Source organism: Streptomyces sp. NPDC059897, from assembly GCF_042730865.1.
GTDB lineage: Bacteria > Actinomycetota > Actinomycetes > Streptomycetales > Streptomycetaceae > Streptomyces.
The window spans coordinates 226,925-268,271 of sequence record NZ_JBHWKQ010000007.1; the positions used below are offsets into that span (position 1 = coordinate 226,925).

Sequence of the window (41,347 nt, forward strand, 5' to 3'; positions counted from 1 at the left end):
ATCGCTCGGTCAACTCGCCCTGGCGCAGCGACGCGTGACCGTAGCGCTCGCGCAGCACATCGGCGCGCTGCGTGTAGTCGTGCACGCCCCACATGTCGGCGGCGGAGATCTCCCAGCCGTCGTTCGAGACGGCGGGCCGCGAGGGGTCGAGGGCCTTCGTCAGGTGGTACAGGGCGTCCATGAAGTGGCGCTGCTCGGGCACCAGCGCCGGATGGGGCACGGACCAGGATTCGTTGAGGGGGACCCACGCGACGATCGAGGGGTGGCTCAGGTCGCGCGCGATCGCCTCGGTCCACTCGGCGACCACCCGCTCGACGGTGGTCGCGCCGAACGCGTACGCCGACGGCATCTCGCCCCACAGCACGAGGCCGAGCCGGTCCGCCCAGTACAGGAAGCGCGGGTCCTCGATCTTCTGGTGGAGGCGCAGCCCGTTGAGGCCGATCTCCTTGGCCAGTTCGGCCTCCCGGCGCAGCTCGTCCGCCGACGCCGCGAGGTGCGAGCCCGGCCAGTACCCCTGCTGGAGTGCGAGCCGCAGGAAGTACGGCTTGTGGTTGAGGAGGAACAGGCCGTCGTCCCAGCCGATGTCACGCAGCCCCAGGTACGAGGAGACACGGTCGACGGCCGTACCGTCCTGCGCGTCCGCCACCTCGACGGCCGCGTCCACGAGGTGCGGCCGCTCCGGGCTCCACAGCACACCGTCCAGGTCCTGGCCGTTGCGCAGCGCGGGCATCGCTACGTCGAACGTCGTCTCCTGCCCCTCGGCGAGGATCCGCTGGTCGGCGAGGACACGCTCGCCGAGCGCGAGACGCACCGACACCCGCACGGGCGAGGCGGGCCACCGGCTCAGGCGCACCCGGCACCGTACGCGGGCGTTCGCGACGTCGGGGGTCCAGTGCAGCGTCGTCACATGCAGCTCGGGCACCTCCTCCAGCCACACGGGCTGCCAGATTCCCGAGGTGCGGTGGTACCAGATGATGTGCGGGTCACGGTGCCAGTCCTGCTTTCCGCGCGGCTGCGTGACATCGAGCGGCTGGTCCTCCGTGCGGACCACGACGACGTGCTCGCCGTCGCCGTCGAGGACGTCGGTGACATCGCAGGAGAAGCCGGTGTGACCGCCCTCGTGGCGGCCGACGAGGCGGCCGTCCACCCAGACCTCCGCGCGGTGGTCGACCGCGCCGAAGTGCAGCAGCAGGCGGCGGCCCGCGGCGGGCCGGGTCACGTCGATCGTGCGGCGGTACCAGAGCACGGGGTGGAAGGCGGGGTCGCGCACCCCCGACGCCTCGGACTCGGGCGGGTAGGGCACGGTCACCACGTCGGTGTACGGCGCGGTGACGCCGGGATCCATCCAGCGCTCCGAACGGCCGCGGTCGGCATCGTCCCGTGCGAACCCCCATGGGCCGCAGAGGTCGTGCCAGTCGGGGTCCCGGACGAGCTGCGGCCGAGGGTGACCTGCGACGTCGAGGTGGGTGTGAGACAAGGAGAACTCCGGTGGTGTGGTGCGTTGTTCGGGGGACACGGGGCGAGGCGTCAGGGCGTGGGGGAGCGGAGGTCGACGGCTGTCGCGGCGAACGCCAGCGGTCCCGGCAGCAGAGGGACGAGCATCGGCATCGCCCACGCGAGGAGCACGGCCAGGACCACGGCGCCCGCGAGGAGCAGGCTGCCGCGCGGATCGGCGAGCGAGCGGACGAGCCCCTCCCGCGCGGACAGCCGATGCGGCTCCTCCAGGGCCGTGGCCCGCAGCCCCACGACCGCGGCACCCAGACCGAGCAGCAGAAGTACGGGGGCCAGGACCCGCGCTCCCGGTAGTCCGCTGCCGAGCAGTCGGCTGTCGAGGAACAGGAGCAGGGCGACCAGCGGCGGCACGAGCCCGGCCACGAGGGAGCGCCCGCCGAGGCGTGCGCGCAGCTCACCCGCGTATCCGCGGACACTGATCTGGACTCCGCTGCGCGCCGTGCCCCGCAGCGTCGCCGACGCCGCCGAGAAGGCGGCCGGCGCCGTGACGACCGGCAGGCAGGCCACGCTGGTCAGCAGGCCGACGAGCAGCATGTCCGCGAAGAGCGAGAAGCCGCCGCCGAACACCTCACCGGGCTCCCGGCGTCGCCGTCCCGCGCCGCGCGGCGCGAGGGGTGTGTGGGTCATGGTGTCTCAGCCCTTCAGCCCGGAGGTCGCCATGCCCTGCACGAGATAGCGCTGGAAGACGAAGAAGAACAGCACGATCGGCAGCACGGAGATCACCGACATGGCGAACATCGGCCCGTACGCGGAGGTGCTGCCCTGGTCGACGAAACTGCGCAGGGCCAGGGTGATCGTCGACTTCTCCGGCGAGAACAGATAGATCATCTGCGTGAAGAAGTCGTTCCACGTCCAGATGAACGTGAAGATGGCCGTGGTGATCAGCGCCGGACGGCTGAGCGGCAGCGTGATCGCCCAGTAGGTTCGGAACGGGCCGCAGCCGTCGATCCGCGCCGACTCCTCCAGCTCCCGCGGAAGGCCCCGCATGAACTGCACGATGAGGAACACGAAGAACGCCTCGGTGGCGAGGAACTTCGGCAGGATCAGCGGCCAGAACGTGTCCGTGAGGCCGAGCCGGTTGAAGATGATGTATTGCGGGATCAGTACGACGTGGTGCGGCAGCATCAGCGTCGCCACCATGAAGCCGAACATCGGCCTGCTCATCCGGAACCGCAGCCGCGCGAACGCGTACGCGGCCAGTGAGCAGGACAGCACATTGCCGAGGACGGAACCCCCGGCGATGAGCAGGGAGTTGCCGAGCAGCCGGCTCACCGGGATGCCCGACACCCCTTCGAGGGCGGTCGTGTAGTTGCCCCACTCCAGGCGGCTCGGCCACAGGTCGAGGCTGGCGATGACCTCGTCGGCCGGCTTCAGCGACGTGGCGAGCAGCCAGGCCAGCGGGTACAGCAGCACCAGCAGGCACACGGAGGCGATGGTGTGCGGCACCCACCGCTTCGCGGCGATGTTCATTTGCCCTCCTCGTCCGCGTAGAAGACCCAGGACCGGGACGTCCGGAAGAGGATCAGGGTGACCACGCCGATCGCGATCAGCAGCAGCCAGGCCATCGCCGAGGCGTAGCCCATGTGCGAGGCCGTGAAGCCGCGCTCGTACAGGTACAGCGTGTAGAACAGCGTCGAGTCCGCGGGGCCGCCCTCGCCGCCGCTGACGGCGAACGCGGGCGTGAACACCTGGAAGGAGTTGATGACTTCGAGGACCAGGTTGAAGAAGACGACCGGGGACAGCATCGGGACGGTCACCGACACGAACTGCCGCCAGCGGCCCGCCCCGTCCAGCGCCGCCGCCTCGTACAGATCGGGCGAGATCTGCTGCAGCCCCGCCAGGAAGATCACCATGGGCGCGCCGAACTGCCACACCGTCAGCAGCACGATCACGTACACCGACAGATCGGCGTTGCCGACCCAGCCGCCCGTGTGGATGCCGATCGAGCCGAGGGCGCGGGAGACGGTCCCGCCGTCGTTGAACAGCGCCCGCCACACCAGGGCGATGGACATGCTCGCCCCGAGCAGCGACGGGGCGTAGAACGCCGAGCGGTAGAAGGCCCGGCCCCGGCCGAGGTTCTTCAGGAGCATGGCCACACCGAGGGCGAGCCCCAGCTTCAGCGGGACGGCCACGACGACGTACAGCATCGTGGTGCCGACCGAGCGCCAGTAGCGTGGGTCGTCGGTGAGCATGTCGGCGTAGTTGCGCAGGCCGATCCACTTCGGCGCGTCGAAGAGGTTGTAGTCCGTGAACGACAGATACAGCGACACAGCCATGGGTACGAGCGTCAGCACGGCCGCGCCGATCATCCACGGCGTCAGGAACACATAGGCGGGCCACTGCTTCTCGCGCACCCGGCGGACCCGGCCGCCGGAGGCCGGCCCCTCGGAGTCGTGGTGTGCGGGGGCGGGCGCCTTGGTGGTGAGTGCGCTCATGACCTCAGCTCCTTGTTGGCCGCGTCGATGAGTTCGCGCGCCGCCTGCCGGGGCGTGGCCCTGCCGTAGATCATGCGCTGGTGCACGCGGGTGAACGTGGGCTGGATCGCCAGGTCGGCGGGCGGCGGGGCGGTCGGCGGAGCGTCGAGGCCGTACTTCTCCATCGTCTGCGCGTACCGGAAGATCTCCAGCTCGGTGCCCTCGAGCGTCCTGCCGACGCGGGCCGCGATCGTCCGGTTCGGCGGGGTGGACCGGGAGAACCCGAGAATGTCTCCCGCGCGTGTGTCATTGAGCAGGAAGTCCACCAGCTGGGCGGCCTCCTTGGGGTGTGCGGAGTGCGCGCCGATGCCGAGGAGCATGCTCGGTTTGAAGTACGCGCCCTGCCTGCCGTCGGTCGTGGGCACGGGCGCGTAGTGCACCTGCTCGCCGAGCAGGTCGACATAGCCGGGGAAGGGCGCGTCCCACGTGAAGTCGGACGCGGCGAGACGGCGGCCCATCGGGGACATCTCGGTGTTCGTCGCCTGCACGGTGTCACGGGGTTCGGCGATGGCGCCGTCCCTGCGGAGGCGGTCGTAGAGCGTCCAGAACTCGGTGAGGTCGTCCTCCGTGAAGGCGAGTTCGGTCTGGCTCTTGTAGAGCTTGCCGCCGCGACCGCGCAGCCAGTCCTCGAAGATGTCCTCGTTGCCGCCGCCGTCGTTGGCGCCGCGCAATGGCCGCCCGTCGGGGGACTTCAGGCCGAGCGCGGTGACCTTCCTGTTGGTGTCGGCCCACTCCTGCCAGGTCCAGTCGGGGCGGGGCGTGCCGATCCCGGCCTGCTTGAAGATCTTCGAGTCGTAGGCGAAACCCGTGATGCCACGGCCCATCGGAAGGGCGAACTGGCCGCCGCGGTACGTGCCGGTGCGCAGGAAGGTGTGGTCCATGTCGGACGTGTCGATGGTGCCGCGTTCGATGGCATCGTCCAGTGACATCAGCGCGTCACCGCCGGCGTACTGGGACACCTGCCGGTAGTCGAGCTGCACCACGTCGGGGACGCCGCCGCCCGCGGCCTGCGTCGCCAACTTCTGCAGATAGGCGCCGAATTCGCCGTTGGACGTGCGGACGGTGACGCCGGGGTGCTCCTTCTCGAAGAGGCGTACCGCCTTCTCGGTGCGCGCGGCGCGGTCGTCATTGCCCCACCAGGAGAACGTGAGGGTGACACCGCGCGATGTGCCGCCGCTCGCGGTGGAACAGCCGGACAGCGTGCCGGTCAGCGCGGCGCCGACCCCGGCGGCCGCGGTGGTCAGGACGGCCCGGCGGCTGGGGTGGGGGCGCGGGCCGCTTCGGGACTCGGGCATGAGGGACCTCTCGGTGAGGCAGGCGTGTGGGGCACCGTGGGCGGCGCGCAGCGGTCGCGGCGCGCTTCGACGACGGCAGATTCCAACGTTGTAACCAGTGGGTGTCATCGCGGTCAACCCTCTGGCGCAGATGAACTCGGACCGGCCCCAGGGCTGTGAACGGCGGGCGCCACATGCATAATCGGAGAGAACCAGGTGAGGGGAGTCGAGCGGTGGCAGCAGTGACGCTCAAGGACGTCGCCGAGCGGGCGGGGGTGTCGATCAAAACGGTTTCCAACGTTGTACGGGACGCGCCACGGGTGTCGGACAGCACACGGACCCGCGTGATGCGTGCCGTACAGGAACTCGGATACCGGCCCAACCCCTCGGCCCGTCGGCTGCGGACCGGACGCAGCGGCCTGATCGCCCTCGCCGTCCCCGACCTCGCGACGCCCTATTTCGCGGAACTCGCCCACCACGTACGCATGGAGGCCGCGGCCCTCGGCTTCACCGTCCTCATCGAGGAGACCCTCGGTGACACCAAGGAGGAACTCCGCCTCGCGACCGGCGTCGGCGCGTCCCTCCTGGACGGTGTGATCCTCTCGCCGCTGCATGTCTCACCGGACGAACTGGCGCCCGTCACCGACCAGTTCCCCCTCGTTCTGCTCGGCGAGCGCAGCTACGAGGGCGACCGGGTGGTGGCGGACCACGTCCTCATCGACAACGTGGCGGCCGCCCGCGAGGCCACCGCACACCTGGCGGGCCTCGGCCGCACCCGCATCGCCGCGATCGGCGTCGACAAGGCCGGCTCCGCGACCAGCCGCCAACGCCTGGAGGGCTTCCAGCAGGCGCTGCACGACGCGGGCCTGACCTACGACCCGCGCCTCGCGCCCCAGATCAAGGACTTCGACCGCCGCAACGGCCTCCTGGCGATGCGCACTCTGACCGAACTCCCCGAGGAGCAGCGCCCGGACGCCGTCTTCTGCTTCAGCGACCTGCTGGCCGTCGGCGCCCGGCGCGCCCTGCACGAGGCGGGCCTGAGCATCCCCGACGACGTGGCCCTGGCCGGTGTCGACGGTTCGGAGGAGGCCCGCTACGGCACTCCTTCGCTGACCTCAGTGGTCCCGGACAAGTCGGCGATCGCCGCACTGGCGGTGAAGTGTCTGGCCGACCGGGTCCGCGCGCAGGAGCCCCCGCCGTTCGAGGTGCATGTGGCGCCGCACTGGCTGGAGGTGCGGGAGTCCAGCGGCGGCGAGCGGGAGCCGCTGGACCCCTGAGCGGCTGCCCCCGCCGGTGGTTCAGCCCTCGAAGGACGCCGCCAGAATCTCCTGCACCCGCGCCCCGTTCGACGCGATGTGATGCCGCGCCTCCCATTGCGCACGCTCCGCGTCGCCCGCGCGGATCGCCGCCATCAGCGGTTCGTGCTCGCCGAGCAGCCTGCGCGGGTTCTCGTTCTCGCGTTCGTGGGCGGACAACGCCATGAGGTAGAAGCGCAGTTCACGGGTGAGCCCGGCGTAGAACGCGTCGAGACGCGCGTTGCCGAGCGTCGCCACGATCGCCCCGTGGAAGGCCAGGTCGGCGGCCACGATGTCGGCGCGCCGCAGTGAGGCCGTGACCGTGACGAGGTGTTCGTACGCCGCCTCCACGGACGCCAGTTGAGCCGCGCCGAGGGGCGCCGCGAGGGCTGCCGCCTCCAGATGTTCGCGCGCCGTGTAGAGCTCGTCGACGCTGCGCGGCGTGGGGGAGATGACCACCGCCCCGCGATTGGCCTGGAACCGGATCAGGCCGCCGTGCTCGAGGAGCCGGACGGCCTCGCGCACCGTGTTGCGGGCGATGCCGAGCTCGGCGGCGATGGCGCTCTCGCGCAGCCGCTCGCCCGGCCGGAACGACCCGGCGAGGATCCGCTCCGACAGCCCGTCGGCGATCTGCTGCGCGGTCGTGGTCCGCTGGGCCACCAGCCCCTCAAGTGCCGTCATGGGCGTCATCGTAGCCATCCCGCGACCTCTGGTGCCGAACAGTAGAACTGTTCTACAGTTGCGCACTGCTTCGGCCGATCACGGCCCGTCGCCTGCGTGACCCACTGAACCGATGCGGCAGGAGGGCCCTCAACAGTGCGGACAACTCGCGAGAACGACAGGATCGATCCGGGCAGGGGTGACGGCACGGTCCCGGAGCAGCGACCGCCCTCCGACGCGCCCCGCACCCTCAGGCAGCGCCACGTCCGGATGATCGCCCTCGGCGGCATCGTCGGCGCCAGCCTCTTCGTCGGCAGCGGCGCCGTCATCCACACCGTAGGACCAGCCAGCATCCTGTCCTACGCGCTCGGCGGCGTCCTGGTCATCCTTGTCATGCGGATGCTCGGCGAGATGGCGACGGCCGCACCGACCCTCGGCTCGTTCATGGAGTACGCGAGGACCTCGCTCGGCGGCTGGGCCGGATACACCATCGGCTGGCTGTACTGGTACTTCTGGGTCGGCGTCGTCGCCTTCGAGGCGGTCGCGGGCGCCAAGCTGCTGATGCTGTGGATACCCGGCGTACCTCAGTGGCTCCTCTCGCTCGTCCTGATGACACTGCTGACGGCCACGAACCTGGTGTCGACCCGCTCGTTCGGCGAGACCGAGTTCTGGCTGGCCTCCATCAAGGTCGTCACCATCGTCGTGTTCCTCGTCGCGGGCACCCTCTTCGTCCTCGGACTGTGGCCGGACGCGACGCTGTCCGTGGGCAATGTCGCCCTCGACGGCTTCGCCCCGCACGGCCTCTCGGCCATCCTGCACGGCGTCGTCCTCGTGATCTTCTCCTACGTCGGCACCGAGATCGTTACCATCGCCGCCGCCGAGTCCGACGACCCGGTGAAGTCCGTCGTGAAGGCGACCTCGTCCACGGTGTGGCGGGTCATCATCTTCTACGTCGGGTCCGTCACCCTGCTGGTGATGATGACGCCGTGGGACCGGATCCCGGTCGAGACCAGCCCGTACGCGGCCGCCTTCGGCAAGATGGGCGTCCCCGCCGCGACGACCGTCATCAACGTCGTGGTCCTCACCTCCGTCCTCTCCGTCCTCAACTCCGGTCTCTACACGGCCTCGCGGATGCTCTTCGCCCTCCAGCGCAACCAGTGGGCACCCCGCTGGGTCGCCCACCGCAGCCGCAAGGGCACCCCCTGGAAGGCCATCCTGGCCTGCACGTCCGTCGGATACGTGGCCGTCGCCATGAGCTATGTCGCCCCGGACACCATCTTCAACTTCATCATCAACTCGGCGGGCGCCGTCGGCCTGTTCGTCTACGCGATCATCGCCGGCTCGCAGCTGCGCATGCGGCGACAGCTGGAACGCGAGGCCCCGGAACGGCTCAAGCTGCGCATGTGGGCCTACCCGTACCTGAGTTGGGCCACTCTCGCCGCCATCATCGTCGTCCTGAGCTCGATGCTCCTGGTCCCCGACGCACGCTCGCAGCTCTACCTCAGCGTCCTGAGCCTGGCCGCGATCCTCGTCACCTACGTGCTCGTACGGTCCCGGCGACACGCCGGCACCACACACTGACACCCCCACCCCTTACGGAGAACCCCATGGCCCAGGAGAACCCGCCCGTCCTGTCGGGGCCCGCCCTGTGGAGCGCGCAGGCCCACCTCCCGTCCGTCCTCGGCCGCCAGCTGACCATCGAACGCGCCGAAGGCAGCTACCTGTACGCCACGGACGGCCGCCGCCTCTTCGACGGCACCGCCGGACTGTGGCACGCCAACGTCGGTCATTCGCGCCCTGAACTCGCCGACGCCGCCCACGACCAGATGAGGCGCCTGGAGACGTACCACGTCTTCGGCCGCTACCTGAACGACCGCGCGGTGGCCCTCGGCGAACGCCTCGCCGGCCTGTCACCCATCGACGACCCCAAAGTCATCCTGGGCAGTGGTGGCAGCGACGCCATCGACGTCGCCTGCAAGCTCGCCCGCAGGCACTGGCAGCAGGCGGGCCGCGCGGACAAGACCGTGATCCTCAGCCGCGAGTACGCCTACCACGGCCTGCACGCCTACGGCACGAGCATCGCGGGCCTCGAATTCAACCGGACCGGCTACGGCACCGAGTCCCTGGTCCCGGAGACCGCGCGCGTCTCCACGGACGACATCGACGCGGTCGAACGCACCGTACGGGAGATCGGACCGGAACACATCGCGGCGATCGTCGCCGAACCCGTCCAGGGCACCGGCGGTGTCATCCCGCCCGCGCCCGGCTACCTCGAAGGCCTGCAACGCATCTGCCGCGAACACGACATCCTGCTGATCATCGACGAGGTGATCACCGGATTCGGGCGCACGGGCCACATGTTCGCGACCCAGCGCTACGGCCTGACACCCGACCTGATCACCTTCGCCAAGGGCGTCACCTCCGGCTACGCCCCGCTCGGCGGAGTCCTCGTCGCCCCGCACATCTGGCAGCCGTTCTACCGGGACGCCGACGACACACCCGTGTTCCGGCACGGCCTCACCTACTCCGGACACGCCACCTCCTGCGCCGTGGCCCTGCGCAACCTCGACATCCTCGACGAGGAGAAGCTGGTGCCCCGGGTCGCCGACCTCGAGCAGGTACTCGCCGACGAGCTGCGGGTCCTGAACACCCGGGAGTCCGTCGTCGAGACACGGGTCGCGGGGCTGCTCGGCGGTGTTGCCCTCGTCGACGACATCAGCGCGGAGGCGGTCACCGACGAACTCGTCGAGCACGGCTACGTCACCCGCCCGCTGCGCGGCAACACCGTGCAGATCAGCCCGCCGTTCATCACCACCGACGAGGAACTGCGCGGGCTCGTCGCCGCCATCGGCACGGTCCTCGCGACACACGAAGGCCGGTGACGCGATGCCGACAGCGAACGAGCAGCCCTCCGGTGGCCTGGTCGAGTCCCGCTCGATCGACGTGGTGCCCGACGAGGAACGCCACGGCACCGCCTTCAGCCAGTTCACCCTGTGGGTGGGCGCGAACCTCCAGATCACGGCCGTCGTCACCGGCGCGCTGGCGGTCGTCCTCGGTGCGACCGCGTTCTGGGCGGTCATCGGGCTCCTCGTCGGGAACCTGCTCGGCGGCGCGGTAATGGCCCTGCACTCGGCGCAGGGCCCCCGCCTCGGCCTCCCGCAAATGATCTCCTCGCGGGCCCAGTTCGGGGTCCGCGGCGCCGTGGTCCCCCTGGTCCTGGCCGTCTTCATGTTCATCGGCTGCACCGCGAGCGGCACCGTCCTCGCGGGCGAGGCGGTCGGCGAACTCACCCACCTGGGCCCCGTCGCGGGCATCCTCATCTTCACGGCCGTCACCGCCGTGGCCGCCGCCGTCGGCTACCGCCTCATCCACTTCCTGGGCCGCCTCGCCGGAATCGTGTGCGGCGTCGCGTTCGTCTACCTCGGCGTACGCCTCCTGCAACACGACGACATGGGCACGGTCCTCGCTGACCACAGTTTCGCCCTCCCGGCGTTCCTGCTCGCGGTGTCGCTCTCGGCGTCCTGGCAGCTCTCCTTCGGCCCGTACGTCGCCGACTACTCGCGCTACCTTCCGCGGTCGACCTCGGCCCGCGCCACGTTCGGCTGGACGCTGGCCGGGACCGCGCTCGGCGCCCAATGGTCGATGGCCTTTGGCGCCCTCGCCGCAGCGGCCGCGGGGGAGGCCTTTGTCGGCCATGAGGTGACGTACGTGGTGTCACTCGGCGGCGCGGGCCTGATGGCGGCGGCGCTCTACTTCGTCATCGCCCTCGGCAAACTGACCGTCACCGTCCTCAACACGTACGGCGCGTTCATGTCGACCGTGACGAGTGTGACCGGGATGCGGCGGCGGGGCGCGGTGCCCTACCGGCTCTCGCCGCGCGGGCGGGTCGGCTACATCTCCGCGATCATCGTGGTGGGCGCCGTCCTCGCCCTGGCGGGGCGCGGGAACTTCCTCAACACGTTCTCGACGTTCCTTCTGATCGTGCTGGCCTTCTTCACCCCGTGGAGCGCGGTGAACCTCGCCGACTACTACCTCGTCGCGAAGGAGCGCTACGACATCCCGGCCCTCAACGACCCCGACGGCCGCTACGGTTCCTGGCGGGCCCCCGCCCTGGTGTCGTACGCAGTGGGCCTCGTCGTGCAACTCCCGTTCATGGCGACGGACCTGTTCACCGGCCCCTTCGTCGCCCCGCTCGGCGGCGCCGACATCTCATGGATCGTGGGCCTGACACTGCCGGGAGCCCTGTACTGGTTCCTGGCCCGCCGCGAACGGCACCGGGTCCCGGACCGGATGATCTATCCGGAGGAGGTGGTGCCGGCGCCGGCCTCCCGTGGAGCGACGGAGGTGCCTGCTTAGCCCGGATCTGGTTGAACCGCCCCGGCGGCAAGCGCGACCGCGTCCACCGCCAGCGCGCCGTCCGGAGCGACCCGGACCGGGTTGAGCTCGACCTCGGTGATGTCGTCGCGGGAGGCGATCACCTCGGACACGGTGACGACGATGTCCACGAGGGCCTCTACGTCGACCGGGCGGCCACCGCGCCAGCCGTGCAGCAGCGGCGCCATCCGCAGGCCGCGCACCATGGTGTGTGCGGTGGCCCGGGAACAGGGCGCGAGTTCGAGGGCCAGGTCGCGGGAGAGTTCGGCGCGGACGCCGCCCGCGCCGACCACCACGACCGGGCCGAACGATGCGTCCCGCCGGGCGGCGACGAGCACCTCCACGGCGTCCGCGCGCCGGTCCATCTCCTCGACCACGTAGCGGTGCGGGCCGAGGCGCTCGACCATGTCGAGGTACGCGGCCCGCAGCGCGCCCGGGTCCCAGAGCCCGGTCGCCACACCCCCGTGCTCGGTCTTGTGCTCCAGCCAGTCCGCCTTGAGCACGACGGGCGCCGAGAGGGCGGCCGCCGCGGCCACCGGGTCACGGGTGCCCGGCCCTATCTCCGCTGCCCGGGGGAACGGCACACCTGCCTCGCCCAGCAGCCGGCGGGCGGCCAGGTATCCCGTGCCGACGGGAGGGCCGACCGGCGCCGGGCGTGGCGATGTGCGGCGAGGCCGTCGTGTCAGGCGGTGCGCCGTCGCCACAGCCCGCAGCGCCCGCTCGACGTCGGTGAACGTCGGCACCCCGGAGGCCTCCAACTCCCGCAACACAGCGGTGTGTTCGGCCATCGAGTGCACCACGACGGGCAGCGCCCGGTCCGCGGCGAGGCGGCCGAGCGCACGCGCCGCGGCGGACTCAGCAGACGCCTGCGCGGGGATGTCCCGCCCGTAGCTGCCGAAGTACCCGCTGAGCACGACCGTGTCGGCGACGGACGCGTCCGCCAGGCACGCGGGCACCGAGGCGTACGTCGACAGGTCCCGCTCACCCGCGCCGTCGAGGTCGACGGGGTTCGCCCGCCCGGCGCCCGGCGGCAGATGGCGCGCGAGGTCCCTCCGTACGGCGGGCGGGAACTCCGTGACCTCCAGGCCGAGCCGCGCGGCGGTGTCCGCGGCGACGGCGCCCTGCCCGCCGCTGTCTGCCACGATCGCCACACGCGGCCCGCGGACGGGGGCTGCCCGGAGCACCAGGTGCGCGGTGTCGACGAGGTGGGCCGGTGTGTCGACGCGGACGGCGCCGACCGCGCGGCAGGCCGCGTCCACCACGTCGAGCGAGGAGGTCATGGCGCCGGTGTGCGAACGTGCGGCCTGGCGCGCCGCGGAGCTGGCGCCGACGGTGAGCAGCAGCACCGGTTTGCCCGCCTCGCGCAGCGCGGCGAGGGCTTCGAGGAGCGGCCCGCCGTCGCCGTAGCTCTCCAGGTAGAGGGCGACGGCGCGCGTGGTGTCGTGGTCGACGAGATCGGCGAGCACCTCGGCGGCGCCGACATCGAGCTGGCTGCCCACGGACACGAAGCGCGAGACACCGACGCCGGCCGCCGCGGCCAACTGGGCGATCTCCAGGCCGACCTGGCCGCTCTGCGAGACGACCGCAAGCGAGCCCGCGGTGAACCGGCCCCAGGCCAGCTCCAGTTCGGCCGACGCGTCGTACAGGCCCAGGCAGTTCGGGCCCACCAGACGGGAGCCGCCGGCCCTGACGGTCCGGGCGAGCGCGGCGGGGTCCTCGACGCCGGAGGTGACGGCGAGCAGCCCCGCGGCCCCGAGGCCGACCGCGTGCTCCACACCGGCGGTGAGTGCGGCCGCGGGCACGGCGAAGGCGACCAGGTCGGGGACCTCGGGCAGGGCGTCGAGAGAGGGGTGGCTCGGCTGCCCGAGGACCCTCCCGCCGCGCGCGTTGACGAGATGCACCCGGCGCCGGTGCCGCCCGGCGAGGGCACCGCGCGCGAGCCAGTGGCCCCACTTGGCGGGATTGTCGGTGGCGCCGACCACGGCGACGGAACGCGGGGCGCGGAACACATCGAGCGTCCGACGGGGCGTCATGATGCCGCGAGTGCGCGGGAGATGATGAGCCGCTGGATGTCGGACGTGCCTTCCTCGATCTCCTCCAGCTTGGCGTCCCGCAGCCACTTCTCGGCGAGGAACTCCTGCGAGTAGCCGTTGCCGCCCAGCGTCTGCACGGCGGCCCATGTCGCGAACATGGCGTTCTCCGATCCGACCAGCTTCGCCGTTGCCGCCTCGGAGGTCACCTTGAGGCCCCGGTCGTGCAGGCGCGCCGCGCGCATCGTCAGCAGGTGTGCGGTGTCCGCGCGGGTGGCCATGTCGGCGAGGCGGAAGGCCACCGACTGATGCTCGATGATCGGCACCCCGAACTGCACCCGCTCGCGCGCGTAGTGCACGGCCAGGTCGAGCGCCGCCCGGCACAAGCCCGTGCAGGACGCGCCGATCAGGATCCGGGAGGCGTCGAAGGTCCGCATCAGGCCCGAGAATCCCTGCCCCTCCTCGCCGAGCCGGTCGGCGACCGGGACCCGTACACCGTCGAGGAACACCTCCGCGTTGACGATGGCGCGCTGCCCCATCTTGCGCATCGGCCGACCGACGGAGAGCCCCGGTGTGTCCCGGTCGACGACGAACGCCGTGACACCACGGGAACGCAACTGCGGGTCGACCGTCGCGAACACCACGAACCGGCTCGCGTAGGGCGCGTTGGAGATCCACGTCTTCTGCCCGCTGAGCACGTAGTGGTCGCCCTCGCGCACGGCACGTGTGCGGATGCCTGCCGCGTCCGAACCGTGGTCGGGCTCCGTGACGGCGAGCGCGGTCAGCGGCGGGGCGGAGGCGGTGAGCGGGCGCAGCCACCGCTCCTTCTGCGCGTCGGTGCCGAGGGCGAGGACCGGGTCCGCGAAGAAGCCGTTGGACGTCAGCAGATTGCCGATGCCGATGTCACCGTGGCACAGCTCCTCCTGAACGAGCGCCTGGGTGGCCAGATCGGTGACACCGCCACCGCCGTACTCGGCCGGGATCATGAAGTCCGTGAGGCCCGCCGCCGCGGCCTTCTTCCACAGGTCGAGCGGCGACTCGACGGCGGCGTCGTCGACCGCGCGGGCCCGCGGCCGGATCTCCGTGGCGGCGAAGTCACGGGCCAGGCGGACGAACTCCCGCTGTTCTTCAGTCAGTTCCGAGGGGTCGGGCACGGGGAGGGGCACGGCGGACTCCTGTGTCGACGGTCGGTCAGTCGGTTAGTCGGTCGGTGGACGGACGGTGGACGGTGGCGCGGCAGACCGCCGTGTCACCGTGGGACGGCCTCCTGTGGGGGAGTGGTGGGTACCTCCTCGCCCCCGCGGGCCGAGCGGTCGAAGAACTCCGGGGCCACACGTGCCTGGACGAGCATCAGCAGCCAGCCCAGCAGCAGCATGCCGACACCGATGAGGAAGACACCACCGATGTGCCAGTGCGGCGCGAACGGCAGCGTCCAGGAGGTGTAACTGTTCGCCGGGTCCCAGTCGTTGCGCAGGCTCCACAGCCCGGCGGCCAGCAGCACCAGGCCGCCGATCGCGGGCAGTACGACCCGCAGCCACAGATCCCCTGCACTGCGCCGCCACTGGTCCCGGTACGCCCAGGCCGAGGTCAGCCCGGTGAGGCCGTAGTAGAAAGCGATCATCAATCCGCAGGATGACACCGCGTCGCCGATCACCTGGCCGTCGCTGAGGAAGTTCATCACGATGTAGCAGACCGCGCCCGCGAGCCCCGTGGCGATGGTGCCGTACTGCGGGATCGCGTACCGCGGATGCACCTTCCCGAGGGCCCGCGGGGCGGCGCCGCGCCGCCCCATCGCCAGCATCGTGCGCCCCAGCGTGAGGACGGTCGTCTCGGTCGAGGCCGCCGCCGACGACAGCACCATCAGGACCAGCAGATGCCACAGGAGGGACCCGAGCCCGCTGTCACCGAAGACGGCGCGGCCGATGGCCGAGAACACGTCGCCGAAGTTGTCGGGATTGCCGAGGCCGATCCCCGTCGTACCGATGCCGGCGAACGCCAGCGTCGCGACGGTCGCCACCAGATAGAGCCCGAGGAGTGTCAGCGTGGACCAGGCGGCCGCCCTGCCGGGTGTGCGGTGCCGGTCGGTGGTCTCCTCGTTGACGGTGAGCGCCGTCTCCCACCCCCAGTAGATGAACAGCATCAGCACAAGGCCGCTGACGAAGGCGCTCGGCGACGGGATCTCGAAGGGGTTCAGCCACGACAGTTGAGGATGATGTGCTCCAGGGCCGGCGCTCCCGCTGTAGACACGCACCAGCGCGACCACGGAGAGCATGGCCAGCATCCCGAACTCCAAGAACAGCAGGGCGCGTTGCACGGCCGCCGCCACCTCGATGCCGCGATAGCAGACGGCGCTCATCAGGCCGATCCAGCCGAGCCCCACGAGCAGCACCCACGGGCTCGACGGATCCGCGCCGATGCCCTCGGCGCCGCAGAGGATGAACACGTACTGGCCCGCGACCTGCGCCAGGCTGGCGAGGACCAGGACGAACGAGGCGATGATGGCCCAGCCGCCCATGAAGCCGACGCGCGGGCCGAGCACCCGGCTCGCCCAGGTGAAGATCGTGCCGCAGTCCGGCTCCTGACGGTTGAGCGCCCCGTAGCCGAAGGACACGAACAGGATCGGGACGAAGGCCAGCACGACGATCGACGGCGCCTGGAAGCCGACGAACGCCACGATGAACGCGAGCGTCGCCGCGAGGCTGTACGCGGGGGCGGCCGACGCGACCGACAGGATCAGACTCGTCGTCATGCCGAGCGCGTTGGCGCGCAGACCCTGTCGGGGCGCGTCACTGGAAGGTTCTTCGGCGGTGGTGCGTGGGATGTCCGGCACGGTCGAACTCCCTGTCCGGGGTAGGAGGATCGCAATACTGATGCGAGGCTCAATGATGCGCTCGACGCCGGGCGTGTCAAGGGTTCCGGACAGCTTCGACCGCAACATTGACTCACTGATCAGTCTTGCGACATGCTCTCGTGTCATGTGGGAACAGACCGAAATGAACCTGGTCGAGACCGAGGTCGTCATCGTCGGCGGCGGCTACGCCGGGCTCGCCGCGGCCCTCCGACTCCACGACCACGGCACCGACTTCGCCGTCGTCGAGGCGTCCGACCGGGTCGGCGGCCGGGTCCTCACCGAGTCCCGCGCCAGTGGCCCGCGCATCGACCACGGCGGGCAGTGGATCGGTCCCACCCAGACCCGGCTGCACGCCCTCGCCACCCGCTTCGGCTGCGCCACCTTCCCGACCTGGGAGACCGGCAAGCACATCGAGGTGTGGCAGGACGGCAGCACCGTCCCCTACCTAGGGGCGGCGCCCGCCGACGGTCCCGGCATCGCCGCGTACACACACATCACCGAGGCCCTCGACACCCTCGCCAGGGCCGTGAACACCACCGAACCCTGGCGCACCCCCGGCTTCGCCGAATGGGACGCCCAGACCGCGCAGTCCTACTTCCGCGCACACACCGACGACCCGGACGCGCTGCGCCGCCTCGCGCTCGCCGTCCAAGGTGTGTGGTGCGCGGAGCCGTACGAGATCTCGCTGTTCCACGTGCTCTTCTACGTCGCCGCGGCCGGTGGCTGGGAGCAGCTCATGGAGACGGGCGGCTGCGCCCAGGACAGCCGGTTCGTCACCGGCGCCGCGGCACCGGCCCGCGCGGTCGCCGGACTGCTCGGCGACCGGATCCGCCTCTCCTCCCCGGTCCGCAGGATCGAGCACGACGCCGACGGCGTACGCGTCCACACCGCCGACACCGTGTACGAGGCCCGCCGCGCGGTCGTCGCCCTCCCGCCGCCCGCGGTCCGCGCCGTCTCCTTCGCCCCAACTCTCCCGGTGAGCAGGGAGGGCTGGCTCTCGCACAGCCCGATGGGCCGCGTCGCCAAGGTCCACGCGGTGTACGACACTCCGTTCTGGCGCGCGGCGGGCCTGTCCGGCATCGCCACGCTGTACGACGACGGGCCGCTCGGCGTCGTCTTCGACAACTCGCCGCCGGACGCCGCACAGGGCGTGCTCGTCGGCTTCGTCTACGGCGACCGGCTCACCGACTGGAGCCGCCTCGACGCCGCCGCCCGCCGCGAGGCCGTCCTCGCGAGCCTCGCCCGCGTCGTCGGAGACACAGCGGCCCGCCCCCTCGACTACACCGAGAGGAACTGGTCCCAGGACCCGTACGCACGCGGCGGATACGAGGCCTACGCGACCCCCGGGGCCTGGACCGGCTACGCGCGGGACGGCTGGCGCACACCCACCGGGACGCTGCACTGGGCCGGCACCGAGACGGCTAGTGTGTGGAACGGCTACATCGACGGCGCGCTCTCCTCGGGGACGCGCGCCGCCGACGAGGTCATCACGTCACTCTCGGCGCAAGCGGAAGGCTGATCCGGCATGGGCCCCGACAGCGAGGTCGAGGACACGCTCGTCGAGCGGGCCCGCCAGGTCGTCCTGTGCGCGCCCATGAGTCAGCGGGAGTTCGCGGACCGCGTCGGCATGGACCCCACGGCCCTGTCCAAGGCGCTGCGCGGCAACCGCCGGCTGCGGGACGGCGAGATCGCCGCCATCGCCCAGGTCGGCAAGGTGTCGCAGCGCTACCTGCGGACCGGCGTCGGCCGCCCGCCCGCACCCCGCGACGGCGCGAACGGCACGGGGGCCACCCGTAGGCGCGCCGACGCCGTGGACGCCGAACTGCGCCGCACGCAGATCCTGGAGGCCACGGCCCGGCTCATCGCCCGCCGCGGCTTTCACAAGGTCCGCGTCGCCGACATCGCCGAGGCATGCGGCACCAGCACCGGCACCGTGCACTACCACTTCCCGACGAAGGACGACGCGCTGCGCGCCGCGCTCGTCTTCTACGCGGACCGCTTCCACGCCCGCCTGGACGCCGAGTTCGCGACCGCCGGCACCACCGTCGAGAAGCTGCGCCGGCTGATCGAGGTGCAGTTGACGACCACCGAGGAGGACGCCGACGAGTGGTCGGTGTGGGTGCAGTCGTGGAACGAGGCGATCCTCGACCCGAGCCTGCGCGACGGCCAGCGCGGTGTGTACGCCCGCTGGCGCGGCGTCGTCCTCGACCTGGTGCGCACCTGCCAGCGCGAGGGCATGGCCGAGGGCGTCGACGCGCGGGCGCTGGCCGCGCGCTTCACCGGCCTCGTCGACGGCCTGGCCATCCAGGCCCTCGCGGGAACGGGCGACATGGACGCGGCGCGGATGCGCGAACTGCTCCTGGACGCGTTCGAGCCCTACATCAGCCTGCGGAAGGGCAGTTGAGCGACAGTTGAACGGCAGTCGAGCGGCAGGCGAGCCGCCGTCGAGCGCGCCGTTCGCACGTGGGTTCGGGAGCAATCTCCAAGATCTGCAATCGGGCCGATCCGAGGTCTTCCGTGCCGGTAGGGGTTCAACGATAGTGATGCATCGCGGAATTGATCTTCCGCAATGCAGAATGTCCGCCCATGTAGGAGTGCCCCATGGCGCACGCCAACGTCAATCTCGCACGCCGCGCAGGCCGTCTCCTGCGCACCAGTCTCTTCGCCCAAGTACTGCTCGCCCTGCTGCTCGGCGTCCTCGTGGGACGCCTGTGGCCGGACGTCGGATCGTCCCTGCAGCCCCTCGGCGACGGCTTCGTCCGGCTCATCAAGGCGATGATCGCGCCCCTGGTGTTCTGCGTCGTCGTCGCGGGCATCACCAAGGCCGGTGACCTGAAGGCCTTCGGCCGGATCGGCGTCAAGGCGCTCATCTGGTTCGAGGTCGCCACCACCCTCGCCCTCGTCATCGGGCTGCTCGCCGGCAACCTCCTGGTGCCCGGCGCCGGCATGAACGTCGACCCCGCCACCCTCGACAAGGGCGCGGTCGACGAGCAGACCGGCGGCGGACACCTTCCGTCCACCACCCAGTTCATCCTGGAGTCGCTCCCCGACAGCGCGGTCGGCGCCTTCGCCGAGAACTCCCTGCTCCAAGTCCTCGTCCTGGCCTGCCTCGTGGGCGCCGCGCTGCTCCACCTCGGGCAGAGCAAGGTCCCGCAGATCCTGCCGTTCATCGAGCAGGCCCAGGACGTCGTGTTCACCATCGTCGGCTACATCATGAAGCTCGCCCCGCTCGCGGTCTTCGGAGCCACGGCACACCTCGTCGGCGAATACGGCGTGGGTGCGATGTCGACGTACGGAAAGCTCATCGCCGTCTGCTACGGCGTGGCCCTGCTCTTCCTGCTGCTGCTCGGCCTCGCCCTCAAGGCGGTCACCGGCCTCAGCCTGTGGAAGTTCGTCCGCTACACCCGCGAGGAACTGCTGCTCGCCCTCGGCACCGGGTCCAGCGAGACCGTGATGCCGCGCATGATGCAGAAGCTGCGCGCGGCGGGCTGCCGGGACGACGCGGTCGGGCTCGTCCTGCCGACCGGGTACTCCTTCAACCTCGACGGCGCCTCCATCTACCTGTCCATCGGCACCCTCTTCATCGCCCAGGCCGTCGGTGTCGACCTCACCCTCGGGCAGCAGGTCACGGTCGTCCTCGTGCTCATGCTGACCAGCAAGGGCATGGCGGGCGTGCCCGGTTCGGCGTTCCTCGCGCTGTCCGCGACCGCCTCCGCCCTCGGTGTCATCCCGGCCGCCGCCGTCGCGCTGCTGCTCGGCGTCGACCGGATCATGGACTCGATGCGCGTCGCCACCAACTTGCTCGGCAACTGCGTCGCTGTGTTCGCGGTGTCCCGCTGGGAAGGGGCCCTCGACCGGGTCACCGCGAAGCGGGTGATGAACGGCGAGGAACCCGGGGCGGCGCCCGCCAACATGACGAAGGACGCGGCGCCCGCCACCGAAGCGACGCCCACCAAGGAGGCCGCGCCCGCCAAGGACAGCTGACGCCCCGACAACTGGGCGCGACTCACTGACCGACCCCGACCGACACTCCGGCCCACGCATCCCCAACGGTGCGTGGGCCGGAGTGTCGGTCCACTCATCCCGGAAAATCGCCCAGATAGCGATATCGGCGGCAATCCATAGCGTTACGGAATCATCACATCATCGCGCTCATGGAGGTCCATGCACGGGGCAGGCGAAAAGTGAGAAGTCGAGGAAAGGAAGCCACCGATGCTGATCGTGGCTCTTTTGCTCCTGCCGGCCATGGGACTCCTCTTGCTCGGCATGGACCGCATAGAAGACCGGATGGGTGGTGTGTCCCGCCCAGGATCCGGTGACCGTCGACTGAGTCACCTCCGTCTCGTCCGGGGCGACCATCAGAGCGACCCGGAAGCGAACGCGACCAGAAGGACCGACCGCGAGGCCGCCTGAGGGTGCGACACACTCAGCCCGCTCGCCCGGGCCGCCACACCGCGACCCCCAGCACCGAGTCCGCCATGCCGTAGTACAGGAACCAGGCGTCGCGGAACCTCACCAACCCCTCGGTGAACACCACATGATTGACCTGGCCGTCCTGTTCGTCCGCCGACGTCGGCACCAGGAACGGCCGTTCCAGCCTGGCCACCGCCCTGGTCGGGTCGGCCGGGTCGATGAGGAGCTGGCCGGTCGAGTACTGGCCCTTGGGGTACCCGCCCTTGCCGTCCGAGCGGGCGTTGTAGACGAGCAGGATGTGTCCGTCGTCGGTGCGCAGCGGCGGCGGACCCGGCTCGATCAGGGACCCCTCCCAGGGGTGCACGGGCCTCGCCACCGGATCGTCGTTCCCGACGGTCTCCCAGTGGATCAGGTCCTTCGACCGCGCCCAGAAGACGTTGGACTCACCGAAGTACATCCAGTACGTGCCGTCGATCGGGGTGCTGAGTATGGCACCCGCCTTGTTCCACGGCTTGTCACCATGGATCGGGTCGTGCAGCTCGGGGAAGAGCGGCCCGTGCTTCTCCCAGCGCACCAGGTCCTTCGAGGTCGCAAGGCACAGCAGCGCGCTAGTCCCGTCGTACCCGGTGTACGTCAGGTAGAAGGTGTCACCGACCCGCACCACCCGCGGATCCTCGCACCCACCGGGCAGCTCGTACGGCTCGCTCGGCGTGAGCACCGGCTCTGCCCTGCGCTCGAACGTGATGCCGTCGTCGCTCCAGGCGAGCCCGATGCTGGACCTCTTCGCCTTGTTCTGCGCCCGGTACAGCAGGGCGATCCTGCCACCCACCACGAGGGCGCACGGGTTGTAGAGATACGCCGACTCCCACTCGTGCGACGGCTCGGGCCGCAGAATCGGATTCGCGTCGCTCTTGGTGAACGGACCCATCGGGAAGGTCGCCGGCCCACGCGGGAACCGCTCGGCCGCGGGTGCGGCGGCGGCACTTCCCACGCCGGCGACCGACCCGGTGAGCGCTGCACCGGCCACGGTCACCGAGGCCTTCAGCATGCCGCGGCGGCTGTGTGCCTGGCGGTCGTTGTCCTCCATGTCGAGTGACCTCCTGGTCGTCGAATGTTCGGAGTCTTCGAGTGTTCGGAGCCGTCGAGTGTTCGGAAGGAAAGGGGCCCCGCGGACACTCCCGCGGGGCCCCGTCGTACACATGCCGCGTACTCAGTCCCGCCCGGCCGCCAACCGCACCGTCAGGATCTGGAACGGCCGCAGCCGCAGCCGCACCCCGTCGTCCGTGACCTCGCACGCGGGTTCGTCAGCGGCGCGCGGGCGCTCCAGGAGGTCCGTGGCCGTCGCCGACACGAGGCGGAAGCCGGGGGACAGCAGAGCGGTGGCGCGGGCGCCCTGGGACTCGTACAGGCGCACCACGACATCGCCCGAGCGGTCGTCGGCCAGCTTGACCGTCTCGACCACCACCGCCGGGTTGTCGACGGCCACCAGCGGAGCCACCTCCGCCGACCCGGACACCGAACGCTCCGGCAGGTTGAGGTGGTAGCCCTCACGGACCGCGTCGTCGACGTCCGCGCTGATCAGCAGGGCGTAGCGCAGCCGGTGCGTGCCCTGGTCGGTGTCGGGGTCGGGGAAGCGCGGCGCACGCGCCAGGGACAGCCGGACCGTCGTCGTGGTGCCACCGTCCTCGCGGACATCACGCGTGACGTCATGCCCGTACGTCGAGTCGTTGACCAGGGCCGCACCCCAGTCCCGCTCGCCGACGTGCAGGAAGCGGTGCGCGCACACCTCGAACTTCGCCGCGTCCCAGCTGGTGTTGGTGTGCGTGGGCCGCTCGACGTGCCCGAACGGCACCTGCGCCGTGGAGTGCCCGGCCCGCACGTCCAGCGGGAACGCGGCCTTGAGCAGCTTCTCCGTCTCGTGCCAGTCGAGGACCGTGTCGACGTCCAGCCGCCGGGCGCCCGGCGCCAGCGCGAGGGTCTGCTCGATGCGCGACTCCCCGAAGACACGCACCACGCGGACGCCGCCGTCCACGACGGTCACCGACTCCGCCGCCGTCAGATCCGTGACGGTGTTGCGGTAGAAGGCGTCCAGGTCCCAGGCGTCCCACTGGTTCGGGAAGTCCTGGTGCAACTGGAGGAGGTTCGCCACCGCGCCCGGCGGCAGCGCCTCGCGCTCGCCCTTGATGTCGTACGCAGAGGTGACCAGCCCCCGCTCGTCGATCACGATCCGGACCAGGCCGTTGTCCAGGACGTACCCGCCGTCCCGGGGCTGCGGCTCGACCGTGACCGCCGTCGGCTCGCGGCGCACCGTCGCCCCCAGTGCGGCGGCGCCGGCGCGGGCGTGCGGGGCCGCGTTGAAGACGACCCGCGAGCCGTCGTCGGAGGCCGGCCCCGCCAGCGCACTCTGCGCCGAAGCAATCAACTCGCCCAGCTCGGCGGCCACCTGACGGTACGTCTCCTCCGCCTCCCGGTGCACCCACGCGATCGACGTGCCCGGCAGGATGTCGTGGAACTGGTGCAGCAGCACCGTCTTCCACAGCCGGTCGAGCGCCTCGTACGGATACGCCACCCCAGTGCGCAGCGCCGCCGTCGCCGCCCACAACTCGGCCTCCCGCAGCAGGTGTTCACTGCGCCTGTTGCCCTGCTTGGTCGCGATCTGACTGGTGAGCGTGCCCCGGTGGAACTCCAGGTACAGCTCGCCCACCCACACCGGCGCGTCCGGATACTCCTCATGGGCCTTGGCGAAGAAGTCACCCGGCTTCTCGATCTCGACCCGCGCCGAACCCTCCAGGTCCTTGAGCCGCTCGGCGCGCGCCAGCATCTCCCGGGTCGGGCCGCCCCCACCGTCTCCGTACCCGAACGGGGCGAGCGAACGATTGGCGGCGCCCTTGTCCTGGAAGTTGCGCACACTGTGCGCCACCTCGGCGCCCGACAGATCACTGTTGTACGTGTCGACCGGCGGGAAGTGGCTGAAGATGCGGGTCCCGTCGATGCCCTCCCACCAGAACGTGTGGTGGGGGAACTTGTTCGTGGTGTTCCACGAGATCTTCTGCGTCAGGAACCAGCGCACCCCCGCCAGCTTCATCAGCTGCGGCATCGCCGCGTTGTAGCCGAAGGTGTCCGGCAGCCACATGTCCTCGGTCTCCACCCCGAACTCGTCGAGATAGAACCGCTTTCCGTGGATGAACTGGCGGGCCAGCGCCTCACCCCCGGTGATGTTGGTGTCCGGCTCCACCCACAGGCTGCCCGTCGGCACGAACTGCCCCGTCTTCGCCTTCTCCTGCGCCCGCTCGTACACCTCGGGCCGGTGCTCCTTGAGCCAGGCCAGCTGCTGCGCCTGGGACATCACGAAGCGGAACTCGGGGTGCTCGTCCATGAGTTGGGTGACATTGGAGACGGTGCGGGCGACCTTGCGCACGGTCTCGCGCAGCGGCCACAGCCACGCCGTGTCGATGTGGGCGTGCCCGATCGCCGAGACGCGGTGCTCACCGTCGGTGGCCGAGGAGGCGAGGGCCGGGGTCAGGATGGCGCGCGCGGCGGCCGCGGTGCCGCTGATGTCCTGGAGGTCCACGGCGTCGAGCGCCGAGGACAGGGCCCGCAGGATCTGCCAGCGGCGCGGCGACTGCTCGGGCAGCTCCCGCATCAGCTGGTCGAGGACCTCCATGTCATGGACGAGGTCGTAGACCTCCGCGTCGAAGACCGCCAGGTCGAGGCGGCGCAGCCGGTAGATCGGCTCACCGTTCGAGGCACCCTCCTCGTCCAGCCACGGGGCACGGCCGCCCAGCGGTGTGATGGCGAAGCTGCGGTCCTCGGGCCCCGAGTGCATGACGAGCGGGTTCGCGGCCGCCTCGACGTAGCACACGAACTCCTCGCCACCGACGGCCGTTTCGGCCACCGGGAGCCACGTGTTGCGCGGATTGAGCGCCTTCACGGCCGTGCCGTCGGGCCGGTACGCCAGGCCCTCGGCGGAGAAGCCCGGCTCGGTGGTGCCGAAGCCGAGGTCGACGACGGCCTCCACACGGCGGCCGGCCCACTCCTCGGGGACGCGGCCGCTCACCTTGAACCAGCTGGTGGTCCAGGCGGGCCCCCAGGAGCCCCCCACTTCCACGGGCCGGTAGTCGGCGGCCAGTCCCTCGGCCACCGGCACCGGCTCGCCCGGCACCTGCCAGATCCCGATCTCCAGGGGGACGGAGGTGGCGTGGACGGCGGGCCGGATGCGTTCGTCGAGGACGCGCCGGAGGCGGTGCTGGACGATGTCGCGGTCGGAGTGCACAGAACACCTTTCGGAGAGCGTTGAACAGGACTGCACGGGGCGGGAGTCGGCCCACCCCGACGGGGCGGACTCAGCCCTTGAGGGCGCCGCCGAGGGCGAAACCGCCGCCCAGCTTGCGGGTCAGCAGCAGGTACAGCATCACCACGGGCAGCGTGTACACCAGGGAGAACGCGGCCAGCTGCCCGTACTGCGTCTGGTCATGGGCACTGAGGAACGTGAACACACTCACCGACGCCGGCAGCTTCTCCGGCGACAGGAGCAGCACGAACGGCACGAAGAAGTTGCCCCACATGCTGATGAAGGTGAACACGGTGACGACGGTGACACCCGGCCACATCAGCGGCAGCACCACACGGCCGAGGGACTGCATGGCGTTCGCGCCGTCGATCCGCGCGGCCTCCTCCAGGACGATCGGCACACCGTCCATGAAGTTCTTCATCAGCCAGATCCCGATCGGCAGCGCCGAGGCCGCCAGGAACAGCGTCGTAGCGAACATCGAGTCGATCAGCTCGACCTGTACGAACATGCTGTACACGGGGATCATCACGGCGGTGATGGGCAGCCCGGTGGTGAACAGGACGGTGTACAGGAACGGGCGGCGCAGCCGGGAGCGGTAGCGCGAGAGCGGATACGCGGCCAGGATCGACGCGACCACGCACAGCAGCGTCGCCCCGCCGCACAGCAGCAGCCCATTGAGCAGCGGCCGGTACGTCGTCTCGGCGTTCAGGATCGCGTGGAAGTTGTCCAGCGTCGGCGGCGCGGGCACGCTCAGCTCGAAGCTGGCCGTCGAGCTGAACGACGCGAACACCATCCACACCAGCGGCAGCACGAACAGCAGGCTGATCACCAGCAGGACGGCATTGACGGCGACACGTCCGGGACGGATCCGGCGGCGGGCCGTGTGCGCCTGTGGAGCCGGGCGGGCGCCGCCCTCGGCGCGGCCGGTGTCGGCGGCGGGCAGCAGATCGGCGGTGGCCATCAGTCCTCCTCCACCTTGAGCAGCTTCAGATACACGACGGAGAACAGCGCGCCCACGACCAGCAGCACCAGCGCGATCGCCGTGCCGTAGCCGATCATGCTGTTCTGGAACGCCTGCTGGTACATGAACACCGGCAGGGTCTGGCTCTTGTTGCCGGGGCCGCCGCGCGTCATGGCGTAGATCAGCCCGAAGACGGAGAGCGTCTGGAGGGTGATCAGCATCAGGTTCGTCATGATGGTGCGGCGGATGACCGGCAGCGTCACGTGCCACAGCTGGTGCCACACACCCGCACCGTCCATCTCCGCGGCCTCGACCAGTTCGCGCGGCACCTCGTTGAGGGCGGCCGAGTAGACCATCATCGAGAACGCGGTGCCGCGCCACACATTGGCGAGACACACCGCGAGGATCGGCAGGGTGTACAGCCAGTTCTGCTGCGGCAGGCCCAGGAAGCCGAGGACGTCGTTGAGCGAGCCCTGCTTGTAGAAGAACGCGTACATCAGATAGCCGGCGACGACCTCGGGCAGCACCCAGGCGGCGATCACGACACCGTTGGTGAGTGTGCGCAGCGGCTTGGTGGCCTTCTCCGCCATCACCGCGAGGCTCAGGCCGAGGGTGTTCTGCCCGATGACGGCGGAGCCGACGACGAACACCAGGGTCAGCCACAGGGCGTTGAGGAAGTTCGGATCGTCGAGCGCCCGCGTGAAGTTGTCCAGGCCGACGAAGTTCGTCTCGGCGGCCCCGGTCAGCTGGGCGTCGGTGAACGCGTCGTAGACGCAGTACAGGATCGGTCCGGCGAGGAACACGGCCAGCAGGACGATCGACGGCAGCATCGGCATACCACGCAGGAGGGACCGACTCACGGCGGTGCGTCCTGCCGCGCGCCCACCGGGGGCGGCGGCGCCGGCGGTGGCGACAGCGGACTTCATCGCGTGCCCTTGACGGTGGCATCGGGACCGACGGCCGTACCCAGGTCCTGGTCATAGGTCTTGGCGGCCTCGCTCACCGATGCCTGCTCGGTGGTCACGGACTCCATGGCCTTGGTGACGGCGTTCGAGACCTGCGGGTACTTCGGCAGCGCCGGGCGGAAGTGGGTGTACTTCACGAGGTCGGTGAAGAACTTGTTGGTCGGCGTGGCATTGAGGTACTTCGGGTCGGCGGCGACGTCGGTGCGCACGGCGGTCGTGGACTCGATGATGTTCCACTTCACCGAGTTCTCCTTGTTCTTGATCGCCTTGACGAACTGCCAGGCCAGATCGGGGTTCTTGGCCTTCGACGGGATCGACCAGGCCCAGCCGCCCGACATACTGACCTTGCCGGGCGCCTGGCCGTTCTGGGTCGGCATGGCGGCGGGCTTCATCGTCTTCGACCAGTCGGGCCACGGGCTCGGCCCGGTCTTCAGCCAGCTGTTGGCCATCCACGAACCGTCGATGTTCATGGCGATCTTGCTCTTCGGCATCAGCTTCGTGCCGACCTCGGTACCCGCGTTGGGGCCGAGCGCGGTGGACTTGTCGAGCCCCAGGTCCTCGTCGTACACGGTGTGCACGAACTTCAGCGCGTCCTTGAAGCCCTGCGAGCCGACGACCCACTTCTTCTTCTTGGCGTCGTACAGGGAGTCCCCGGCGGCATCGGTCCCGTACAGCAGCATCTCGAAGCCCTGCATGGTGGACTGCTCGCCACCGGCCTGCCCGGTGTACAGGTTCATCGGGATGACACCCGGCAGCTTCTTCTTCAGGGTGCGCGCCGTGTCGAGGAGTTCTTCCCAACTCTTCGGCTGCCAGGGCGTCTTGATGCCCGCCTTCTTCAGCAGCTTCTCGTTGTACCAGATGCCTCGGGTGTCGGTGTCGTCCGGGACGCCGTACGTCTTGCCGTCGGTGGGGGAGGAGACGGCGGACGTGGCGGCCTTCGCGAACTTGCCCCAGTCCGACCACTTGGACACGTAGTCGTCGAGCGGCTTGAGGTAGCCGCTGGCGATGTCGGAGTTGATGAGCGCGGTGTCCTCGTAGACCAGGTCCGGTGCGGTCGAGGGCGAGCGCATCATCAGCTGGATCTTCGTGTAGTAGTCGTTCTCGGAGGCCGTGACCGGAACGATCTGGACCTTCTTGCCCGGGTGGGCCTTCTCGAACAACTGCTTCATCGAGGCCAGAAATTTCTGCTGCTTGTGGTCGTTCTGGTCCAGGTGCTGCCAGTAGACGACCTTGATCGAGTCGCCTCCGACGGAGGATCCGGAACCACCGCAAGCGGTTGCGGACAACGTTGTCGCGATGGTGACCGCGAGGGCGGCGAGAAGCTTCTTGCGCAAGGGGTTCCTCCAGGAGGTGGCGGCTCGGCGCCCGGCGTGGGGGCGCTCAACTGCAGGCGGTGCCAGAGGTGTTGCGGTGCACAGGTCGAGCGGCGATGCGGAAGACGCCGACGGTGCGGGCATGGTGCGCGGTGGTGCGTGGTGCGTTGGCGATTACCTAAATCCAATGGATGGACTAAGTCAACGCCTGCTGCATAATCTCGACACCGAAACCCGGTGCACTGCCCATGAGTTGACGCGGTCGCCGGAGCGGACTTGCGCGAAGGAGGGGACGCCATGGCGCGCAGCGGCACCAACCTGCCCAGGGTCGGCGGCTACAACCAGGCCGTCGTCCTGGCCGCCATCCGTACCAAAGGGCCGGTGAGCCGCGTCGAGTTGGGGCCGCTCACCGGACTCACCAACCAGACGGTGTCGAACGTCGTACGCCGCCTGCTCGACGAGGGCCTGATCGCCGAGTCGGGACACGCACCCTCCAGCGGGGGCAAACGCCGCACGCTGCTGACTCCGCGCGCCGACGGCGCCTACGCCCTCGGGGTGCACCTCGACCCGGACGCCGCCGTGATCGTCCTGGTGGACCTCGCCGGATCGGTGCTGCTCAGCCGCCGCTTCGCACTCCCGCGCCCCAGCGATCCCGCGCAGGTGGTCGACCGGGTGGCACGCGCGGCGCTGCGACTGCCCGAGCGCGCCGCGATCGACCGCGGCCGACTGCTGGGCCTCGGGATCGCGGCGCCGGGCCCCATCGACGGGGAGGCGGGCGCGGTCGTGGACCCGCCCAACTTCGACGGCTGGCGACGCGTGCCCCTGCTGGACATGTTCGCGCGGGAGACCGGCATGCCGGTGGCGATGGACAACGACGCGACGGCCGCGGCGATCGGCGAGCGCTGGATCGGCGGGGAGAAGCGTGCGGACGGGTTTCTGTATCTCTACATGGGGGCGGGTATCGGGGCAGGTGTCATGCTCGGGGGGCACGTCCTGCGCGGCGACTCGGGCAACGCGGGGGAGATCGGCCATGCCCAGACCGAGCCCGGAAACCGCCGCTGCGACTGCGGTAGCAACGGCTGTCTCGGCCCCTACTGCAACCCCGCCGCACTCGTCGAGGACCTGTACACCCGACACGGCGGGGCCGCCGCACGCCGCATGGGACTCAGCGGCACCCGCGACACCGTGCGCGCCGACTGGAAGCTGGTGCGCCGCGCGGCACGCGCCGGGGACGGGGCCGCCTGCGACGTGGTGCGCCTCGCGGGACGCCGGATGGGGCAGGCCGTGCGCGGCGCCGTGGCGCTGCTCGACGTGAGCCGGGTGGTGCTGGGCGGCGAGGCGCTGGTCGGCGTGGAGGAATTGCTCGGCGAGGAGATCGACAAGGCCGTCAACACGACGTCGGTGGCCCGCGCGCTCGGCGGGGTGACGGTCGAACCCAGCCTCATCGGCGAGACGGCCGGGGCGGTGGGTGCCGCGTCCCTCGTCCTGCACGGGCGCTACGCCCCGGGGTGGGGGATGCTGACGGAGGTGTCCGGCTGAGCGGCTCGCGCCCGGGGGACGGGAGGCCCGGCCGGAACCGTGTCACCGTCCGGCCGTCGCAGCCGGCGCGGGGTAGCGGGCGCGGAAGGTGAACGCCTCGGGCCCCGGCCCGTGTTGCCGGATGAGCGCGACCCGCTCCATCGCTTCCGCGACGCTCGGACGATGACCGGCCGGTACCCACCACAGCGCCTGGTGCGCCTCGGCCATGCGCTGGAACCACTCGCGGCGGCGGCTCAGCACCCGCAGGTGATCGCTGTGGTACGTGAACGTCCGCAGCGCCTCGACCGACTCCCAGACCGAGCAGTTGATGAGGATCATGTCGTCGGCGCCGTCCGGACGGAACCCGGTCGCGTCCTCCCCGGCGTCGTCGACCATGCGCCAGACGAATCCGGGGCTGCCGTCGGCGAGCGCGTTGATCTCGGGGAGCTGTGCGACGAAGCCGGCGAGTTCGGGTCCGGTGAGCGGGGCGACGAGGCGGCCGATGTTGACCTGAGCGAGGTGAAAGCCAGTCATGGGCCCAGCATGGCCGAGCCCGCTTCTATAGTCAACGCTCATTTGTTTTAGAAGGTGGTTGGCGTTCGGACGGGCGGCTCAGTCGGAACTCCGGGAGAGCGCCACGCAGCATCCGCCCGGGCACGGATCCATGACCGGTCGCCACGCCGCGGGGGTGACCCCCTCCAGCAGCGCCAGATTCATCCCGCAGATCAGGGCAGGGAACTCCTCGGCCAGCGCATGGAAAGGGCAGTTGCGAAGACGCAGCGTCCCCTCGTCCCAGTAGGGCTGATAGCCGCGCTCCGCCAGGACGTCGACCAGGTCGTCGGCGTCGATGTCCGGCTGCGCGGCGCCCGCAGCCCGGGCCGCGTCCTGCAACTCCCGGTCCAGGCCCGCGTTCTCCACGGTCGCGGCCAGCAGATGGCCGACGGAGTCGTAGGACCGGGGCGGAACGGACACGGAGTGCTCGCCCTCGGCACGCCGGTACACCTTCGCCGGCCGCCCGGCGCCCGGCCCGGTGCGCCCGGACAGCCGCCGCGACGACGCGGTCAACAGCCCCGCCTCGACCAGCTTGTCCAGATGGAACGCGGCCAACGACCGGGACACCTCGACCGCCTCCGCGGCGGCGTCACGCCCTACGTCGTCCGGTTGGGCGGCGACATAGCGGTAGAGGCGACGGCGTACGGGATCACCCAGCGCGCCCAGTGCTGCGAATGCGGAATCGTCGTTCGTCACGCACCGAGTCTATGACCAATGGGGATACCTCATAGAGTGCGTGCGCGCTGCGTGAGAGCCGATGGGAGGCCCGGCCGCTCAGCACACCGCAAGCCCCGGCACCGGCTGATCGTTCCGGCCGCCCTTGAGGTAGACATCACTGACGAACACACCGGCGTTGCCGGAGTCGTCATCGGTCTTCGCCCACCAGACATTGGTCCACTCGCCGTACGTCTCCCGCTGCGTGAGCTTGGCCTGGCAGTAGAAGTAGTTGGTACCCGGGTGGATGGTGCCGACGGGCCGGTGCCGGGAGTCGTACGAGGTGGCGGTCCGCCATACACGGCAGTCGGACTCGCCGCCGCCGACGGGGGTGCAGGCGGGGGAGGGAGCGTCGTCGTCGCTCGCGGAGGCGCTGGGGGAGTCGTCGCCGGAACTCGAAGGGGCAGAAGGGCTGACGGACGACGAAGGCGACGCGGAGTGTGTGGACGACGAGGCCGACGGGGTGCCGTCGGCAACAGGCCCCGCCGCACTTCCGCCCGTATCGCCACCGTCCTGACTGGTCACCAGGTACGTCACGCCGCCGCCGACGAGCAGCGCCGCAGCCACGGCGGCGGCAATGGCGCCACGCCGACGTGCGGTGCCACGCTGAGCGGTGACGGTCGGCGACCCGGGAGGCGGCGAGGTGACGGACGCGGGGAACGCCTCGGCACCGAAGCCGCTACCCGGAATCTGCTGCTCCCCGTCCTGGCGACGCAGCCGCACGGTGTCGGGCGACGGAGGCGGCAGCGGCGCACCTGCGGCGGTGGCCCGCAACAACTGCGCGGCGCGCACGGCGTCGGCCCGCAACGCAGGATCCTTGTCCAGTAGCTCGGCGAGCGCGGGCGCAAGCGGACCGGCCCGCCGGGGCTCGGGCAGCGGCTCGGTGACGATGGCGGTGATGGTCGACCAGGTGGAGGCGCGCCGGAACGGGGGCGCGCCCTCGACGGCCGAGTACAACGAGGCGCCCAGGGCCCACACGTCCGCGGCGGGCCCCACCTCACCGCCGCGAGCCTGCTCGGGCGCGAGGTAGTCGAGAGAACCGACCAACTCGCCACTACGGGTGATCCGGGTGGCGGCGCCGTCACCCGGTTCCTGCAGCGCGGCGATCCCGAAGTCCGTGAGCACGACCCGGCCACCGCGCTCGAGCAGGATGTTGCTGGGCTTGACGTCCCGGTGCCACACCCCGGCGCGGTGCGCGGCCGCGAGCGCGTCCATCACCTGGGCCCCGATCCGGGCCGCCTCAAGCGGGTCAACAGGTCCACGCCGCTGCAACATCCCCTGCAGCGACTCCCCGTCGACAAACTCCATCACAATCACCGGACGGCCCTCGTGCTCGGTGACATCGTGCACGGCGACCACCCCGTGATGCCGCACCCGCGCGGCGGCCCGTGCCTCGCGCTGCATCCGCACCCGTTGCTCGCCCGGATCCGGCCCGTCGACACCGTCGAACGAACGAAGCTCCTTGACGGCGACCTCGCGCCCCAGCCGCTCGTCGACGGCCCGCCACACGGTGCCCATTCCGCCACTGCCGAGCCGCCCGACGACGCGATAACGCCCGGCGATCACCCGCCCACCCTCGCCGCCACCCGCACGCTCGTCCCCCATACCCCGCACTCCACCCGTCTCCTGTCGCCCCTTCAGGCCCTGCGACTCCCTGGGGCCTTGCCGGCCTCGGGACCACCGTAGACATCGGGAGGCTCGGTGGGTACAGGGGGCCGGGGGTTGGTCCGGCGTTTCGGGTAGAGGGATCGATCTTCTTGCACGGTTTACTCGATTCGAGTGTTTCTCTTACTTATGGGCGTCGAGAAGGTAGCGCGGACGATCATTCTTGTTAACGTCACGTCAACCTACGGGGTCGCCGTCTCGCGCGGAACAGGGAAACGGGAAATCTGAATCCTTCATTTGCGCTGGACGATTCCCCCGGCACCGATCTCCTCCGACTGAAAGCGAGAACCTGCCCAGGCTCTCCCCACGAGACGTCGCCAGTGTTGCCCGGGGTCGTGATCGCGGCCGGAATTCTCAGGTCCAGGGATGTGCAATGCCAAAAAAGCCCCTGTCGCAGCTCAGTGCCTCGCCCGATGCTGCATTCCGCGCCGGCCCGCCCTCCCGGGCATTGCGCGCGTACCGTCGGATGATTCCGCTGCGCCTGCGTCGTGCTGTGCGGGCCAGGGTCGGGATTGAGGAATGGGAGCGATTGAGACATCAACTCGAGCGGCCCACTCTAGCGGTGCGAAGCCTTCAGCAGCGTCGGCTGAGCGGCCGACTCGGGCAACAGGGGCTGCTGGGCGACGGCGGTCACGTGCCGGTCCGGACCCTCGGCGGGCTGCGCATCGCGTTGCAGCGTTACGAGATCACTCCGCTGCAAGCACGCGAGTGCAACCTGCGAGCCGTACTCGGGGCTCTGCAGGAGGCCGGGGTGGAGTACTTCATGGTGCGTGGCACGGTGGAAACCGCCTCCACGGTGGGTGTCTGTACCGAAGACCGGGCGAAGGCCGAACAGGCATTGCATGCACTCAGCAGCCGGCTCCCCCTTCAACTCACGTCGGCCGGCGGCGGCCAGCGGCAACAGATGCAGTGCAGCCGGCCCATCACGTCGTCGGCTGTGTGGCGGCGCGTCGCCACACAGCAAGTGGTGAGGGTCTTTTGCTTCTTCGCTGAATCTGCCTCGGCTGAACTCGTGCTGGGCCCGAAGTTCGGCTGCGACATCGAGTTCTGGTCACCGTCCGAGGACGGTACGGAACTGATGGCGCCGAGGCGCAACCTCGCCTGCGAGCGGGTCAGTCGATGGGAACCCACGGTACGGCGCCCGGGACGGCACTTCACCCAGTTGGCCTCTAAGGACACCCACCCCCAGCCTGGGGAGGTGCCCACCCGGAGGGAGTTTGCCGAACCGCTGCCTGACGACATCCACTTCCCGGTCGACGTCGTCTACACCTGGGTGGATGGCTCGGATCCGCAGTGGCAGCGCAGACGCGCGGCAGCTGTGGGTGAGCCGTACCACCCGGAGGCGGCCAACGCCGCCCGCTACCTCAGCCGCGACGAGCTGCGCTACTCCCTGAGGTCCCTGCACCTGTACGCGCCGTGGATCCGGAACATCTTCATCGTCACGGACCAACAGGTACCGAGCTGGCTGAACACCGCTCATTCCCGGATCAACGTCGTCGATCACCGGGAGATCTTCACGGACCCTGATGCGCTGCCGACGTTCAACTCACACGCCATCGAGAGCCAGTTGCACCACATCAAGGGGCTGGCTGAGCATTTCCTCTACTTCAACGACGATGTCTTCCTGGGGCGTCCGGCCCTCCCGCAGGACTTCTTCCTCGCCAACGGCATCAGCAAGTTCTTCCCCTCCAGGGCGCTGCTGCCGCCCGTCGGCAGCAGCGGTGCGGACGACGTCCCTGTGTCAGCCGCGGGCGTCACCAATCGGCGGCTGCTAGCGGCCAGGTTCGGCAGCAGCATTACCCGCAAGATGAAGCACACGCCCTGCGCGCTGCGGCGCAGCGTGCTGGAAGACGTAGAGCGGGTCTTCGCGGACGCTCACCAGCGCACAGCGGGACATGCCTTCCGCAGCCCTGACGACATCGCCATCACCAACTCGCTGCACCACTACTACGCCTTCCACACCGGCCGGGCCGTGCCGGGAACCATCCGCTACGACTACGTGGACATCTCGCAGCCGCGCATCGAAGCCCGGTTGGGGCGTCTGCTGAATCGCTCGCACCTCGTGTTCTGTCTGAATGACACCAACACCTGCGACGGCGAGGAGCACGCGAGTACCGCTGTCGTCCAGCAGTTCCTGGACAGCTACTACCCCACAGCCAGCCCTTACGAGTTCCCGTCCGACCCGATCTCTGGGGTGGCTCCGGCAAACGCCTCGTCTTCAGTGCGCCACGCGACGGACGGTGATCCGGTGCGGGCGACGGGCCGGGCTGGATCGACGTCTTGAGCCTTGCGTAGACCGGCAGTTCACCCTGGCCTCATGCAACGGGGGCCGGGACCCATCATTGGAAAGGACGCTTCCCATGCCGCTTGTCGTCACTGTCCCGCGCAATGGATCAGCTCTCGCGCACGCGGGCCCGTATGCCAGTGCGCTGAATTTCATGAGCCGCAAGCAAACCGCTGTACAGCGCCAGCTGCGTCGGTCAGGGCTGGCGGGATACGAACCATTGACGCAAGCGACATTGATGGCGGTGGCCCATCAAGCACCGGAAGGGAGTGCGGTCCTCGACGTCGGCGCGCACATCGGCCTCTATTCCGGCCTCATCGATGCCGTCTACGGGCGTCGATTGTCGGTGCACGCGTTTGAACCAGCGCCGGAGACATCGCGGATCTGCCGCGAGATCCGGGACGCCAACGGGCTGGGGTTCGAACTCATCCGCTCAGCGGTGGCTGACACGCCGGGGAGTGCTGAGCTGTACCTGTCGCTGAAAGCGGAGTCGTCGCACTCCCTGAATGCGGGGCATCGCCGACACACGGAATCAGTGACCGTCCCCGTCACCACGCTGGACGAGTTTTCCCAGGGGCGCCCCGAGCTGCGACCGCATTTGATCAAGATTGATGTGGAGACGCTGGAAGGACAAGTGTTGGCTGGGGGGATGGAGACGGTGCGGCAGCATCGCCCGTGGATCGTCCTGGAGATCCTTCCGAGTTCCGACCACGAGTCGCTGGCCCGGACCCTGGATACGATCACTGAACTCGGATACGGCCTCCACCCGATCCAGGCGGAGAGCCCATGGACAGCCCGCTCAGCGGACAACTACCGGACCCACGTGAGCAGTAGCGCGCGTGACTGGCTGCTGGCCCCCGAGGCGCTCACGTACGACTTCCATCACGCAATGCGCACTTGGCTCAGGGCGATCCTCGAGTGCGACGAGCGGACCAACCTGGAATTGCCGGGGGGATCCACCTTCCCTCAGGGATGGAACGCCTCCTACTCCTTGCCGACGGCGCCCCGTAAGCGTTCCTTCAAGAGCCTGGTGCGCGGACAGCGGCGGCCTGCTCCTGCTTCCTGACAACCTGCCGGCCCGGAAAGGGAGCCACTGAATGCCCGAGCTACTGCGCAGAGTTCGTGTGCGCTTGAATCTCCGCGCCCGTCGCGCGGTCGGGCCACGCGTGCGCAAGCAGCCGCCCCGACGGCCCGAGGGAGATCTGCAACAACAGGCGGGTCCCTCTTTGCCCGCTGCCCTTCTCGCCGCTCCGGGGACTGTTTCCGTGCATGTCGAAGGCGGAGTCCGGGCAGCGCGCAGCGGTGACAGTGGCACGGTCCTCCGGGCGCGCGAAGAGAATCTGCGCGTGGTTGAGCGGGTGCTGGAAGAGGCCGGTGTCGAGTACTTCGCGGTGCGTGGGTATTCGTCGAAGTCGGCTGTAGTGGGTGTGTCCGCCGAGCGGAGGGATGTGGTGATCGGCGCTCTGGCACGTGAGGCTCAGAACGTGCCTCTCTACGCCTCAGCACCGGCGGAGCAGTCGGCAATCGGCTACGCAGGGGAGCCGGGAACCTGGGCATCACTGATGCAGGAGCAGGTCATTCGGATCACGGTGTTCCACGCCTGCACGACGGACGGCTCGGTCCTCGGTACACAGTACGGCTGTGATGTCGAGTTCTGGAGGGAAGAAGGCGACGAACTCGTCGCGCCGAGGAACAACCGAATCACCGACACAGTACCCCGCACGGAAGCTGCTACCGAGGCACCGGGCCACCTCTTCACCGAGTTCGCCTCGGCGGACAACATGCCACCGATCCAGCCGGTACGCACTCGTCAGGCATTCACCGTGCCGCTCGCAACGGACATCCACTTTCCTGTCGACGCGGTCTACACCTGGGTGGATGGCTCCGACCCCGACTGGCAGCAGCGACGCGCCGGAGTGCAGAAGAAGCCCTTTCACCCACAGGCGGACTGTGCGGAGCGCTACCAGAATCGGGATGAACTCCGCTACTCACTGAGGTCGCTCGAGCGGTTCGCGCCATGGATCCGGAACGTCTATGTCGTGACGGACCAGCAGGTTCCCGCCTGGCTGAATACCGACCACCCCAAGGTGACGGTGATCGACCACCGGGAGATCTTCACGGACCCTGATGCACTGCCGACGTTCAACTCCCACGCGATTGAGAGTCAACTGCACCATATCCAGGGGCTGTCCGAGCATTTCCTCTATTTCAACGACGACTTCTTCCTGGGGCGGAGCATCTCGCCGGGAGGCTTCTTTCTTGCCAACGGCACTGCCCGCTACTTCCCCTCACGGGCACTGCTACCGACCGGACCGCCAACAGACGATGACGAGCCTGTCTCAGTCGCGGGCAAGAACAACCGGGCGCTACTGGAGGCCCGTTTCGGCACAGTCATCACGCAGAAGATGAAGCATGCCCCGTGTGCGTTGCGGCGCAGCATCCTCTATGAGATCGAGGAAGTCTTCGCTGAGGAGCACGGCCGGACGGCACGCAGCCAGTTCCGCAGTGCGCAGGATCTGTCGATCCCGACGTCGCTGCATCCTCACTTCGCCTTCCTCACTGGCCGAGCCATCCCCTCGACACTGCGCTACGAGTACATCTCTCTGTCAGCAGGAGACGCGGTTGCCAAGATGCAAGGACTTCTACGCAAACGAAACTGCCACGCCTTTTGCCTCAACGACGGGGTGGGCGACGCCTCAGAACAGGAACAACAAGCAGGGGCGGACCCGGAAATGATCACAGGCTTCCTGGAGGAGTACTTCCCCCGCTCCAGCGCTTTCGAGAAGGGCACCGGGACGTTTCACGACGGGACCGGGAATGCCGGCTCCGACGGCGGGGCTCATGCCCGTGAAGTCCAGCCGATCCAGCCCTACTGAGCTGCGTCATCGGGAGCGTCCGATGAACCAACAGCCGCGCAGCGGCTGCTTGGCCCGGCTACGCCACGCACTGGCCATTGCCAAGGACGTCGGCCGAACCGCGGACTGCCCGACGGTGTGGTCGGCGGCGTTCAGTCGAATCGAACTCTTCTTCACTGAAGGTGGTGTGATGGAACGCTGTTTCGGGTTTACTCGGCGTCATGGATGAGCGGGTGTCACGGGTGCGCGGGGCCGGATTGTTGGCCGGGAAAACAGTGATGATCACGGGCGCGTCGAGCGGTATCGGAGCGGCTGCCGCCCGGTTGTTCACGGACGAGGGGGCGGCCGTCGTTGTCATGGCGCGCCGTGAGAACGAGCTCAAGGAGCTCGTTCTGGAGATCGAGGCGTCGGGCGGACAAGCGGCCTGCAGCGTCGGCGATGTGACGCGGTCCGAGGACGTCGATCGGGCGGTGGCCACGGCCGTCGAACGCTTCGGAGGCCTGGACGGCGCGTTCAACAACGCCGGGTATGCCGGCTCCGTCTTCGGCCCGTTGCACGAACTTCCCCAGGAAGACTTCGACCGCATCATGGATGTCAACGTGCGAGGGACGTGGAACTGCCTGCGCAGCCAGATCCCCGTCATGCTGGCCGCCGGTCATGGCGCCGTCGTCAACACCGCCAGCTCGGCGGGCCTGATCGCCACCGGCGCGCCATCCCCGTACGTCGCGGCGAAGCACGCGGTCCTGGGGCTGACGAAGGCGGCCGCCGCCGAGTACGGAGCGCACGGAATCCGGGTCAACTCCCTCGTCGTGGGCACCACGCGAACAGAGATGATCAACGCGGCGGTCGAGGCCGAGCCGGCGCTGGAGGAAGCGTTCGTGGCGCGTCAGATTCAGCGGCGAATGGCCGCGCCGCAAGAGGTGGCGGAGGCGGCACTGTGGCTGCTGAGCGACCGGTCCTCGTTCGCTACGGGCAGCCACGTGGCGGTGGACGGCGGCATCCTCGCCGTGTGACGCGATCCCGCGCCTGTTCGTGACGCCGGGCCCGGCCCACTTGGACGCCAGGTTACGGGGAACATCCAGGTCAGGAGCGATCCCAAAGTCCTTCGTCCGTCTCCACGATGTCGACGTCACAGCCCGCGCACATCCCGGTCGAACGCCCCTGGCCGAGCGGGATGACGTCCATGGCGTCCTCGTGTTCGCACACGTCCTGGTCGAGGGGCCGGTCCAGGGCTGCGGCGAATGCGGCGGGCGTTCCCGGTTCGGGTTCGATCCCGAGGAGGTCGTGCTCGAGGACGGCGATCCGGTTGAGATCGGGGTGCGCGAGGTGCTGGGTGTCACGTGTGTGCGGGCTGCGGCGTCTTCTGTACCAGAGGGGCATGGATCCACAATCCGCTGATTACGTGCCGGGGTCTCTCTGGTTAGCCGATCCAGGTGAACGCGGGTGGTGTGACCGGTCGGCTCCCGCGTATCACTCCTGGTCATGGACGTGTGCCTGGACAGGTCTCGGCCCGGGATACCGGCCCGCCAGGCGGCCCGGAACGCGTCCGGGCCGCCCTCGGCGGCGCGGTGTGGGTCAGCGGCTGCCGTTGCTCCCTACCGAGGCCAGATAGCGCGGTGCCCGCCATGCGGAGAGGCGGGTCTCCACGGATGCGCCGAGGGACAGCAGTTCGCTGTCCTGGTGGTCTCCGGCCATGAGCAGGATGCCGACGGGCAACTCGCCCACGAAGCCTGCGGGTACCGACAGGGACGGATATCCGGATACGGCCGCCGGGGTGGACGACGGGATCACGTCGTTGTCGCCGCGCGCGCAGTCGGTGGTCCAGGCGGGCGGGTTGGTCGGTGAGGCGATGGCGTCGAGGTGGTGGGTGGCCAGGGTCTCGTCGATGGAACGCCGGGAGAGGTCCTTCAACTCGGCTCGCATGGCGCGGTATTCAGGGTCGTTGGTCGACGGTGCGGCCAGGGCCTGCTCGAACAACTCCTGTCCGGCAAAGCACGTCTGCTCTTGGGGATGGGTGCGGTTGAACTCGATGAGCTTGGCGAGATTCCGCGGTCCTTCGCGGGTGGAGAGGTAGGTATCGATGTCCCGGTGGAACTCGCTGAGCAGCGCCGGGAATTCGAGCTCGGCGAGCCGCTTCTGATACGGCGGGGTCACCTCGACGACCTCGGCGCCCGCCGCGCGCAGCTTCTTCGCCGTACGAGACATCAGGGCGTCCACGTCGGGGCCGAGCGAGGGCAGCCGCCACAGGCCGATCCGCTTGCCGCGCACGCCCTCGGGACCGGGCAGTACGCCCGTGGGACGGGCCACGCTGCCGGAGCCCGCACCGCTGTCACCGCGAATCACCGGCAGGGTGAGCGCGGTGTCGGTGACATTGCGCGCCATGGGGCCCGCGGTGTCCTGCTCGGCGGAGATCGGCACCACGCCGTCCTGGCTGACCAGGCCGAGACTGGGCTTGTGGCCGACGACCCCGTTCATGCCGGCGGGGCACACGATCGACCCGTCCGTCTCGGTGCCGATCGCGACTTGGGCCAGCGACGCGGCGAGCGCCGCGGCAGAACCGGAGGAGGACCCGCAGGGGTTGCGGTCGAGTACATACGGGTTGTTGGTCTGCCCACCGACCGCCGACCACCCCGACGTCGGCTTCGCCGCACGGAAGTTCGCCCACTCGGAGAGATTGGTCTTGCCGAGGATGACCGCCCCGGCCTTACGTAGCCGCGTCACCAGATCGGCGTCGGCACTGGGCGGTTTCCCGGCAAGCGCCAGCGATCCGGCCGTCGAGGACAGCCCGCGGGTGTTCACGTTGTCCTTGATCAGGATGGGTATGCCGTCGAGCGGGCCACGGACGGCGCCGTGCCGATGGCGGGCGTCGCTGGCGGCGGCCTGGCGCAGCGCCGTCGGGTCGGTGCGCAGCACAGCGTGGATCTTGGGATCGACGGTTCTGATCCGCTGCAGATAGGCGGCGGTCAGTGCCGACGAGGTCAGCGAACCTTTCGCCATGCGTGCCTGCAGATGCGGGATCGTCACCGTGTCGAGGTCGACACCCAGCGATCTGTCCGCGCCGGCCGCCGACGGTAACGGCGCGGCGACGACAAGGGGCACCGCCAACAGCAGGGCGCCCAGCGTGGTGACGCCTTTCTTCCTCACGTTCCTCATGAGGCGTAGCGCACTACAACCACCTGCGGCACGGCAAGGGCACGGCGTCGGCCACGGTCTGTCCGGCCTGTGGTGTGTCCGGGTGGTGTGGGGGTGTGTGGTGTTGCTGGTGTGTGGGTGGTGTTGGGCTGCTTGGGTGCGTCTGTTTGTGTTGTTGGGATTGCGTGGTGTGTGTGGTTTTTGGAGGGTTGTG

31 protein-coding genes (1 of these 31 only partly in view) are annotated in these 41,347 nt (G+C 69.7%); 12 read left to right on the forward strand and 19 right to left on the reverse strand.

Annotation, left to right across the window (positions count from 1 at the left end):
- The 5 genes in view from ACFV9W_RS11200 to ACFV9W_RS11220 are tightly spaced (at most 11 nt apart) and all read right to left on the reverse strand, a layout consistent with a single transcriptional unit that may run on beyond the window.
- A protein-coding gene (locus ACFV9W_RS11200; RefSeq protein ID WP_385758053.1) for a sugar-binding domain-containing protein crosses the window boundary here: on the reverse strand, positions 1 to 1,516 show its 5' portion. The gene continues 320 nt to the left of window position 1, outside the view; 1,516 of the gene's 1,836 nt are visible here — the first part of the coding sequence; the start codon lies at positions 1,514 to 1,516; its stop codon lies off the left edge, out of view.
- Positions 1,517 to 1,527: 11 nt separating this feature from the next.
- The gene (locus ACFV9W_RS11205) at positions 1,528 to 2,139 is read right to left on the reverse strand and encodes a hypothetical protein (protein ID WP_385758056.1); all 612 of its coding nucleotides are present in this window, start codon (positions 2,137 to 2,139) and stop codon (positions 1,528 to 1,530) included.
- 6 nt (positions 2,140 to 2,145) lie between these two features.
- On the reverse strand, positions 2,146 to 2,982 hold the full coding sequence (locus ACFV9W_RS11210; RefSeq protein WP_385758059.1) for a carbohydrate ABC transporter permease: 837 nt from the start codon (positions 2,980 to 2,982) through the stop codon (positions 2,146 to 2,148).
- Positions 2,979 to 3,947 (reverse strand): carbohydrate ABC transporter permease, encoded by a 969-nt coding sequence (locus ACFV9W_RS11215; protein ID WP_385758062.1) that lies wholly within the window; start codon positions 3,945 to 3,947, stop codon positions 2,979 to 2,981. Before ACFV9W_RS11215 ends, ACFV9W_RS11210 begins: the two co-directional genes overlap by 4 nt.
- Entirely contained in the window at positions 3,944 to 5,281 is a 1,338-nt protein-coding gene (locus ACFV9W_RS11220) for an ABC transporter substrate-binding protein (protein ID WP_385758065.1), read from the reverse strand. Before ACFV9W_RS11220 ends, ACFV9W_RS11215 begins: the two co-directional genes overlap by 4 nt.
- A gap of 212 nt (positions 5,282 to 5,493) precedes the next feature.
- On the opposite strand from ACFV9W_RS11220, the gene ACFV9W_RS11225 reads away from it, so the two are divergent.
- Complete coding sequence (locus ACFV9W_RS11225; protein WP_385758067.1) at positions 5,494 to 6,537, forward strand: LacI family DNA-binding transcriptional regulator; 1,044 nt, start codon at positions 5,494 to 5,496, stop codon at positions 6,535 to 6,537.
- Positions 6,538 to 6,558: 21 nt separating this feature from the next.
- Here the strand turns inward: ACFV9W_RS11225 and ACFV9W_RS11230 are convergent, their stop codons facing one another.
- Positions 6,559 to 7,236: a GntR family transcriptional regulator gene (locus tag ACFV9W_RS11230; RefSeq protein ID WP_385758070.1), complete on the reverse strand. Its 678-nt coding sequence runs from the start codon at positions 7,234 to 7,236 to the stop codon at positions 6,559 to 6,561.
- Positions 7,237 to 7,371: 135 nt separating this feature from the next.
- Here ACFV9W_RS11230 and ACFV9W_RS11235 point away from each other — a divergent pair, with 135 nt between their 5' ends.
- From ACFV9W_RS11235 to ACFV9W_RS11245, 3 genes are read left to right on the forward strand one after another with little or no spacing between them, the layout of a single operon-like run.
- A complete protein-coding gene (locus ACFV9W_RS11235) occupies positions 7,372 to 8,796 on the forward strand; it encodes an amino acid permease (protein WP_385758072.1) in 1,425 nt (474 codons plus the stop codon).
- Between the two features lie 26 nt (positions 8,797 to 8,822).
- On the forward strand, positions 8,823 to 10,097 hold the full coding sequence (locus ACFV9W_RS11240) for an aspartate aminotransferase family protein (RefSeq protein WP_385758074.1): 1,275 nt from the start codon (positions 8,823 to 8,825) through the stop codon (positions 10,095 to 10,097).
- A 4-nt stretch (positions 10,098 to 10,101) separates the two neighbouring features.
- Entirely contained in the window at positions 10,102 to 11,571 is a 1,470-nt protein-coding gene (locus ACFV9W_RS11245; protein WP_385758076.1) for a purine-cytosine permease family protein, read from the forward strand.
- Here ACFV9W_RS11245 and ACFV9W_RS11250 read toward each other — a convergent pair.
- From ACFV9W_RS11250 to ACFV9W_RS11260, 3 genes are all read right to left on the reverse strand, one after another.
- On the reverse strand, positions 11,568 to 13,622 hold the full coding sequence (locus ACFV9W_RS11250; RefSeq protein ID WP_385758079.1) for an acetate--CoA ligase family protein: 2,055 nt from the start codon (positions 13,620 to 13,622) through the stop codon (positions 11,568 to 11,570). The two genes, ACFV9W_RS11245 and ACFV9W_RS11250, sit on opposite strands and share 4 nt — an antisense overlap.
- Positions 13,619 to 14,785: an acyl-CoA dehydrogenase family protein gene (locus ACFV9W_RS11255; protein ID WP_385758081.1), complete on the reverse strand. Its 1,167-nt coding sequence runs from the start codon at positions 14,783 to 14,785 to the stop codon at positions 13,619 to 13,621. The genes ACFV9W_RS11250 and ACFV9W_RS11255 overlap by 4 nt, the downstream gene beginning before the upstream one ends.
- A gap of 83 nt (positions 14,786 to 14,868) precedes the next feature.
- Complete coding sequence (locus tag ACFV9W_RS11260; RefSeq protein WP_385758084.1) at positions 14,869 to 16,449, reverse strand: APC family permease; 1,581 nt, start codon at positions 16,447 to 16,449, stop codon at positions 14,869 to 14,871.
- Positions 16,450 to 16,594: 145 nt separating this feature from the next.
- Between ACFV9W_RS11260 and ACFV9W_RS11265 the strand changes: the two genes are divergently transcribed.
- The 3 genes from ACFV9W_RS11265 (at position 16,595) to ACFV9W_RS11275 (ending at position 20,454) form a co-directional block, all read left to right on the forward strand.
- Complete coding sequence (locus ACFV9W_RS11265) at positions 16,595 to 17,989, forward strand: flavin monoamine oxidase family protein (RefSeq protein WP_385758086.1); 1,395 nt, start codon at positions 16,595 to 16,597, stop codon at positions 17,987 to 17,989.
- Positions 17,990 to 17,995: 6 nt separating this feature from the next.
- Positions 17,996 to 18,874: a TetR family transcriptional regulator C-terminal domain-containing protein gene (locus ACFV9W_RS11270; RefSeq protein WP_385758089.1), complete on the forward strand. Its 879-nt coding sequence runs from the start codon at positions 17,996 to 17,998 to the stop codon at positions 18,872 to 18,874.
- A gap of 197 nt (positions 18,875 to 19,071) precedes the next feature.
- Entirely contained in the window at positions 19,072 to 20,454 is a 1,383-nt protein-coding gene (locus ACFV9W_RS11275) for a cation:dicarboxylate symporter family transporter (protein ID WP_385758092.1), read from the forward strand.
- Positions 20,455 to 20,896: 442 nt separating this feature from the next.
- On the opposite strand, the gene ACFV9W_RS11280 is transcribed toward ACFV9W_RS11275, so the two are convergent.
- From ACFV9W_RS11280 to ACFV9W_RS11300, 5 genes are all read right to left on the reverse strand, one after another.
- Positions 20,897 to 21,970, reverse strand: coding sequence for a glycoside hydrolase family 130 protein (locus ACFV9W_RS11280; protein ID WP_385758096.1), 1,074 nt, complete (start codon positions 21,968 to 21,970; stop codon positions 20,897 to 20,899).
- 123 nt (positions 21,971 to 22,093) lie between these two features.
- Positions 22,094 to 25,156 carry an alpha-mannosidase gene (locus ACFV9W_RS11285; protein ID WP_385758098.1) on the reverse strand — a complete coding sequence of 1,021 codons (3,063 nt, stop codon included), beginning with the start codon at positions 25,154 to 25,156 and terminating at the stop codon, positions 22,094 to 22,096.
- A gap of 70 nt (positions 25,157 to 25,226) precedes the next feature.
- Entirely contained in the window at positions 25,227 to 26,135 is a 909-nt protein-coding gene (locus ACFV9W_RS11290; protein ID WP_385758101.1) for a carbohydrate ABC transporter permease, read from the reverse strand.
- Complete coding sequence (locus tag ACFV9W_RS11295; protein ID WP_385758104.1) at positions 26,135 to 27,061, reverse strand: carbohydrate ABC transporter permease; 927 nt, start codon at positions 27,059 to 27,061, stop codon at positions 26,135 to 26,137. Before ACFV9W_RS11295 ends, ACFV9W_RS11290 begins: the two co-directional genes overlap by 1 nt.
- The gene (locus ACFV9W_RS11300) at positions 27,058 to 28,434 is read right to left on the reverse strand and encodes an extracellular solute-binding protein (protein ID WP_385758107.1); all 1,377 of its coding nucleotides are present in this window, start codon (positions 28,432 to 28,434) and stop codon (positions 27,058 to 27,060) included. The genes ACFV9W_RS11295 and ACFV9W_RS11300 overlap by 4 nt, the downstream gene beginning before the upstream one ends.
- A 276-nt stretch (positions 28,435 to 28,710) precedes the next feature.
- Between ACFV9W_RS11300 and ACFV9W_RS11305 the strand changes: the two genes are divergently transcribed.
- Positions 28,711 to 29,952 (forward strand): ROK family protein, encoded by a 1,242-nt coding sequence (locus ACFV9W_RS11305; RefSeq protein WP_385758109.1) that lies wholly within the window; start codon positions 28,711 to 28,713, stop codon positions 29,950 to 29,952.
- Positions 29,953 to 29,994: 42 nt separating this feature from the next.
- Here the strand turns inward: ACFV9W_RS11305 and ACFV9W_RS11310 are convergent, their stop codons facing one another.
- The 3 genes from ACFV9W_RS11310 to ACFV9W_RS11320 all read right to left on the reverse strand — a co-directional run bounded on the left by ACFV9W_RS11310 (position 29,995) and on the right by ACFV9W_RS11320 (position 32,802).
- Entirely contained in the window at positions 29,995 to 30,465 is a 471-nt protein-coding gene (locus ACFV9W_RS11310) for a DUF3291 domain-containing protein (protein WP_385758111.1), read from the reverse strand.
- Between the two features lie 78 nt (positions 30,466 to 30,543).
- Positions 30,544 to 31,179: a helix-turn-helix transcriptional regulator gene (locus ACFV9W_RS11315; protein WP_385758114.1), complete on the reverse strand. Its 636-nt coding sequence runs from the start codon at positions 31,177 to 31,179 to the stop codon at positions 30,544 to 30,546.
- 78 nt (positions 31,180 to 31,257) lie between these two features.
- Positions 31,258 to 32,802 (reverse strand): serine/threonine-protein kinase, encoded by a 1,545-nt coding sequence (locus tag ACFV9W_RS11320; RefSeq protein WP_385758116.1) that lies wholly within the window; start codon positions 32,800 to 32,802, stop codon positions 31,258 to 31,260.
- 433 nt (positions 32,803 to 33,235) lie between these two features.
- Here ACFV9W_RS11320 and ACFV9W_RS11325 point away from each other — a divergent pair, with 433 nt between their 5' ends.
- The 4 genes from ACFV9W_RS11325 (at position 33,236) to ACFV9W_RS11340 (ending at position 39,014) form a co-directional block, all read left to right on the forward strand.
- The gene (locus tag ACFV9W_RS11325; RefSeq protein WP_385758119.1) at positions 33,236 to 35,146 is read left to right on the forward strand and encodes a stealth family protein; all 1,911 of its coding nucleotides are present in this window, start codon (positions 33,236 to 33,238) and stop codon (positions 35,144 to 35,146) included.
- A gap of 76 nt (positions 35,147 to 35,222) precedes the next feature.
- Positions 35,223 to 36,212, forward strand: coding sequence for an FkbM family methyltransferase (locus ACFV9W_RS11330; RefSeq protein WP_385758122.1), 990 nt, complete (start codon positions 35,223 to 35,225; stop codon positions 36,210 to 36,212).
- A 31-nt stretch (positions 36,213 to 36,243) separates the two neighbouring features.
- The gene (locus ACFV9W_RS11335) at positions 36,244 to 38,022 is read left to right on the forward strand and encodes a stealth family protein (RefSeq protein ID WP_385758125.1); all 1,779 of its coding nucleotides are present in this window, start codon (positions 36,244 to 36,246) and stop codon (positions 38,020 to 38,022) included.
- 200 nt (positions 38,023 to 38,222) lie between these two features.
- Entirely contained in the window at positions 38,223 to 39,014 is a 792-nt protein-coding gene (locus ACFV9W_RS11340; RefSeq protein WP_385758128.1) for an SDR family NAD(P)-dependent oxidoreductase, read from the forward strand.
- Between the two features lie 70 nt (positions 39,015 to 39,084).
- On the opposite strand, the gene ACFV9W_RS11345 is transcribed toward ACFV9W_RS11340, so the two are convergent.
- Both ACFV9W_RS11345 and ACFV9W_RS11350 read right to left on the reverse strand, forming a co-directional pair.
- Positions 39,085 to 39,381 (reverse strand): hypothetical protein, encoded by a 297-nt coding sequence (locus ACFV9W_RS11345; RefSeq protein WP_385758131.1) that lies wholly within the window; start codon positions 39,379 to 39,381, stop codon positions 39,085 to 39,087.
- Between the two features lie 195 nt (positions 39,382 to 39,576).
- Positions 39,577 to 41,154, reverse strand: coding sequence for an amidase family protein (locus ACFV9W_RS11350; protein ID WP_385758134.1), 1,578 nt, complete (start codon positions 41,152 to 41,154; stop codon positions 39,577 to 39,579).
- Positions 41,155 to 41,347 lie beyond the last annotated feature (193 nt).

Coding starts and splice junctions, on each gene's coding strand:
- ACFV9W_RS11295 (WP_385758104.1), bottom strand. CDS start 27,061: ATGAAGTCCGCTGTCGCCACCGCCGGCGCCGCCGCCCCCGGTGGGCGC.
- ACFV9W_RS11220 (WP_385758065.1), bottom strand. CDS start 5,281: ATGCCCGAGTCCCGAAGCGGCCCGCGCCCCCACCCCAGCCGCCGGGCC.
- ACFV9W_RS11290 (WP_385758101.1), bottom strand. CDS start 26,135: ATGGCCACCGCCGATCTGCTGCCCGCCGCCGACACCGGCCGCGCCGAG.
- ACFV9W_RS11335 (WP_385758125.1), top strand. CDS start 36,244: ATGCCCGAGCTACTGCGCAGAGTTCGTGTGCGCTTGAATCTCCGCGCC.
- ACFV9W_RS11325 (WP_385758119.1), top strand. CDS start 33,236: ATGCCAAAAAAGCCCCTGTCGCAGCTCAGTGCCTCGCCCGATGCTGCA.
- ACFV9W_RS11245 (WP_385758076.1), top strand. CDS start 10,102: ATGCCGACAGCGAACGAGCAGCCCTCCGGTGGCCTGGTCGAGTCCCGC.
- ACFV9W_RS11310 (WP_385758111.1), bottom strand. CDS start 30,465: ATGACTGGCTTTCACCTCGCTCAGGTCAACATCGGCCGCCTCGTCGCC.
- ACFV9W_RS11270 (WP_385758089.1), top strand. CDS start 17,996: ATGGGCCCCGACAGCGAGGTCGAGGACACGCTCGTCGAGCGGGCCCGC.
- ACFV9W_RS11305 (WP_385758109.1), top strand. CDS start 28,711: ATGGCGCGCAGCGGCACCAACCTGCCCAGGGTCGGCGGCTACAACCAG.
- ACFV9W_RS11240 (WP_385758074.1), top strand. CDS start 8,823: ATGGCCCAGGAGAACCCGCCCGTCCTGTCGGGGCCCGCCCTGTGGAGC.
- ACFV9W_RS11205 (WP_385758056.1), bottom strand. CDS start 2,139: ATGACCCACACACCCCTCGCGCCGCGCGGCGCGGGACGGCGACGCCGG.
- ACFV9W_RS11330 (WP_385758122.1), top strand. CDS start 35,223: ATGCCGCTTGTCGTCACTGTCCCGCGCAATGGATCAGCTCTCGCGCAC.
- ACFV9W_RS11340 (WP_385758128.1), top strand. CDS start 38,223: ATGGATGAGCGGGTGTCACGGGTGCGCGGGGCCGGATTGTTGGCCGGG.
- ACFV9W_RS11210 (WP_385758059.1), bottom strand. CDS start 2,982: ATGAACATCGCCGCGAAGCGGTGGGTGCCGCACACCATCGCCTCCGTG.
- ACFV9W_RS11350 (WP_385758134.1), bottom strand. CDS start 41,154: ATGAGGAACGTGAGGAAGAAAGGCGTCACCACGCTGGGCGCCCTGCTG.
- ACFV9W_RS11250 (WP_385758079.1), bottom strand. CDS start 13,622: ATGACGCCCCGTCGGACGCTCGATGTGTTCCGCGCCCCGCGTTCCGTC.
- ACFV9W_RS11265 (WP_385758086.1), top strand. CDS start 16,595: ATGTGGGAACAGACCGAAATGAACCTGGTCGAGACCGAGGTCGTCATC.
- ACFV9W_RS11275 (WP_385758092.1), top strand. CDS start 19,072: ATGGCGCACGCCAACGTCAATCTCGCACGCCGCGCAGGCCGTCTCCTG.
- ACFV9W_RS11230 (WP_385758070.1), bottom strand. CDS start 7,236: ATGACGGCACTTGAGGGGCTGGTGGCCCAGCGGACCACGACCGCGCAG.
- ACFV9W_RS11280 (WP_385758096.1), bottom strand. CDS start 21,970: ATGGAGGACAACGACCGCCAGGCACACAGCCGCCGCGGCATGCTGAAG.
- ACFV9W_RS11215 (WP_385758062.1), bottom strand. CDS start 3,947: ATGAGCGCACTCACCACCAAGGCGCCCGCCCCCGCACACCACGACTCC.
- ACFV9W_RS11320 (WP_385758116.1), bottom strand. CDS start 32,802: ATGGGGGACGAGCGTGCGGGTGGCGGCGAGGGTGGGCGGGTGATCGCC.
- ACFV9W_RS11345 (WP_385758131.1), bottom strand. CDS start 39,381: ATGCCCCTCTGGTACAGAAGACGCCGCAGCCCGCACACACGTGACACC.